General features: G+C 71.6%; 50 protein-coding genes, 1 pseudogene and 1 riboswitch (2 of these 52 only partly in view). Of the genes and pseudogenes, 33 read left to right on the forward strand and 18 right to left on the reverse strand.

The window, feature by feature from the left end; translation table 11 throughout:
* The 3 genes from ACZ7DL_RS07535 to ACZ7DL_RS07545 all read left to right on the forward strand — a co-directional run.
* A protein-coding gene (locus tag ACZ7DL_RS07535; protein WP_470772205.1) for a response regulator transcription factor crosses the window boundary here: on the forward strand, window positions 1-30 show its 3' portion. The gene continues 669 nt to the left of window position 1, outside the view; only the last 30 of its 699 coding nucleotides appear in the window; its start codon lies beyond the left edge, outside the window; the stop codon is at window positions 28-30.
* 153 nt (window positions 31-183) lie between these two features.
* Window positions 184-639, forward strand: a complete 456-nt coding sequence (locus ACZ7DL_RS07540) for a DUF485 domain-containing protein (protein ID WP_470772207.1) — start codon at window positions 184-186, stop codon at window positions 637-639.
* On the forward strand, window positions 636-2,231 hold the full coding sequence (locus ACZ7DL_RS07545; RefSeq protein ID WP_470772208.1) for a solute symporter family protein: 1,596 nt from the start codon (window positions 636-638) through the stop codon (window positions 2,229-2,231). Before ACZ7DL_RS07540 ends, ACZ7DL_RS07545 begins: the two co-directional genes overlap by 4 nt.
* Before the next feature lie 17 nt (window positions 2,232-2,248).
* Here ACZ7DL_RS07545 and ACZ7DL_RS07550 read toward each other — a convergent pair whose 3' ends face one another.
* Window positions 2,249-2,941, reverse strand: a complete 693-nt coding sequence (locus tag ACZ7DL_RS07550; protein ID WP_470772209.1) for a response regulator — start codon at window positions 2,939-2,941, stop codon at window positions 2,249-2,251.
* Between the two features lie 157 nt (window positions 2,942-3,098).
* Between ACZ7DL_RS07550 and ACZ7DL_RS07555 the strand changes: the two genes are divergently transcribed.
* The 3 genes from ACZ7DL_RS07555 to ACZ7DL_RS07565 are packed head-to-tail and all read left to right on the forward strand — an operon-like array spanning window position 3,099 to window position 5,880.
* Window positions 3,099-3,914, forward strand: coding sequence for an ABC transporter ATP-binding protein (locus ACZ7DL_RS07555; RefSeq protein ID WP_470772210.1), 816 nt, complete (start codon window positions 3,099-3,101; stop codon window positions 3,912-3,914).
* Window positions 3,904-4,767 carry an ABC transporter permease gene (locus ACZ7DL_RS07560; protein WP_470772212.1) on the forward strand — a complete coding sequence of 288 codons (864 nt, stop codon included), beginning with the start codon at window positions 3,904-3,906 and terminating at the stop codon, window positions 4,765-4,767. The genes ACZ7DL_RS07555 and ACZ7DL_RS07560 overlap by 11 nt, the downstream gene beginning before the upstream one ends.
* Window positions 4,768-4,824: 57 nt before the next feature.
* Entirely contained in the window at window positions 4,825-5,880 is a 1,056-nt protein-coding gene (locus ACZ7DL_RS07565; RefSeq protein ID WP_470772215.1) for an ABC transporter substrate-binding protein, read from the forward strand.
* An 18-nt stretch (window positions 5,881-5,898) separates the two neighbouring features.
* Here ACZ7DL_RS07565 and ACZ7DL_RS07570 read toward each other — a convergent pair whose 3' ends face one another.
* The 4 genes from ACZ7DL_RS07570 to ACZ7DL_RS07585 all read right to left on the reverse strand — a co-directional run bounded on the left by ACZ7DL_RS07570 (window position 5,899) and on the right by ACZ7DL_RS07585 (window position 10,749).
* Window positions 5,899-6,579 carry a response regulator gene (locus tag ACZ7DL_RS07570; RefSeq protein WP_470772217.1) on the reverse strand — a complete coding sequence of 227 codons (681 nt, stop codon included), beginning with the start codon at window positions 6,577-6,579 and terminating at the stop codon, window positions 5,899-5,901.
* Window positions 6,579-8,273, reverse strand: a complete 1,695-nt coding sequence (locus tag ACZ7DL_RS07575) for an ATP-binding protein (protein ID WP_470772220.1) — start codon at window positions 8,271-8,273, stop codon at window positions 6,579-6,581. The genes ACZ7DL_RS07570 and ACZ7DL_RS07575 overlap by 1 nt, the downstream gene beginning before the upstream one ends.
* 223 nt (window positions 8,274-8,496) lie before the next feature.
* Window positions 8,497-9,438 (reverse strand): sucrase ferredoxin, encoded by a 942-nt coding sequence (locus ACZ7DL_RS07580; RefSeq protein WP_470772222.1) that lies wholly within the window; start codon window positions 9,436-9,438, stop codon window positions 8,497-8,499.
* Window positions 9,439-9,492: 54 nt separating this feature from the next.
* The gene (locus ACZ7DL_RS07585; RefSeq protein WP_470772224.1) at window positions 9,493-10,749 is read right to left on the reverse strand and encodes a citrate/2-methylcitrate synthase; all 1,257 of its coding nucleotides are present in this window, start codon (window positions 10,747-10,749) and stop codon (window positions 9,493-9,495) included.
* Window positions 10,750-10,861: 112 nt separating this feature from the next.
* On the opposite strand from ACZ7DL_RS07585, the gene ACZ7DL_RS07590 reads away from it, so the two are divergent.
* Complete coding sequence (locus ACZ7DL_RS07590; RefSeq protein WP_470772226.1) at window positions 10,862-12,028, forward strand: citrate synthase; 1,167 nt, start codon at window positions 10,862-10,864, stop codon at window positions 12,026-12,028.
* Between the two features lie 502 nt (window positions 12,029-12,530).
* Window positions 12,531-13,622, forward strand: coding sequence for a CobW family GTP-binding protein (locus ACZ7DL_RS07595; RefSeq protein WP_470772227.1), 1,092 nt, complete (start codon window positions 12,531-12,533; stop codon window positions 13,620-13,622).
* On the opposite strand, the gene ACZ7DL_RS07600 is transcribed toward ACZ7DL_RS07595, so the two are convergent.
* Window positions 13,619-16,078 (reverse strand): DNA gyrase/topoisomerase IV subunit A, encoded by a 2,460-nt coding sequence (locus ACZ7DL_RS07600; protein WP_470772228.1) that lies wholly within the window; start codon window positions 16,076-16,078, stop codon window positions 13,619-13,621. The genes ACZ7DL_RS07595 and ACZ7DL_RS07600 overlap by 4 nt on opposite strands.
* A gap of 318 nt (window positions 16,079-16,396) precedes the next feature.
* Here ACZ7DL_RS07600 and ACZ7DL_RS07605 point away from each other — a divergent pair, with 318 nt between their 5' ends.
* From ACZ7DL_RS07605 to ACZ7DL_RS07620, 4 genes are all read left to right on the forward strand, one after another.
* On the forward strand, window positions 16,397-17,791 hold the full coding sequence (locus tag ACZ7DL_RS07605) for a M16 family metallopeptidase (RefSeq protein WP_470772231.1): 1,395 nt from the start codon (window positions 16,397-16,399) through the stop codon (window positions 17,789-17,791).
* Complete coding sequence (locus tag ACZ7DL_RS07610; RefSeq protein ID WP_470772233.1) at window positions 17,788-19,176, forward strand: M16 family metallopeptidase; 1,389 nt, start codon at window positions 17,788-17,790, stop codon at window positions 19,174-19,176. The genes ACZ7DL_RS07605 and ACZ7DL_RS07610 overlap by 4 nt, the downstream gene beginning before the upstream one ends.
* A gap of 214 nt (window positions 19,177-19,390) precedes the next feature.
* A riboswitch (cyclic di-AMP (ydaO/yuaA leader) is annotated at window positions 19,391-19,545 on the forward strand.
* A 12-nt stretch (window positions 19,546-19,557) separates the two neighbouring features.
* Entirely contained in the window at window positions 19,558-20,313 is a 756-nt protein-coding gene (locus ACZ7DL_RS07615) for a M23 family metallopeptidase (RefSeq protein WP_470772234.1), read from the forward strand.
* A gap of 198 nt (window positions 20,314-20,511) precedes the next feature.
* Window positions 20,512-21,198: a GntR family transcriptional regulator gene (locus ACZ7DL_RS07620; protein ID WP_470772235.1), complete on the forward strand. Its 687-nt coding sequence runs from the start codon at window positions 20,512-20,514 to the stop codon at window positions 21,196-21,198.
* A 248-nt stretch (window positions 21,199-21,446) separates the two neighbouring features.
* On the opposite strand, the gene ACZ7DL_RS07625 is transcribed toward ACZ7DL_RS07620, so the two are convergent.
* A complete protein-coding gene (locus ACZ7DL_RS07625; protein ID WP_014675499.1) occupies window positions 21,447-21,728 on the reverse strand; it encodes an HPr family phosphocarrier protein in 282 nt (93 codons plus the stop codon).
* A gap of 177 nt (window positions 21,729-21,905) precedes the next feature.
* On the opposite strand from ACZ7DL_RS07625, the gene ACZ7DL_RS07630 reads away from it, so the two are divergent.
* From ACZ7DL_RS07630 to ACZ7DL_RS07645, 4 genes are all read left to right on the forward strand, one after another.
* Window positions 21,906-24,767 carry a bifunctional acetate--CoA ligase family protein/GNAT family N-acetyltransferase gene (locus tag ACZ7DL_RS07630; protein ID WP_470772236.1) on the forward strand — a complete coding sequence of 954 codons (2,862 nt, stop codon included), beginning with the start codon at window positions 21,906-21,908 and terminating at the stop codon, window positions 24,765-24,767.
* A gap of 289 nt (window positions 24,768-25,056) precedes the next feature.
* A complete protein-coding gene (locus tag ACZ7DL_RS07635; RefSeq protein WP_470772237.1) occupies window positions 25,057-25,644 on the forward strand; it encodes a DUF5998 family protein in 588 nt (195 codons plus the stop codon).
* On the forward strand, window positions 25,644-26,834 hold the full coding sequence (locus tag ACZ7DL_RS07640) for an alkaline phosphatase family protein (protein ID WP_470772239.1): 1,191 nt from the start codon (window positions 25,644-25,646) through the stop codon (window positions 26,832-26,834). The genes ACZ7DL_RS07635 and ACZ7DL_RS07640 overlap by 1 nt, the downstream gene beginning before the upstream one ends.
* Window positions 26,835-26,964: 130 nt before the next feature.
* Window positions 26,965-27,615 carry a thymidine kinase gene (locus tag ACZ7DL_RS07645; RefSeq protein WP_470772240.1) on the forward strand — a complete coding sequence of 217 codons (651 nt, stop codon included), beginning with the start codon at window positions 26,965-26,967 and terminating at the stop codon, window positions 27,613-27,615.
* A 4-nt stretch (window positions 27,616-27,619) separates the two neighbouring features.
* On the opposite strand, the gene ACZ7DL_RS07650 is transcribed toward ACZ7DL_RS07645, so the two are convergent.
* The gene (locus ACZ7DL_RS07650) at window positions 27,620-28,411 is read right to left on the reverse strand and encodes a VOC family protein (protein WP_470772242.1); all 792 of its coding nucleotides are present in this window, start codon (window positions 28,409-28,411) and stop codon (window positions 27,620-27,622) included.
* 321 nt (window positions 28,412-28,732) lie between these two features.
* On the opposite strand from ACZ7DL_RS07650, the gene ACZ7DL_RS07655 reads away from it, so the two are divergent.
* Window positions 28,733-29,584 (forward strand): sulfurtransferase, encoded by an 852-nt coding sequence (locus ACZ7DL_RS07655; RefSeq protein WP_470772244.1) that lies wholly within the window; start codon window positions 28,733-28,735, stop codon window positions 29,582-29,584.
* A 66-nt stretch (window positions 29,585-29,650) separates the two neighbouring features.
* Here ACZ7DL_RS07655 and sepH read toward each other — a convergent pair whose 3' ends face one another.
* The 3 genes from sepH to ACZ7DL_RS07670 all read right to left on the reverse strand — a co-directional run bounded on the left by sepH (window position 29,651) and on the right by ACZ7DL_RS07670 (window position 33,904).
* Window positions 29,651-30,691: a septation protein SepH gene (sepH, locus tag ACZ7DL_RS07660; RefSeq protein WP_470772245.1), complete on the reverse strand. Its 1,041-nt coding sequence runs from the start codon at window positions 30,689-30,691 to the stop codon at window positions 29,651-29,653.
* Window positions 30,692-31,386: 695 nt separating this feature from the next.
* Window positions 31,387-32,706 carry a D-arabinono-1,4-lactone oxidase gene (locus tag ACZ7DL_RS07665; RefSeq protein WP_470772246.1) on the reverse strand — a complete coding sequence of 440 codons (1,320 nt, stop codon included), beginning with the start codon at window positions 32,704-32,706 and terminating at the stop codon, window positions 31,387-31,389.
* Entirely contained in the window at window positions 32,666-33,904 is a 1,239-nt protein-coding gene (locus ACZ7DL_RS07670; protein WP_470772247.1) for an MFS transporter, read from the reverse strand. The genes ACZ7DL_RS07665 and ACZ7DL_RS07670 overlap by 41 nt, the downstream gene beginning before the upstream one ends.
* 195 nt (window positions 33,905-34,099) lie before the next feature.
* On the opposite strand from ACZ7DL_RS07670, the gene ACZ7DL_RS07675 reads away from it, so the two are divergent.
* Both ACZ7DL_RS07675 and ACZ7DL_RS07680 read left to right on the forward strand, forming a co-directional pair.
* A complete protein-coding gene (locus ACZ7DL_RS07675; RefSeq protein ID WP_470772249.1) occupies window positions 34,100-35,227 on the forward strand; it encodes a ferrochelatase in 1,128 nt (375 codons plus the stop codon).
* A gap of 8 nt (window positions 35,228-35,235) precedes the next feature.
* Window positions 35,236-36,051, forward strand: coding sequence for an inositol monophosphatase family protein (locus tag ACZ7DL_RS07680; protein WP_470772251.1), 816 nt, complete (start codon window positions 35,236-35,238; stop codon window positions 36,049-36,051).
* Window positions 36,052-36,308: 257 nt separating this feature from the next.
* Here ACZ7DL_RS07680 and ACZ7DL_RS07685 read toward each other — a convergent pair whose 3' ends face one another.
* Window positions 36,309-36,482, reverse strand: coding sequence for a hypothetical protein (locus ACZ7DL_RS07685; protein WP_023546087.1), 174 nt, complete (start codon window positions 36,480-36,482; stop codon window positions 36,309-36,311).
* Between the two features lie 412 nt (window positions 36,483-36,894).
* Here ACZ7DL_RS07685 and ACZ7DL_RS07690 point away from each other — a divergent pair, with 412 nt between their 5' ends.
* The 4 genes from ACZ7DL_RS07690 to ACZ7DL_RS07705 all read left to right on the forward strand — a co-directional run bounded on the left by ACZ7DL_RS07690 (window position 36,895) and on the right by ACZ7DL_RS07705 (window position 40,427).
* Window positions 36,895-37,548, forward strand: coding sequence for a response regulator transcription factor (locus ACZ7DL_RS07690; protein ID WP_003993508.1), 654 nt, complete (start codon window positions 36,895-36,897; stop codon window positions 37,546-37,548).
* A gap of 6 nt (window positions 37,549-37,554) precedes the next feature.
* Window positions 37,555-38,811, forward strand: coding sequence for a sensor histidine kinase (locus tag ACZ7DL_RS07695; RefSeq protein ID WP_470772253.1), 1,257 nt, complete (start codon window positions 37,555-37,557; stop codon window positions 38,809-38,811).
* A 391-nt stretch (window positions 38,812-39,202) separates the two neighbouring features.
* On the forward strand, window positions 39,203-39,499 hold the full coding sequence (locus tag ACZ7DL_RS07700) for a DUF4193 domain-containing protein (protein ID WP_003997302.1): 297 nt from the start codon (window positions 39,203-39,205) through the stop codon (window positions 39,497-39,499).
* 13 nt (window positions 39,500-39,512) lie between these two features.
* Entirely contained in the window at window positions 39,513-40,427 is a 915-nt protein-coding gene (locus ACZ7DL_RS07705; protein WP_470772254.1) for a hypothetical protein, read from the forward strand.
* Between the two features lie 13 nt (window positions 40,428-40,440).
* Here the strand turns inward: ACZ7DL_RS07705 and ACZ7DL_RS07710 are convergent, their stop codons facing one another.
* A complete protein-coding gene (locus ACZ7DL_RS07710) occupies window positions 40,441-40,905 on the reverse strand; it encodes a DUF3093 domain-containing protein (protein ID WP_470772256.1) in 465 nt (154 codons plus the stop codon).
* A gap of 158 nt (window positions 40,906-41,063) precedes the next feature.
* Between ACZ7DL_RS07710 and ACZ7DL_RS07715 the strand changes: the two genes are divergently transcribed.
* The 8 genes from ACZ7DL_RS07715 (at window position 41,064) to ACZ7DL_RS07750 (ending at window position 48,719) form a co-directional block, all read left to right on the forward strand.
* Window positions 41,064-41,648: a PaaI family thioesterase gene (locus ACZ7DL_RS07715; protein ID WP_470772257.1), complete on the forward strand. Its 585-nt coding sequence runs from the start codon at window positions 41,064-41,066 to the stop codon at window positions 41,646-41,648.
* Window positions 41,645-42,214 (forward strand): dUTP diphosphatase, encoded by a 570-nt coding sequence (gene dut, locus ACZ7DL_RS07720; RefSeq protein ID WP_470772259.1) that lies wholly within the window; start codon window positions 41,645-41,647, stop codon window positions 42,212-42,214. Before ACZ7DL_RS07715 ends, dut begins: the two co-directional genes overlap by 4 nt.
* A 1-nt stretch (window position 42,215) precedes the next feature.
* Window positions 42,216-42,980, forward strand: coding sequence for a DUF3710 domain-containing protein (locus tag ACZ7DL_RS07725; protein ID WP_470772261.1), 765 nt, complete (start codon window positions 42,216-42,218; stop codon window positions 42,978-42,980).
* A gap of 266 nt (window positions 42,981-43,246) precedes the next feature.
* On the forward strand, window positions 43,247-43,942 hold the full coding sequence (locus ACZ7DL_RS07730) for an ABC transporter ATP-binding protein (RefSeq protein WP_470772262.1): 696 nt from the start codon (window positions 43,247-43,249) through the stop codon (window positions 43,940-43,942).
* A gap of 132 nt (window positions 43,943-44,074) precedes the next feature.
* The gene (locus ACZ7DL_RS07735) at window positions 44,075-46,630 is read left to right on the forward strand and encodes a DUF4118 domain-containing protein (protein WP_470772263.1); all 2,556 of its coding nucleotides are present in this window, start codon (window positions 44,075-44,077) and stop codon (window positions 46,628-46,630) included.
* Window positions 46,627-47,316, forward strand: coding sequence for a response regulator (locus ACZ7DL_RS07740; RefSeq protein ID WP_470772264.1), 690 nt, complete (start codon window positions 46,627-46,629; stop codon window positions 47,314-47,316). The genes ACZ7DL_RS07735 and ACZ7DL_RS07740 overlap by 4 nt, the downstream gene beginning before the upstream one ends.
* 245 nt (window positions 47,317-47,561) lie before the next feature.
* Window positions 47,562-47,960: an OB-fold nucleic acid binding domain-containing protein gene (locus ACZ7DL_RS07745; protein WP_078894191.1), complete on the forward strand. Its 399-nt coding sequence runs from the start codon at window positions 47,562-47,564 to the stop codon at window positions 47,958-47,960.
* Between the two features lie 3 nt (window positions 47,961-47,963).
* Window positions 47,964-48,719: a DUF3159 domain-containing protein gene (locus ACZ7DL_RS07750; protein ID WP_470772266.1), complete on the forward strand. Its 756-nt coding sequence runs from the start codon at window positions 47,964-47,966 to the stop codon at window positions 48,717-48,719.
* A gap of 114 nt (window positions 48,720-48,833) precedes the next feature.
* Here ACZ7DL_RS07750 and ACZ7DL_RS07755 read toward each other — a convergent pair whose 3' ends face one another.
* Together ACZ7DL_RS07755 and ACZ7DL_RS07760 are read right to left on the reverse strand one after the other, a co-directional pair.
* Window positions 48,834-49,505, reverse strand: coding sequence for a potassium channel family protein (locus ACZ7DL_RS07755; protein WP_470772267.1), 672 nt, complete (start codon window positions 49,503-49,505; stop codon window positions 48,834-48,836).
* Window positions 49,505-50,176, reverse strand: a complete 672-nt coding sequence (locus ACZ7DL_RS07760; protein WP_189305041.1) for a potassium channel family protein — start codon at window positions 50,174-50,176, stop codon at window positions 49,505-49,507. Before ACZ7DL_RS07760 ends, ACZ7DL_RS07755 begins: the two co-directional genes overlap by 1 nt.
* A 371-nt stretch (window positions 50,177-50,547) precedes the next feature.
* Between ACZ7DL_RS07760 and ACZ7DL_RS07765 the strand changes: the two genes are divergently transcribed.
* Both ACZ7DL_RS07765 and ACZ7DL_RS07770 read left to right on the forward strand, forming a co-directional pair.
* Complete coding sequence (locus ACZ7DL_RS07765) at window positions 50,548-52,596, forward strand: APC family permease (RefSeq protein WP_470772268.1); 2,049 nt, start codon at window positions 50,548-50,550, stop codon at window positions 52,594-52,596.
* Window positions 52,597-52,685: 89 nt separating this feature from the next.
* Entirely contained in the window at window positions 52,686-54,014 is a 1,329-nt protein-coding gene (locus tag ACZ7DL_RS07770) for a class I SAM-dependent RNA methyltransferase (RefSeq protein WP_470772270.1), read from the forward strand.
* Window positions 54,015-54,459: 445 nt separating this feature from the next.
* On the opposite strand, the pseudogene ACZ7DL_RS07775 reads toward ACZ7DL_RS07770, so the two are convergent.
* The 3 genes and pseudogenes from ACZ7DL_RS07775 to ACZ7DL_RS07785 all read right to left on the reverse strand — a co-directional run.
* Window positions 54,460-54,621, reverse strand: a pseudogene (locus tag ACZ7DL_RS07775) (IS1380 family transposase); the annotation flags it as partial.
* 83 nt (window positions 54,622-54,704) lie between these two features.
* Window positions 54,705-55,568: an alpha/beta fold hydrolase gene (locus ACZ7DL_RS07780; RefSeq protein WP_470772272.1), complete on the reverse strand. Its 864-nt coding sequence runs from the start codon at window positions 55,566-55,568 to the stop codon at window positions 54,705-54,707.
* Between the two features lie 92 nt (window positions 55,569-55,660).
* Window positions 55,661-56,313: the 3' portion of an NADP-dependent oxidoreductase gene (locus ACZ7DL_RS07785; protein WP_470772274.1), read on the reverse strand. It continues 352 nt past the right edge of the window; 653 of the gene's 1,005 nt are visible here — the last part of the coding sequence; the start codon falls outside the window, past its right edge; its stop codon occupies window positions 55,661-55,663.

The following is a 56,313-nucleotide window of genomic DNA, read 5'->3' on the forward strand; positions in this document are numbered from 1 at the left end:
GTGCGGCCACCCACCGGGGGGATCACCTGATGGGGTGAAGAGCCGGGGGAAGAAGAGTCAGGGATCTTCCCGTTCTGTCCATCCTTGGGCATGCAGTCAAGCAACGGTCGCTCCGGCGGAGCCAGGGACGGTTCCGAGAGTTCCGCCGGGAATCAGGCAGACCACGGCGCGCCCTCCGGCGACATGACCTACGAGGACCCCTGGTACGACGCGCTGGCCTCCGGCTGGGGAGAGCTGGACAGGACCGGCATGCCCGCGCCGGCCGTACCGCACGCGCGCGGTCAGCACAGTACGACGGCGGCGCGCACCCGCGAGGTGTACGTCGAGGTGCAGCGCAGCGAGGCGTTCCAAGAGGTGCGCAGCAGGTACCGGCGGTTCGTGGTGCCGGGGGTCGCCGCCTTCCTCGCCTGGTACGTCGGGTACGTGGTCGCCGCGACGACCGCTCCCGGACTCATGGCCCGGCCCGTGGTGGGGGCGGTGAACGTGGCGATGCTCGCGGGGCTCGGGCAGTTCCTCACCACGTTTCTGCTCACGTGGGCGTACGCCCGGCATGCGCGGCTGCGCCGGGACCGGCCCGCGCTGGAGCTGCGCTGGGACACGCAGGAACTGGCCCGGGGAGCACAGGGAGGTGCATTGTGACCGGTGACCATCAGACTCTGGCGATGCTGCTGTTCAGCGGGTTCGTGGCGGTCACCCTGGGGATCACGACCTGGGTGAGCCGCAGGCGGCACGGTTCGGCGGAGGAGTTCTACGCCGGCGGGCGGTTGTTCTCCCCCATGGAGAATGGTTTTGCCATTGCCGGTGACTACATGTCGGCGGCCTCCTTCCTCGGGATCAGCGGGCTCATCGCGCTGTACGGGTACGACGGGCTGCTGTATGGCGTGGGCTTCCTCGTGGCGTGGCTGGTCGTGCTGTTCCTGGTCGCCGAACTGGTACGCAACTGCGGGCGGTTCACCCTGGCCGACGTGGTGGCCGCGCGGATGAGTGAACGGCCGGTGCGGATCGCCGCGGGAACTTCCTCGGTCACGGTGTCCGTTCTCTATCTGGTGGCGCAGATGGTCGGCGCGGGCAGCCTGGTGGCGCTGCTGCTGGGGCGGACGAGCGGCGCGGCCCAGGCATGGGCGGTCATCGGCGTCGGAGCGCTTATGGTGATCTATGTGTCGTTGGGAGGGATGCGGGCCACCACCTGGATCCAGATCGTGAAGGCGGTCCTGCTGCTCAGCGGCACGGTCGTGCTCACCGTGCTCGTACTGCTGCGCTTCCACGGGGACGTCGACCGGCTGCTGCTCACGGCCGCGGAGCGCAGCGGTCACGGGAGGGCGTTCCTGGCGCCGGGACTGAAGTACGGCGGGGACTGGACGGCCCGGCTCGACTTCATCAGCCTCGGCCTCGCGCTGGTGCTGGGTACGGCGGGCCTGCCGCACATCCTGTCCCGCTTCTACACCGTGCCGACCGCGCGGGCCGCCCGCCGTTCCGTGGTGTGGTCCATCGGCCTGATCGGCAGTTTCTACCTGATGACGATCGTCCTCGGGTTCGGTGCGGCGGCGGTGGTGGGGCCGGCAGCCGTACTCGGGTCCAACGCGTCCGGGAACACGGCGGTGCCCCTCCTCGCTCTGGACCTGGGCGGCGGGGCGGGCTCCACCGGTGGCACCGTGCTGTTCGCGGTGGTCGCCGCCGTAGCCTTCGCGACGATCCTCGCGGTGGTCGCGGGCATCACGCTCGCCTCCTCGGCTTCGGTGGCCCATGACCTGTACGCGTCGCTGCGACGGTCGCACGGCACGGCCCCGCGCAGCGAGGTGGCGGTGGCGCGGTGGGCTGCGGTCGGTGTCGGCGTCGTGGCGATCGCACTCGGTCTGCTGGCCCGCGATCTCAACGTCGCCTTCCTCGTGGGCCTCGCCTTCGCGGTCGCCGCGTCGGCGAATCTGCCGGTCCTGCTCTACTCGCTGTTCTGGCGCGGCTTCACCACGCGTGGCGCGGTGTGGGCGGTGTACGGCGGGCTGCTCCCTGCGATCGGGCTCGTGCTGCTGTCCCCTGTGGTGTCCGGCAGCCCGGGCTCGTTGTTCCCGGCCGTCGACTTCCAGTACTTCCCGCTGGAGAACCCGGGCATCGTCTCCATCCCGCTCGGCTTCCTCGCCGGCTGGCTGGGCACGGTCACCTCGGACGACGTCGGGGACGAGGCCGGGTACGCGGAGACGGAGGTGCGCTCGCTGACCGGCGCCGGGGCCGTATAGCAGGGCCGCGGGTGCCGTCAGGGCGCCACCCAGGCGTACCGGTGTTCGGGGCGGCCGGTGTCGCCGTACTTCAGGGAGAGGTGGAGGCGGCCCGCCTGTTCCAGGTGGCGGAGGTAGCGCTGCGCGGTGGAACGACTCAGGCCGGTCCGGGCTGCCACCTCGTGGGCCGACAGTGGATGGTCGGCCCGGTGCAGGACGCCGCAGATGAGGTCGGTCGTGGGCTCGGAATGGCCGGTCGGCAGACCGGGTGCGGAGGGGGCGGGGGTGGTGCGCAGGGCGCCGAAGATCCGGTCGACCTGCTCCTGGCCCGTCAGGCCCCGGCCGCCCACCCGGTCGACCGTGCGGCGCAGGGCGGCGTAGGAGTCCAGGCGGGCGCGCAGCGCGGCGAAGGTGAACGGCTTCACCAGGTAGTGCAGGGCGCCCAGGCGCATCGCCTGCTGGACGGTCGTCACATCACTGGCCGCGGTGATCATGATGACGTCGGTGCCATGGCCGTGCTCGCGCATGCGGTGGACGAGTTCCAGGCCGGTCTGGTCCGGCAGGTAGTGGTCGAGGAGGACCAGGTCGATGGTGCCGCGTTCGACGGCGGCCAGAGCCTGGGCGGCGCTGTGTGCGCGGGCGGTCACCCGGAAGCCGGGAACCTTTCCCACGTACTTGGCGTTGATCTCGGCGACGCGGAAATCGTCGTCCACCACCAGGACGTCAATCATCAGGCCTCTCCTTCAAGGCCGGCGGGCGTTGAGCCCGTGTTTCGGCTCCGCAGTTGTAGCGCGAGCAAAATGAGCACAACAGGCTCTTGCGAGCAAAAGAACGGCTTGCGCTCACAAGACTCCTGCGGTGGCCGGGGCACACCTACCGTCCCGGCCCATGAGCGCACACACCAGCCCCGCCATCGAGCTGCGGGGCGCGAGCAAGACCTTCAGAACCCCGTCCGGGGGACTGCACACGGCCGTGCGCGGTCTGGACCTCACCGTGCAGCGCGGCGAGTTCGTGGCCGTCGTAGGACCGACCGGTTGTGGCAAGTCCACCACGCTGACCCTGGTCAGCGGCCTGGAGGAGCCCACCGAGGGAGATGTGCTGGTGGCCGGGAAGCCGGTCGACGGTGTCGGTGACAAGGTCGGCTTCGTCTTCCAGCAGGACGCCACCTTCCCCTGGCGGACGGTCCTGTCGAACGTCATGGCGGGCCCGCGCTTTCGTGGCGCACCCAAGGCGGAGGCCAAGGAGAAGGCCCGTGAATGGCTGGCCCGGGTGGGACTCGCCGCGTTCGAGGACCGCTACCCGCACCAGCTCTCCGGCGGTCAGCGCAAGCGTGTCGCGCTGGCGGCAACGTTCGTCAACGACCCGGAGATCCTGCTGATGGACGAGCCCTTCTCGGCGCTCGACGTGCAGACCCGGGCCCTGATGTCGGACGAACTGCTGGAGCTGTGGGAGGGCACCGGCGCCTCCGTCGTCTTCGTCACCCACGACCTGGAGGAGTCCATCGCGCTGGCCGACAAGGTCGTCGTGATGACCGCCGGCCCCGCGACCGTGAAGCAGGTCTTCGACATCGACCTGCCCCGCCCGCGCAAGGTCGAGTCGGTACGCCTGGAGGCGCGGTTCATCGAGATCTACCGGGAGATCTGGGAGTCCCTCGGCGAAGAGGTCCGCATCACCCGCGAGAGGGGCGCCGCCCATGTCGCCTGAGGTCCTCAGCACCCCGGTCGTCGACACCGTCAAGACGCCGGACCGCGCGCAGACCCGCGCCCAGGCCGCCCGCCGGCGCAAGCTCGTCGTCAACGTCACGCGCGTGGTGCTCCTCGTGGCCGTCCTCGGCCTGTGGGAGGCGCTGTCCCGCGCCGAGATCATCGATCCGTTCAACTTCTCGATGCCCACGAAGATCTGGGATCAGATCTACACCTGGGTGACCCACGGAACCGCGCTCGGATCGCTGGGCGAGCAGATCTGGTACACGCTGTACGAGGCGCTGCTCGGCTGGGTCCTCGGTGTGGTCGCCGGTGTCCTGTTCGGTATTGCGCTTGGGCGGATCAGATTGCTCGCCGAGGTGCTTGGTCCATACATCAAGGTGCTCAACTCGATTCCCCGGATCGTTCTGGCACCCATCTTCCTGATCTGGTTCGGCCTCGGACCGTCCTCCAAGGTGGCCTCCGCCGTGGTGCTCGTCTTCTTCCCGGTGTTCTTCAACGCCTTCCAGGGCGCCCGCGAAGTGGACCGCAACCTCGTGGCCAACGCCCGCATCCTGGGCGCGAGCGACCGCAGGGTGACTCTCCAGGTGGTCATCCCGTCGGCCACCTCCTGGATCTTCACCAGCCTCCACGTCAGCTTCGGCTTCGCCCTCATCGGCGCGATCGTCGGCGAGTACATCGGCGCGACCAAGGGCATCGGGCTGCTCGTCTCCCAGTCGCAGAACACCTTCAACGCGGCCGGTGTCTACGCCGCGATGGTCATCCTCGCCGTCGTCGCCCTCGTCGCCGAGGGCCTGCTGACCTTCGCCGAGCGCCGCATCTTCCGCTGGAAGCCCGCCGGCTCCGACAGCTGACCGATCCCCCACCCCCCGCCCCTTCCCGCACCGCCCTCTCACAAGGACGTGAACCGCATGCGCAAGACCGCCAGATACGCCTCCCTGGCCGCCGCCGGGCTGCTCGCCCTCTCTTCGCTCACCGCCTGCGCCAATGACGCGGCAAGCTCCACGGTCGACACCGGCAGCGGCGGGGGCGGCAAGGGCGAGACCGTCAAGATCATGGTCGGCGGCCTGGACAAGGTCATCTACCTGCCCGCGATGCTCACCCAGCGCCTCGGCTACTTCCAGGCCGAAGGACTGAACGTCCAGCTCCTCAGCGAGCCCGCCGGGGTGCAGGCCGAGACCGCGCTCGTCTCCGGCCAGGTGCAGGGAGCGGTCGGGTTCTACGACCACACCCTCGACCTCCAGGTGAAGGGCAAGTCGGTGGAGTCGGTGGTGCAGTTCTCGCACGCGCCCGGCGAGGTCGAGGTCGTCTCGAACAAGGCGGCCGGCGACCTCACCTCGCCCCAGGACTTCAAGGGCCGCAAGCTGGGCGTGACCGGCCTCGGCTCCTCGACCGACTTTCTCACCAAGTACCTGGCGGTCAAGAACGGCGTGAGGATCAGCGACTTCACACCGGTCGCGGTGGGTGCCGGGCCGACGTTCATCGCGGCGCTCCAGAAGGGTGCGATCGACGGTGGCATGACCACCGACCCGACCGTCGCGACGATCCTGGACAAGAAGGCCGGGAAGATCCTCATCGACATGCGCACCCCCGAGGGGTCGCAGGAGGCGCTGGGCGGGCCGTACCCGTCGTCAAGTCTGTACATGCAGACGGACTGGGTGAACGGACACAAGGACACCGTCCAGAAGTTGGTCAACGCATTCGTCAAGACGCTCAAGTGGATGTCCACGCACAGTGCCGACGAGATCGCCGCCAAGATGCCCGCCGACTACTCCCAGGGCCACAAGAGCCTGTACGCGCAGGCCATCAAGAGCACCCTGCCGATGTTCACCGACGACGGCGTGATGCCCCAGGGCGGTCCCGAGACCGTTGAAAAGGTCCTCAAGGCCTTCAATCCCAACATCCAGAACGCGAACGTCGACTTGAGCAAGACCTACACGACGGAGTTCGTCAAGGCGGTCAAGTGACCGCTGCATGAAACGCGCTCAGGCGCGGGCCGCCCACTCGTAACGGTGTTCCGGGCGGCCCGCGTCGCCGTACTTGAGGGTCAGCCGGGCCCGGCCGGTGCGTTCCAGGAGCTTCAGATACCGCTGGGCGGTCTGCCGGCTCACTCCCGTCCGCTCGGCGATCTCCTGGGCCGACAGCGGCCCTTCAGCACTCAGCAGCGCTTGGCGCACCAACTCGGCCGTCGTGGGGGAGTGCCCCTTGGGCAAGCCGGGCTCCGACGGGGCGGACAGGGCGCCGAAGATGCGGTCCACCTCCGCCTGCTCGGCCTCACCCCCGCCGTCCAGGGTGCGCCGCAGCTCGGCATACGCCTCCAGCTTGGCCCGCAGACCGGCGAAGGCGAACGGCTTCACCAGGTACTGCAAAGCCCCGTGCCGCATGGCCGCCTGGACGGTCGACACGTCCCGCGCCGCCGTCACCATGATCACGTCGGTCTCGTGACCGCGCCGGCGCATCTCCTGGACGACCGCCAGACCCGTGTCGTCAGGCAGGTAGTGGTCCATCAGAACCAGATCGAGCCGCGGCAGGCTCTCCACCTGGCGCAGCGCCTCGGCCGCGTTGTGCGCCTCGCCGGCCACATGGAAACCGGGGACTTTCTCCACGTAGGCGGCGTTGACCCGGGCCACCCGGGTGTCGTCGTCCACCACCAGCACCTCGATCATCACGCCTCCTCCTCGGCGGTGGCCGGGACGTCCGTCGTCGCTGCGGCGGGATTCGGGGACCCGGTGAGGGCCGGCTCCAGCTCCGGCTCGGTCAGCGCCTCCGGCAGCACTACCGCGAATTCCGCGCCACCGCCGGTCGCCGTGCCCACGGTCGCGCTGCCGCCCTGCCGCTCGGCGAGCCGGCGCACCAGGGAGAGTCCTATGCCCCGCTTGCCGTGCGCGGGCGGCTTCTTGGTGGACCACCCCTCCGTGAAGATCAGCTCCCGCTGGTCCTCGGGGATTCCGGGGCCTGTGTCGCGCACTCTGAGGACGACCGTACGGCCCTCGGTGCGCAACTCGACCTCCACGCGCGCGTGCGGTGTGCCCGCGACCGCGTCGAGCGCGTTGTCCACCAGGTTGCCGACGACCGTCACCAGCCCCCTGGGATCGATCAACCGGTCCGGGAGCCGCGTGTGCTCCGACACCCACAGCGCGACCCCGCGCTCGGCCGCCACAGTCGCCTTGCCGACCAGCAGCGCGGCCAGCAGCGGGTCCTGGATCCTCTCGGTGACCTGCTCGGCGGTGGCCCGGTGGTCCCCGACCACCTCGCCGACGAACTCGACGGCGTCGTCGTACATCTCCAGCTCCAGCAGCCCCAGCAGGGTGTGCATGCGGTTGGCGTGTTCGTGGTCCTGGGCGCGCAGGGCGTCGATCAGCCCGCGCGTGGAGTCCAGTTCGCGCCCCAGCTGCTCCAGTTCGGTGCGGTCGCGCAGCGTGGCCACGGCACCACCGTCGCCGGTGGGCATGCGGTTGGCGATCAGGACGCGCTGGCCGCGCACGGTGAGCAGATCGGTGCCGGTCACGCGGCCGGCCAGCACGTCGGTCGTACGGCCCGCGCCGAGCGCCTCGTCCGGGGTCCGCCCGACGGCCTCGTCGCCGATGCCCAGCAGCCGTCGTGCCTCGTCGTTGAGCAGGCGGATCCGGCCGCCGCGGTCCAGTGCGACCACGCCCTCCCGGATGCCGTGCAGCATGGCCTCGCGTTCCGCGAGCAGCGCCGAGATGTCGGAGAAGGCCAGGTCCCGGGTCTGCCGCTGGACCCGGCGCGAGATCAGCCAGGCGGCCAGCGCGCCCACCGCCAGCGCGCCTCCGGCGTACGCGAACAGCCCTGGGATCGCGCTGATCAGCCGCGCCCGCACGCTGTCGTAGGCGATGCCGACCGAGACGGCCCCGACGATGCGGTGGTCGGCGTCGTACAGCGGTACCTTGCCGCGCGCCGAGCGTCCCAGGGTGCCCTTGTCGATCTCCATGACCTCCTTGCCGGCCAGGGCGTCACTGGGGTCGGTGGAGACGGGCCGGCCGATCTCCGAGGGCGTGGGGTGCGACCAGCGCACCCAGTTGCGGTCCAGCACCACGATGTACTCGGCGTGCGTAGCCTTCCGGATCCGCTCGGCCTCCTGCTGCACCGGGCCGTTCCTGGTCGGCGGGGTGGTGCGGACGCCCTCGGCGATCTGCGGGTCCTGAGCCGTGGTCTCGGCGATGGCCAGCGCGCGGCGCATCGCCTCCTGGTCCAGCTGTTTGCTCAGCGGCGCCAGGAAGAGCCCGGTCGCGAGCACCGCGACTCCCGCGGCGATCGCCACCTGCATCAGCAGCACCTGGGAGAACATCCGCCGTGGCAGCCCGAGGCGCAGGCGGCGTGCGGGGGGAGTGGGGCTCATACCCCCGACGGTACGTGGGGTGGCCGGAAGCGCCCCAGCGGGCGTGGCGTGGATCTCTTGATCCGTTCTTGACCCGCTGATCAATCATTGACAGAACGGGCGCCGACGCCTGTCTACCGGCCAGGGTGCGGCAACCACCGTTGACCGGCCGGGGCCTGGGCAAGTGTTGACTGCATCCGCTGATCGGCAGCCGCGCCGCACCCGCCGGCCGTACTCGCGCCGGCTAGCTCGCCAGCGCCGTCGGCCTCAGCTCGCGAACCTCGACCACGTCCATCCGCGCGGGCGCACCCAGCACCTCCGCGCCGCAGCTCTCCGGCCGGGGCGGCAGCGACGCCCCCTGGGCCACGGTGACCCGCCAACGGCGGCCGTCGGTGTGAGCGACGGTGACCTCCCAGCGCGGGGCCGCGCCGTCGGTCCGTACGACCCCGAGCACTCCCGCCCGGTACTCGCCCGCGGCTGACCGGACGGCCAGCTCGGCCGCCTGGCCGGGCCGCTCCCACGCGGAGCACCCCCGGCAGCCCTCGACGACCACGCGCCCCTCCCGCACCCCGTGCAGGGCCTCCTTGACGGTGTGCGCCTCGGCGCGGCCGTAGGCGTAGCCGTACGGCAGGACGAGCACCGTGGGCGAGAAACGATGTCCACCCAGATGGGTGACCTCCCAGACCCCGCGCACTCCCGAGGCGGCCAGCTCCGTGGCGAGAGGGCGGCCCAGGAGGGCGCAGCAGCGGTCGCGTTTGCCGTTGGTGCACACGAGCGCGAGCGGGTCACCCCGGTGCGGCCGCCCGCCGAGCACCGCGCCGAAGGAACGGTGGTCGCCCGCCCCGAGGGCGGTGAAGTCGAGGTCGAGGAGGCGCTGCGGATCGCGGGTGGTGGCACCGTGCAGCCACACGCGCCCCGGAACGGTGTGGGCCGCGTACACCTGCCGGATCGGGGGCGTGCCGGGGTCGGCATGGCGGCCCGGGTGCCGGATGAGCGCGATGCGTACGCCGGTTCCGCCGGCGGCGGCCTCCAGCGCCCGGCCCAGCGCGGGGTCCAGGTGACTCGACGTGAGCGCCTTGGCACCCCACGGGCCGGGCTGTTCCAGCAGCAGCCACGTCGTCGCCGTGGCAGCCGTGCCGGAAACCGGCTCATCAAGGCTTCGGGAGACGGTCGCACACCTACTCACACAGGTGAGCCTAACCTGACTTTCCCCGGGGCGACTTCCGGCCCCGGCCGTGTCCTACTCCGGGAGGGGCTGCGGCGGGCGCGGACCGACGTAGTGGCCGCTGGGTCGCATGCGCAGCGGGCGCTCGCCGTACTCCTCCAGGGCGTGGGCGATCCAGCCTGCCGTCCGCGCGACCGCGAAAATCGTCTCGCCCGCGGCGGCCGGCATGCCGGACGACGCGGTGAACACCGCCAGGGCCAGGTCCACGTTGGCGTGCAGCGGGGTGTGCCGGGCGGTCGTGGCGACGATGTCGCGGGCCGCGAGCAGCGCGGACTCCGCGCGCGGGACCTGTTCCAGGAGGCTGAAGAGCACGCGCGCGCGGGGGTCCTCGCCCGGGTACAGCCGGTGCCCGAGGCCGGGGACGCGGCGGCCCGCGCGCAGTTCGTCGGCGATCACCGGAACCGCCGTGCCCTGGTCGAGCACGTCCAGAAGCATCCGGTGGGCCAGACCGCTGGCGGCGCCGTGCAGCGGGCCCTCCAGGACACCGAGGCCGGCCGACACGGCCGCGTAGGCGTGCGCCCGCGCGGAGGCGGCGACCCGGACCGCGAGCGTGGACGCGGCCAGGTCGTGGTCGGCGAGCAGGGCGAGCGCGGTGTCCAGGACGCGCAGGGACGCCTCGTCGGCCGGCCGGCCGGTCAGCCGGCCCCACAGGCGGTGGGCCAGCGGGCCGTCGTCCTTGTGGCCGTGCAGAACCGGCGGCAGCGCGGCGACGAGTGTGGGGATGAGGAGGCGCGCCGTGCTCAGCACGGCCTCCTCGGACAGGTCGAAGCGCAGGGGGTCCTCGGCCGCCGCGGCGATCGCCGCGACGCGCAGCCGGTCTACGGCGGAGGCGTGCTCGGACAGGGCGTCCACCGCGCGGCGGGCGACCTTGACGGTGGCCTTGGGCGCGGTGAAGGTCACCCCCGGAGTCAGCCGGCCCGTCCACAGCCACTCGGCGACCTCCTCGTAGGAGTGGCGGGTGGCCAGCTCGACGGCGTCCACGCCCCGGAAGAAGTACCGGTCCTTCTCGATCAGGGTGATGCGGGTACGCACGGACAGATCCCCGCCGGAGCCCGGACTCCCGGCCGCCTCCCGCCGGTTGCGGCGGGCGAGAGCCTCCACCTCCCCGGCCTCGAAAGTGCTGGACCGGGCACCGGGTTCGCGTCTGCTGCTGAGCAGGCCGCGGCTCACGTACGCGTAGACCGTCTCGGGCTTCACGCCGAGCAGTTCGGCGGTCTCCTTGGTGGTCAGCCGGCGCCCGGGATGGCGGGGAGCGGTGTCGTGATCGCGCATGGGGTCACCGTAGTCGCCTCTGCACACCTTGATGTGCATACGTTGATTGGATCAATATTGACAGAGCAAGAGTCAAGCATGGACAGTCGAATCAAGTTCAGGGAGGAAAACCATGGCCGTCAACAGGTCCGCAACCCCGCTCATCAACGCCCCGCGCGGTCTGGCGGGTGTCGTCGTCACCGAGACCGAGATCGGTGACGTCCGGGGGCGGGAGGGCTTCTACCACTACCGCCAGTACTCGGCCGTCGACCTCGCCCGCACCCGCAGCTTCGAGGACGTCTGGCATCTCCTGGTCCACGGCACGCTCCCGGACGCCCGGCGCGCCGCCGCCTTCGCCGCCGAGACCGCCGCGCAGCGGCGGCTGCCCGAGGCCGTACGCGCGGCCCTCCCCGCGATCGCCGCCGCCGGCCACCTCTCCGGACCGCTGGCCGGGCTGCGCACGGCACTGTCACTGCTGGGCGCCGCGCAGGGCTTCCGGCCGGTGTACGACATCGACGCGGACCGCCGGCGCGCCGACACCGTGGCCGCCTGCGCGGCCGTACCCACCCTGCTCACCGCGCTGCACCGGCTCGGTCAGGGCCTCGACCCGGTCGAGCCGCGCGAGGATCTGTCGTACGCGGCCAACTACCTGTACATGATGACGGGTTCAGAACCGGATCCCCGCCGGGCCCGTGCGGTCGAGCAATACCTCATCTCAACCATTGATCACGGATTCAACGCGTCAACCTTCACCGCGCGCGTCATCGCGTCCACCGGCGCCGACGTGACGGCCTGTCTGACCGGTGCCGTCGGCGCCCTGTCCGGGCCGCTGCACGGAGGCGCGCCCAGCCGCGCCCTGGACACGCTGGACGCGATCGACACCCCCGACCGGATCGACGCCTGGATCCGCGAGCGGGTGCTCGCCGGCGAACGGATCATGGGCTTCGGGCACGCCGTGTACCGCACGGAGGATCCCCGGTCCCGGATGCTGCGCGAGATCGCCCTCGGTTTCGGCGGCCCGCGGGTGCACTTCGCGGCGGAGGTCGAACGCCGGGTCGAGGCGATCCTCGCCGAGCTGAAGCCGGGCCGCGAACTCCACACGAACGTCGAGTTCTACGCCGGTGTGGTCATGGAACTGTGCGGCCTGCCCCGGGAGATGTTCACCCCCACCTTCGCCGCGGCACGGGTGGTGGGCTGGAGTGCCAACATCCTGGAACAGGCGGCCGACCCGAAGATCATCCGACCGGTGGCGCGGTATGTGGGGCCCGAGCCGGAGAGGGCCGCAGCGGCCACCGGGTGACCTGTGCGGCCGTTCACCGGGTCAGGCCCCGGTGAGCAGTCACCGACGGGCGGAATTGTTCCGCCGCGGGGACCGCGGGGCCGGCGGCGGCCGCACGGTGCGCGTCCGCGTGGTGCGGCAGCGCGGGGCCGGGGCTGCCGTCGCACGGCTGAGGAACACTGCCGGGGACGGGGTGGGCCCGGCAGGGAGGGACAACATACGTGCGGTGCTACGGAACCGCCGGTCGGAGTTCCCCCGTGCAGGGCCGCACCCGCCACCCGCCGGCCGACGAGTGCCCGCTGTCCTCGACGCGGGGCGAGCGGCTCACCACCGCTCGTCGCACTCGGCAGCAGGTGGCGGTGAGCGCACTGGTACCTGATCCGGTTCGCGCCTCCGCCGTCCTCGCGGGGATCGGCGTCACGTCGGGCCGCGTCTCGTTCCGCTCGTATCCTGGACGCCCGGTCCATGTCCGTCCGCGCGCCGGGCCGCGAGCCGGTGTGCGCTGTGTCAGAGAGGTCGCCCGTTGAGGAACAGCTGGGGAGACAACGGCAGTCCGCAGCAGATCCCGGTGGTCGTGCTCGCCGGTTTCCTGGGCTCCGGGAAGACCACGCTCCTCAACCATCTGCTGCACCGCAGCGGAGGCAGCCGCATCGGGGCGATCGTCAACGACTTCGGGGCCATCGAGATCGACGCGATGGCCGTCGCCGGCGCCCTCGGCGACTCGACCGTCTCGCTCGGCAACGGCTGCCTGTGCTGTGCCGTCGACGCGAGCGAACTCGACCTCTACCTGGACCGGCTCGCCGCGCCCGCCGCCGGCATCGACGTCATCGTCATCGAGGCCAGCGGGCTGGCCGAACCGCAGGAACTCGTCCGCATGGTGCTGGCCAGCGAACACCCCAGGGTCGTCTACGGCGGCCTGGTCGAGGTCGTCGACGCCGCCGAATTCGACGACACGCGCGCGCGGCATCCCGAGATCGACCGGCATCTCGCCCTCGCCGACCTGGTCGTGGTCAACAAGCTCGACCGGGCCGCGGACGGCGACCGGGTGCTCGGCCTCGTGCGGTCCCTGGCCGACGGCGCCGCCGTCGCCCCCGCCACCTACGGCCGGATCGACCCCGAGTTCCTCTTCGACTGCCGGCCGAGCGAGGAGCGCATCGGGCAGCTGTCCTTCGACGATCTGCACGAGCATCCCGAGGACGCCGAGGAGCACGCCGGCCACCTGCACACCGGCTACGACAGCCTCTCCTTCACCTCCGAGCAGCCCCTGGAACCCCGCCGGCTGATGCGGTTCCTGGACAGCCGGCCCGAGGGGCTGTACCGGATCAAGGGGTACGTCGACTTCGGGCCGTACGACACCCTCAACCGGTACGCCGTGCATGCCGTCGGCCGGTTCCTGCGCTTCTACCCCGAGCCCTGGCCGGCCGGCGACGACCGTCGTACCCAGCTCGTACTGATCGGCTCCGGCATCGACCCGGAGGCCCTCGGCAAGGAGCTCAAGGGGTGCGAGCACGACGCCCCACACGCCGATGAACACGGCATGTGGGGCGTGCTGCGCTATGTCCAGCGCCCGGACGAAGCGGACCTGGAGGATCCGCCGGTCCAGGGCACCGTCTAGAACACCGACCCCGACACCACCGCCACCGTCTTGGGCAGCGACGTGCCCGAGCCGTCCCGGCGCGGGTCGGGCTCCGGCAGCTCCGCCGGGGCGCCGTTCTTCTGCGCCGCGTGCGCGGGAGCCGGACCCGCCCAGGCCAGCGCCAGACAGTCCTCGCCCTTCAGGAACCGCTGGCAGCGCACGCCGCCCGTGGCACGGCCCTTGCGCGGGTACTGGTCGAACGGCGTCAGCTTGGCCGTCGTCTGCACCGAGTCGTCCAGGGTGCCGCGCGAGCCCGCGACCGTGAAGACCACCGCGTCGGCGGCCGGGTCGACCGCCGTGAAGGAGATCACCTTCGCGCCCTCGGCGAGCTTGATGCCCGTCATGCCGCCCGCCGGCCGGCCCTGCGGGCGCACGACGGAGGCCTGGAAGCGCAGCAGCTGCGCGTCGTCCGTGATGAAGACCAGGTCCTCATCGCCGGTGCGCAGTTCCACCGCGCCGACGATCCGGTCGCCGTCCTTGAGCGTGATGACCTCCAACTCGTCCTTGTTGGACGGATAGTCGGGCACCACACGCTTGACGACACCCTGCTCGGTGCCGAGCGCGAGACCCGGGGACGACTCGTCCAGCGTGGTCAGGCAGACCACCGTCTCGTCGTCCTCCAAGGAGAGAAACTCCGCCAGGGGAGCCCCTCCGGAGAGGTTCGGCGGGGTCGCCGACTCGGGCAGCTGGGGCAGGTCGACCACGTTGATCCGCAGCAGCCGGCCCGCCGAGGTCACCGCGCCGATCACCCCGCGCGCGGTCGCCGGCACCACCGAGACGATCACGTCGTGCTTGACGCGCTTGGCGTCCGCCGTCTCCGCGAACGGCTCGGCGGTCGCCGTACGGGCCAGCAGTCCCGTCGAGGACAGCAGCACCCGGCACGGGTCGTCGGCCACCTGGAGCGGCACGGCGGCCGCCGTGGTGCCCGCGGACTCCAGCAGGGTCGTGCGCCGGTCGGTGCCGAACTTCTTCGCCACGGCGGCCAGCTCGGCCGAGACCAGCTTGCGCAGCTCCGCGTCCGACTCCAGGATCCGGGTCAGCTCCTCGATCTCCGCGGTGAGCTTCTCCTTCTCCGCCTCCAGCTCGATCCGGTCGTACTTGGTGAGCCGGCGCAGCGGCGTGTCGAGGATGTACTGCGTCTGCACCTCGCTCAGCGAGAAGCGCTCCATCAGGCGTTCCTTGGCCTGCGCGGAGTTCTCGCTGGACCGGATGATCCGGATGACCTCGTCGATGTCGACCAGCGCGGTCAGCAGGCCCTCGACCAGGTGCAGCCGGTCGCGCCTCTTGCCACGGCGGAACTCGCTGCGGCGCCGGACCACCTCGAAACGGTGGTCCAGGTAGACCTCCAGCAGCTCCTTCAGGCCCAGGGTGAGCGGCTGGCCGTCGACCAGGGCGACGTTGTTGATGCCGAAGGACTCCTCCATCGGGGTCAGCTTGTACAGCTGCTCCAGGATCGCCTCCGGTACGAAGCCGTTCTTGATCTCGATGACCAGGCGCAGGCCGTGCTCGCGGTCGGTGAGGTCCTTGACGTCGGCGATGCCCTGGACCTTCTTCGCGTTGACCAGGTCCTTGATCTTCGCGATGACCTTCTCGGGGCCGACCGTGAACGGCAGTTCGGTGACCACCAGGCCCTTGCGGCGGGCGGTGACGGCCTCGATCGAGACCGTGGCGCGCATCTTGAAGGTGCCGCGGCCGGTCGCGTACGCGTCCCGGATGCCGTCCAGGCCGACGATCCGGCCGCCGGTGGGCAGGTCGGGGCCCGGGACGTGCTTCATCAGCGCGTCCAGGTCGGCGTTCGGTTGCCGGATCAGGTGGCGGGCGGCGGCGATGACCTCGCGCAGGTTGTGCGGCGGCATGTTCGTCGCCATGCCGACCGCGATGCCCGAGGAGCCGTTGACCAGCAGGTTCGGGAAGGCGGCGGGCAGCGCCACCGGCTCTTGTTCCTGGCCGTCGTAGTTGGGTGTGAAGTCGACCGTGTCCTCGTCGATCGACTCGGTCATCAGGCTCGTGGCCTCGGCCATCCGGCATTCGGTGTACCGCATGGCGGCCGGCGGGTCGTCGTTGCCCAGCGAGCCGAAGTTGCCGTGGCCGTCGACCAGCGGCACGCGCATGGAGAACGGCTGCGCCATGCGCACCAGGGCGTCGTAGATCGACGCGTCACCGTGCGGGTGCAGCTTGCCCATGACCTCGCCGACGACACGCGCGCACTTCACGTAGGCGCGTTCGGGGCGCAGGCCCATCTCGTTCATCTGGTAGACGATCCGCCGGTGCACCGGCTTGAGGCCGTCACGGGCGTCCGGCAGGGCGCGCGAGTAGATGACCGAGTACGCGTACTCCAGGTAGGAGCCACGCATCTCGTCCACGACGTCGATGTCGAGGATTCTCTCCTCGAACGAATCGTCGGGCGGCGGGGTCTTCGTGCTGCGGCGGGCCATCGCTGCCGGCTCCTTGCTACTGAAGCGATTGACGGGTCTGACGCGGACCATTGTGGACCGCGGCACTGACAGCCCGGGCCACGACCCGGTCACGCCGGTGCCCGGCCGCTGCCGGAGCGCCGGAGTGCCGGCCCCGTGCGGGGTGCGCCCGGTGCCGGAGAGCCGTCCCACGGCACGCCTGACGCAGGCTACGCGATCCGCTCTGGGCGTACGTCCCGCGGGAACTTCACCGGGCCCTCGCACGCTTTGCATACAGTGGCAGGAACGGCAGGAAAAGCGCGGTTTCCATCAACCGCCTCCGCTCGCGAAGGGACGTACATGCCCATGGGTCACACGACCACAGCCGAGGCAGGCTCCGGGGGCCTGACAGCGACCGAGCACCGCCTGGCCAACGGTCTGCGCGTGGTGCTCTCCGAGGACCACCTGACCCCGGTGGCGGCGGTCTGCCTCTGGTACGACGTCGGTTCCCGGCACGAGGTCAAGGGACGTACCGGCCTGGCTCACCTTTTCGAGCACCTGATGTTCCAGGGCTCGGCGCAGGTGAAGGGCAACGGGCACTTCGAGCTGGTGCAGGGCGCCGGCGGCTCGCTGAACGGCACCACCAGCTTCGAGCGCACCAACTACTTCGAGACCATGCCCACCCACCAGCTGGAGCTCGCCCTCTGGCTGGAGGCCGACCGCATGGGCTCGCTGCTGGCCGCCCTGGACGACGAGTCGATGGAGAACCAGCGGGACGTCGTCAAGAACGAGCGCCGCCAGCGCTACGACAACGTGCCGTACGGCACCGCCTTCGAGAAGCTGACCGCCCTCTCCTACCCCGAGGGCCACCCGTACCACCACACGCCGATCGGCTCGATGGCGGACCTGGACGCGGCCACCCTGGAGGACGCCCGCCAGTTCTTCCGCACCTACTACGCGCCGAACAACGCGGTGCTCTCCGTGGTCGGCGACATCGACCCGAAGCAGACCCTGGCCTGGATCGAGAGGTACTTCGGGTCGATTCCGTCCCACGACGGCAAGCCCGAACCCCGCGACGGCTCCCTGCCGGAGATCATCGGCGAGCAACTGCGCGAGGTCCTCGTGGAGGAGGTCCCGGCGCGCGCCCTGATGGCCGCCTACCGGCTCCCGCACGACGGCACGCGCGCGTGCGACGCGGCCGACCTCGCCCTGACCATCCTCGGCGGCGGCGAGTCATCCCGGCTGTACAACCGGCTGGTGCGCCGCGACCGTACGGCCGTCGCGGCCGGCTTCGGCCTGCTGCGGCTGGCCGGCGCGCCCTCGATGGGCTGGCTGGACGTGAAGACCTCCGGTGACGTCGAGGTGCCGGTCATCGAGGCCGCCATCGACGAGGAGCTGGCCCGGTTCGCCGCGGAGGGCCCCACGCCCGAGGAGATGGAGCGCGCCCAGGCCCAGCTGGAGCGCGAGTGGCTGGACCGGCTCGGCACGGTCGCCGGCCGCGCGGACGAACTGTGCCGGTTCGCCGTCCTGTTCGGTGACCCGCAGCTCGCCCTGACCGCCGTCAAGCGGGTCCTGGAGGTGACCCCGGAGGAGGTCCAGGAGGTCGCCAAGGCCCGTCTGCGGCCCGACAACCGCGCGGTCCTCGTCTACGAGCCGAAGTCCCCGGAGACCGTCGAGGACGCCGGGGTCCCGGAGGACCCGGAGCAGGAAGCGACCGTAGAGGCCGGCGACGAGAACGAGGAGACGGCCAAGTGACCCAGCTCGCCACGATGGACTTCCACCCCCAGCCGCAGCCGGGCGAGGCCAGGCCCTGGGCGTTTCCGGCCCCCGAGCGCGGCACGCTGGACAACGGCCTGACCGTGCTGCGCTGCCACCGCCCCGGCCAGCAGGTCGTCGCCGTTGAGGTGCTGCTGGACGCGCCCCTGGACGCCGAGCCGGCCGGCCTGGACGGCGTCGCCACGATCATGGCGCGGGCCTTCTCGGAGGGCACCGACCGGCACTCCGCCGAGGAGTTCGCCGCCGAACTGGAGCGCGCGGGCGCCACCCTCGACGCACACGCCGACCACCCCGGCGTCCGGCTCAGCCTGGAGGTCCCCGCCTCCCGCCTGGCCAAGGGACTCGGCCTGCTCGCCGACGCCCTGCGCGCGCCGGCCTTCGCCGAGAGCGAGGTCGAGCGGCTGGTCCGCAACCGCCTGGACGAGATCCCGCACGAGCTGGCCAACCCCTCCCGCCGGGCCGCCAAGGAGCTGTCCAAGGAGCTGTTCCCGGCGACCTCGCGCATGTCCCGCCCGCGCCAGGGCACCGAGGAGACGGTCGAGAAGATCGACGCTGCGGCCGTACGCGCGTTCTACGACCGTCATGTGCGGCCCGCCACGGCCACCGTGGTCGTCGTCGGCGACCTGACCGGCGCCGACCTGGACGCGCTGCTCGGCGACACCCTGGGTGCCTGGACCGGCACCCCGGGCGAGCCCCGGCCCGTGCCGCCGGTGACCGCCGACGACACCGGGCGCGTGGTCATCGTGGACCGGCCCGGCGCCGTGCAGACGCAGCTGCTCATCGGCCGGATCGGCCCCGACCGGCACGACCGCGTGTGGCCCGCCCAGGTGCTCGGCACGTACTGCCTCGGCGGCACCCTCACCTCCCGCCTGGACCGCGTCCTGCGCGAGGAGAAGGGCTACACGTACGGCGTGCGCTCCTTCGGGCAGGTCCTGCGCTCCGCGCCGGACGGCACGGGCGCCGCGATGCTCGCCATCAGCGGCTCCGTGGACACGCCGAACACGGGCCCGGCGCTGGACGATCTGTGGAAGGTGCTGCGCACCGTCGCGACGGAGGGCCTGACCGACGCCGAGCGGGACGTCGCCGTGCAGAACCTCGTCGGCGTGGCACCGCTCAAGTACGAGACCGCGGCGGCCGTCGCGAGCACTCTGGCCGACCAGGTCGAGCAGCACCTGCCCGACGACTTCCAGGCGACGCTGTACCAGCAGTTGGCCGGCACGGGCACGGTGGAGGCCACCGCGGCCGTCGTGAACGCCTTCCCGGTGGACCGCCTGGTGACCGTCCTGGTCGGCGACGCCTCCCAGATCAAGGCGCCGGTCGAGGCGCTCGGCATCGGTGAAGTGACCGTGGTGGCGGCCGAGTAACGGCACGCGCGCGTGGGGCCCTGACGACCGGTCTACGGATCGTCAGGGCCCCTGCTGTTCCACTCGGTCCCACAGGTGCCCGATTTGGGGCGGAGGTTGCCTGTCTGACCTGTGGCATGCGCAACAAACAGCCGGTTTCGTTTGAGGATTGAAAGCGGGCCGCCGTAGCGTCGTCCGGGCTGTTCGTCAGGCAGTGCGCCGCAACCGCGGCACCGGACAGCGATCGCCGAGTCCCCGTACGGCGCGAGCCAGGGGAGCCGGGGACCCACGTAGTCCCTGGGGTGAATCGGGCGCCCGCCAGGGGGCCCGTAGGAGACCTTCCTGCTCCGAACCCGTCAGCTAACCCGGTAGGCGAGAGGGAAGGAAAGGACCAGCCACTTCATGGCGTTCATGTGCGCCACCGGGAAGCACCGCAAGCCCGGCCGGGTCAAGCGGACCACCGCCCAGGCGGCCGGCGTCGCGGCCCTGACCACCACCGGTGTCATCGGCACCCTCGCCGCCTCCCCGGCGCTCGCCGCCGAGAGCCCCGCGGAGCAGACCGGCCTCACCCCGGTCGTCACCGTGGGCGACGACGTCGCCGAGCAGATCGACGCGCAGGCCGCCGCCCAGCAGCAGGCCGCCGACCAGAAGGCGGCCGAGGAAGCCGCGGCGAAGCTGGCCGCGAAGAGGGTCGCGGCGGAGCGCGAGGCCAGGGCCCGCGCCGCCCGCGAGGCCGAGCGCAAGCGGCTGAACACCTTCGTCACCCCCATCGCGCACTCCTACGTCTCCACGGCCTACCGGGCGAGCAGCTCCCTGTGGTCCTCCGGCTCGCACACCGGTATCGACTTCCACGCGGCCAGCGGCACGTCCGTCCACGCTGTGGGCTCCGGCACGGTCGTCTCCACGGGCTGGGGCGGCGCGTACGGCAACGAGATCGTGATCCGGATGGCCGACGGCATGTACACCCAGTACGGGCACCTGTCGTCCATCGGCGTCACCGTGGGCCAGAAGGTCGTCCCGGGCCAGCAGATCGGCCTCTCCGGCGCCACCGGCAACGTCACGGGCCCGCACCTGCACTTCGAGGCGCGCACGACCCCCGAGTACGGCTCCGACATCGACCCCGTCGCCTACCTCCGCAAGCACGGCGTGAACGTCTGACGCACACCGCACGGCCATCCGAAGCCCCGGCTCACCGAGCCGGGGCTTTCGCCGTTTTTCATGGTGTCCGCCGGATGTGCTGTCCAAAAAAATATCCATGGATTACGGCCCGCCGTCGGAAATTCCGGCTCTCTGGAATAGAGTCACGGAACACACGTCGTCGACGACGTTTCACGGGGATTAAGGCGGAGGTCGGGCATGCGTATTCCGGCGCACTCGGTGTGTACGGCGATCCGGGACGACATCGTCGCGGGTGTCTACGAGCGCGGCAGCCGCCTGACCGAGGAAGTCCTGGCCCGCCGTTACGGCGTCTCGCGCGTCCCCGTGCGCGAGGCGCTGCGCACGCTGGAGGCGGAGGGCTTCGTGGTGACGCGCCGGCACGCGGGCGCGTGCGTGGCCGAGCCGACCGAGCAGGAGGCCGCCGACCTGCTGGAGATGCGGATGCTGCTGGAGCCGCTGGGTGCTGCGCGGGCCGCCCAGCGGCGCACCGAGGCCCATCTCAAGGTCCTGCGCGGTCTGGTGCGGCTGGGTCAGGAGCGGGCCCGGAGGGGCCACAGCGAGGACCTGCGCTCGCTGGGCGGCTGGTTCCACGAGACGCTCGCACAGGCCTCCGGCAGCCCGTCGCTGACCTCGATGCTCACCCAGCTGCGGCACAAGATCGCCTGGATGTACGCGGTCGAGGCGCCGAAGAGCCCCGTGGACTCCTGGACGGAGCACGGGGCGATCGTGGACGCGGTGGCGCGCGGGGACGGCGAGCGCGCGCGGGCACTCACGGCGCTGCACGCTGAGCGCGTGACGAGCGTGCACCGGCTTCGCTTTTCCGGTGCCGCGGAGCGTGTGAGGACTTCGCAACATCCCGTAAACACATCGGGCCCGCGGCATTAACACAGGCGCCGTATACAAAGAAGAGTAATTCGGGGGACGGGTGTTTTCGGCTGCCCGAATTCAGGGGCGCCGGAATTATGTCGGCGCGGCAGGCCTACGCCCGATGCAAAACGGCGGGGAATCCGCCGGTCCGCGACGCGCGTACGCCGCGGACCGACGGACATAGAGGGGGCGCGCACCGCGCCGCATACGGCGAAGCCGCGCCGCCCGGTCGGGCGGCGCGGCTCCGGCGCTCTGTGCGAGGTCGCTCAGACGGTCTCGGGCAGCTCCTCGAGGCCCTCGGAGACCAGCTTGGCCAGACGGTCGAGGGCGGCGTCCGCGCCCTCGGCGTCGGAGGCGAGGACGATCTCCTCGCCACCCTGGGCGCCCAGGCCCAGGACGGCCAGCATGGAGGCCGCGTTGACGGGGTTGCCCCCGGCCTTGGCGATCGTCACCGGGACGCCTGCGGCCGTGGCGGCTCGGACGAAGATGGAGGCGGGGCGGGCGTGGAGGCCCTCGGCCCAGCCGACGTTGACGCGGCGCTCAGCCATGTGTTGCTGCCCTTCGGTGTTCAGGGTTGTCTAGACCAGTTTCCCACATCGTGAAGCGTGCCCGGAGCGGACCTTCGTCCCCTCCGTCGTGGCGTCGGACCGCGGCCTCGGTCCGGCTTTCCGTCCTCCACAGACTGCCTCGCGCCGTTGTCGTACGCGAGCCGTACTCTGGGGCCCATGCAGACCTCGGCGGACCGGCAGGACCGGCACCAGTACCCCGCCCACTGGGAGGCGGACGTGGTGCTGCGCGACGGCGGCACCGCACGCATCCGGCCCATCACCGTTGATGACGCCGATCGCCTGGTCAGCTTCTACGAGCAGGTCTCGGACGAGTCGAAGTACTACCGCTTCTTCGCGCCGTACCCACGGCTCTCCGCCAAGGACGTCCACCGCTTCACGCACCACGACTTTGTGGACCGGGTGGGACTCGCGGCCACCGTCGGCGGCGAGTTCATCGCCACCGTACGCTATGACCGCATCGGCGCCGACGGTCTGCCCGCGTCCTCCCCCGCCGACGAGGCCGAGGTCGCCTTCCTGGTGCAGGACGCCCACCAGGGCAGGGGAGTCGCCTCCGCCCTGCTGGAGCACATCGCGGCCGTCGCGCGCGAGCGGGGCATCCGCCGCTTCGCCGCCGAGGTGCTGCCCGCCAACTCCAAGATGATCAAGGTGTTCACGGACGCCGGCTACACGCAGAAGCGCAGCTTCGAGGACGGCGTCGTCCGCCTGGAGTTCGACCTCGAACCCACCGACCGTTCCCTCGCTGTGCAGCGCGCGCGGGAGCAGCGCGCCGAGGCCCGCTCGGTACGGCGGCTGCTCGCGCCCGGTTCCGTCGCGGTCGTCGGCGTCGGCCGCACCCCCGGCGGAGTCGGCCGCAGCGTCCTCGGCAACATCCGCGACGCCGGCTACGGCGGCCGCCTGCACGCCGTGAACAAGGCGTTCCCGGAGGACCTCAAGGAGGTCGACGGGGTGCCCGCGCACCGCTCGGTGCGGGACATCGACGGACCGGTGGACCTCGTCGTCGTCGCCGTACCCGCCGAGCACGTGCCCACCGTGGTCGCCGAGTGCGGGGAGCACGGCGTCCAGGGGCTGGTCGTGCTCTCCGCCGGATACGCCGAGAGCGGCCCCGAGGGGCGCGAGCGGCAGCGGGCTCTCGTCCGGGCCGCGCGCGCGTACGGCATGCGGATCATCGGGCCGAACGCCTTCGGGATCATCAACACCGCCCCGGACGTCCGGCTGAACGCCTCGCTCGCCCCCGAGCCGCCCCGGCCCGGCCGGATCGGACTGTTCGCCCAGTCCGGCGCCATCGGCATCGCCCTGCTGTCCCGGCTGCACCGGCGCGGGGGAGGAGTCACCGGGGTCACCGGCGTGTCCACCTTCGTGTCCGCCGGCAACCGCGCGGACGTCTCCGGCAACGACGTCCTCCAGTACTGGTACGACGACCCGGAGACCGACGTCGTCCTCATGTATCTGGAGTCCATCGGCAACCCACGCAAGTTCACCCGCCTCGCCCGGCGCACGGCGGCGGCGAAGCCGCTGGTGGTGGTGCAGGGCACCGGCACGGCACCGCCGGGACACGCGGTACGGGCCACCCGGCTGCCGTACGCGACGGTCTCCGCGCTGCTCCGGCAGGCCGGCGTGATCCGCGTCGACACCATCACCGAGCTGGTCGACGCCGGGCTGCTGCTCGCCCGCCAGCCGCTGCCCGCCGGCCCGCGCGTGGCCATCCTCGGGAACTCCGAGTCGCTGGGCGTGCTGACGTACGACCAGTGCCTCGCCGAGGGGCTGCGGCCGACGCGGCCGGTGGACCTGACGACCGGGGCGACGGCGGCGGACTTCCACCGGGCACTGGGTGCTGCACTGGCGGACGACACGAACGACGCCGTCGTCGTTACGGCGATCCCTGCCATCGGGGAGGCGTCGCCGGGTGACGCGGAGCTGGCGGAGGCGCTGCGGTCGGCCGCCGCTGTGGTTCCGGGCAAGCCGGTGCTTGTCGTGCATGTGGAGCTCGGGGGGCTTGCGGAAGCGTTGTCGGCTGCGGCCAGTACTGCACCAGCCGCCGCTGGGAGGGCACCCGGTACAGAGAGCGGTGCCCACCCGTTCCGCCCCGCGGAAGGACTGCCCGCCGCGGGAGCGGAGGGACTGCCCCCCGCGGGAGCATCCGCTCCACCGGAAGGCACTCACCTCATCCCCGCCTACCCCGCCGCCGAGCGGGCCGTGCGGGCGCTCGCCGAGGCCGTCAGGTACGGACAGTGGCGGCGGGAGGCGGCCGACCCCGGGAAGGTGCCCGAGTACGACGACATCGACGAGAAGGGCGCCGCCCGGCTGATCGGTGAGCTGCTCGCGCGCGGGCAGGGGCTCACCATCTCCGACGCGCAGACCTGCGAGCTGCTCGGCAGGTACGGCATCCCGGTGCGCCACGCCCTGCCCGCGCCCACCCCGCACGCCGCCGCCGAGGCCGCCCGCGCGCTCGGCTACCCGGTGGCCCTGAAGGCCACCGCCCCGCACCTCAGGCACCGCGCCGACCTGGGCGGCGTACGCCTGGACCTCGCGGACGAGGAGCAACTGCTCCGCGCCTACGCCGAGTTGACGGAACTGTTCGGGCCACCGGAGGAGCTGCGGCCGGTGGTGCAGGCGATGGCGCCCAGGGGCGTCGACACCGTCGTCCGCGCGGTGATCGACCCGGCGGCCGGGGCCGTGCTGTCCTTCGGCCTCGCCGGGGCCGCCTCGCAGCTGCTCGAGGACATGGCCCACCGGCTGATCCCCGTCACCGACCGGGAGGCGACCTCGCTGGTGCGGTCGATCCGCACGGCGCCGCTGCTCTTCGGCTGGCGCGGCTCCACGCCCGTCGACACCCCCGCGCTGGAGGAGCTGCTGCTGCGGGTGTCCCGGCTGGTCGACGACCATCCCGAGGTGGTCGCGGTCACCCTGGAGCCGGTCGTCGTCGCCCCGCACGGCGTGAGCGTCCTCGGCGCCACCGTACGGCTCGCACCCCCGCCCGCCCGCGACGACCTGGGCCCGCGCACACTGCCGGCCTACTGAGCGGGGGAGGGGGACCGCATGCAAAAGCTCGCCCGCGTGCGACCGGACCGTTCCCGCGCCCGGTACGCGGGCACCCGCACGCGGGCCCACAGACCCTCTCCACACCGGGTCCACAGGCACCCGCACGCGTGCACCAGCCGTTCCCGCGCCCGGTAAGCGGCCACCCGCACGCGAGCCCGCAGTCCCTCCCCGCACCGGGTCCGCGGGCACCCGCGCGCGTGCGCGCCGGCCGCCCCCGCTCTCCGCGACTGGCCCGGACCCCCCTTGCCCACGGATTAGGATGGACGCCATGGCCAAGACCAGTACGACGACCCAGGGGCTGCGCGCGGCGATCGAGCGCAGCGGCTACTACCCGGCCCTCGTGGCCGACGCGGTGGAGGCCGCTGTGGGCGGCGAGCCGATCCGGTCGTACCTGGTCCATCAGGAGACGACGTTCGACCAGAACGAGGTCCGCCGGCACGTCACCGTGCTGGTCCTCACCGGCAACCGCTTCATCGTCAGCCACACCGACGAGCAGGCCGCCGACAGCACCTCTCCGACGCCGTACGCCACCACCTCCACCGAGTCCGTGAAGCTCGGCCGGATCTCCTCCGTCGTGGTCAGCCGCGTGGTCGCCAACCCGGAGCAGTACACCCCCGGCACGCTGCCGCGCGAGGTCGTGCTGACCATCGGCTGGGGCGCGGTCAGCCGCATCGACCTGGAGCCCGCCGCCTGCGGCGACCCCAACTGCGACGCCGACCACGGCTACACGGGCAACTCCACGGCGGACGACCTCAGCCTGCGCGTCAGCGAGGCCGGGGACGGCCCGGAGACGGTGCGCCAGGCGCTCGCCTTCGCGCAGGCCATTTCCGAGGCGACCGCGGACCTCACGCGCTGATGTCCCAGCTCTCCGCCTGGGACCACCCGGAACCGCTCGCCCTGGACACCGCGCCGCTGCCCGAGTACGGCACCGGCTCCCTCGCCGACCTGCTGCCCACGGTGGCCGCGGGCATGGGCGTCCCCGGACTGACCGCCACGATCGAGGAACTGACCGCGGCCGACCGGGTCTGTGTCTTCCTGATCGACGGGCTCGGCTGGGAGCAGCTCCGGGACCATCCCGACGAGGCCCCCTTCCTGACCTCCCTGCTCGGCAGCTCGCGCGGCGGCACCGGCCGCCCGCTCACCGCCGGCTACCCGGCGACCACCGCGACCTCCCTCGCCTCCGTCGGCACCGGCCTGCCGCCGGGCGCCCACGGCCTGCCCGGGTACACCGTGCGCAACCCGGGCACCGGCGCGCTGATGAACCAGCTCCGCTGGCAGCCGTACACGGAACCGCGCCCCTGGCAGCCGTACCCCACCGTCTTCAAGCTGGCCCACGAGGCCGGGGTGCACGCCGCCCAGGTGTCCTCGCCCGCCTTCGAGCACACCCCGCTCACCAAGGTCGCGCTCAGCGGCGGCACCTTCCACGGCCGGCTCAGCGGAGAGGAGCGGATGGACCTCGCGGCCGAGCAACTGGCCGCCGGCGACCGCTCCCTGGTCTACACGTACTACGCCGAGCTGGACGGCTCCGGACACCGCTACGGCGTCGCCTCCGACACCTGGCGCGGCCAGCTCATGTACGTCGACCGGCTCGCCCAGCGGCTCGCGGAGCAGCTGCCGCCGCGCAGCGCCCTCTACGTCACCGCCGACCACGGCATGGTCGACGTGCCGTTCGACGAGCAGCACCGCATCGACTTCGACGAGGACTGGGAGCTGCGCGCCGGCGTCGCCCTCCTCGGCGGCGAGGGCCGGGCCCGGCACGTGTACGCGGTGCCGGGCGCCCACAACGACGTCCTGACCGTCTGGCGCGAGGTGCTCGGCGAGCAGTTCTGGGTGGCCTCGCGGGACGAGGCGATCGCGGCAGGCTGGTTCGGGCCGCGGGTGGACGAGCGGGTGTACGAGCGGATCGGGGACGTGGTCGCCGCCGCGCACGACGACGTCCTGCTCATCGCCTCCGAGCGGGAACCGAAGGAGTCCGCGCTGGTCGGCAACCACGGCTCGATGACCCCGGCCGAACAGCTGGTTCCGCTCCTCGAAGTACGCTCCTGACGGCCTCACGCACCCTCTGAAGGACCTCCCGTACGCTCCTGAAGCCCGTAAGCCCCGAAAGCGCCCCCACCGACCTCCGCGCGCCCCCGCGCGTGACCCTCACGACCTGCCGAAAGGTGCTCAACCTCTCATGCCCGAGCTGGTGTTCTTCTCCGGAACGATGGACTGCGGGAAGTCGACGCTGGCTCTCCAGATCGAGCACAACCGCTCCGCGCGCGGCCTCGTCGGCATGATCTTCACCCGGAACGACCGGGCGGGCGAGGGCAAGCTGTCCTCCCGGCTCGGCCTGGTCACCGACGCGGTGGAGGTCGCCGACGACCAGGACCTGTACGCCTACCTCGTGGACCACCTCTCCCAGGGCCGCCGGGCCGACTATGTGATCGCGGACGAGGCACAGTTCCTCGCGCCCGGGCAGATCGACCAGCTCGCGCGCGTGGTGGACGACCTCGGGCTCGACGTGTTCGCCTTCGGGATCACCACCGACTTCCGCTCCAAGCTCTTCCCCGGCTCGCAGCGGCTGGTGGAGCTGGCCGACCGCATCGAGGTGCTCCAGGTGGAGGCGCTGTGCTGGTGCGGCGCCCGCGCCACGCACAACGCCCGCACGATAGACGGCGAGATGGTGGTCGAGGGCGCCCAGGTGGTCGTCGGCGACGTCAACCAGTCCGCGGGCGAGGTCGGCTACGAGGTGCTGTGCCGGCGCCACCACCGGCGCCGGATGACCGCCGCGTCCGCCCGCGCGGCGGCCCTGTCCCCGGACGTACTGCCCGTCCCGCCCGCCTGAGGGCTCAGCGCGGGTTCTCGACCACCGAGAACTCGGCGCCCTCCGGGTCGGCCACCGCCGCCACCCGCCCGTGCGGGCTGTCGTGGGCCGGTCTGAGGACCCGGCCGCCCAGGCCGGTGACCTGCCGCACCGTTTCGCCGATGTCGGCGACCTCGAAGTACGTCTGCCAGTGCGGCCCGCGGTCCCGGGGCAGACCGTGGCCCATGCCGTGCAGCCCGGCCACCGGTCGGCCGCCGAGGCTCAGGGTCACGTAGTCGAAGTCGGCGGAGACCACCGGCTCCTCCTCGTAGCCGAACACGCTTTTGTAGAACTTGGCGACGCTCTCCGTCTCGAAGGTGACCAGTTCGTTCCAGACCGGCGTGCCGGGCACACCGGTGATCGCCACGCCGAGGTGCGCGGAGCCCTGCCAGATCCCGAACACCGCCCCGGAGGGGTCGGAGGCGATCACCATCCGCCCGGCCTCGGCGGCGTCCAGCGGCCCGACGGCCACCGTGCCGCCGCACAGCCGTACCGTGTCGGCGGTCTGGTCCACGTCGTGCGAGGCGAAGTACGGCGTCCAGGCGACCGGCAGCCTGCGGTCCGGGGGCAGCTGGCCCATCCCCGCCACCTCTCGCCCGTCCAGCAGCGCCCGCACGTACGGGCCGAGCTGCTGCGGGCCCGGCCGGAACTCCCAGCCGAACAGCTCGCCGTAGAACTCCTCGGTGGCATCCAGCCCGTGCACCATCAGGCTCACCCAGCAGGGTGTGCCGGGCACGCGCCGTGCGTGCGGACCGGCCGACTCCCGTGCCTCGGTCATCGATCACTCTCTCCCCGGCCCCTCGCGGTGGCCGTGTCGCTTCCGCTCCCCGGAAGGGGTGTCCACGCCGCTGGCGCGTACGCCCGTGCCGGTTGCCCGCATCCTCCGCGATGCCGCGGGGCCTACCGCGCCGCCGCTCGGCGATTCCCAGGAAGGATGCCCGATCTGCCGTCTTTCGCCGCTTCCTGACGATGGCCGGCGGGTGTCCGCCGGCTGTACAGCCCGTGCTCGATCCCATACGCCTCGTGATCGAGCCTGTCCGGCCGAGCAGAGTAGCCGGACCTGGACGCCGCGGCCACCCCTGGCGTATGGATGGACGCCATGAGAGCCATCATCACCGCAACCGAACTCGCACACGAGCTGACCGGGGACCACCCGCCCGTACTGCTGGACGTGCGCTGGCAGCTGAGTGTGGCGAAGGCGGCGGGCGCGCCGGCCTTCGACGGCCGGGCCGCGTACGCGGCCGGACACCTGCCCGGCGCGGTCTTCGTCGACCTGGACCGGGAGCTGGCCGCCGCGCCCGGCGCGCACGGCCGGCATCCGCTGCCCGACCTCGCGGAGTTCGGTGCCGCGATGCGCCGCGCGGGCGTGTCGGCCACCCGGCCGGTCGTCGTGTACGACGGCGGGCAGGGCTGGGCGGCCGCGCGCGCGTGGTGGATGCTGCACTGGACGGGTCACCCGGACGTGCGGGTTCTCGACGGCGGGTTGCCGTCCTGGCAGGGCGAGTTGTCCACCGGGGCAGCGGCTCCGGCCGAGGGCGACTTCCACCCGGAGCCGCGGGCCGTGGGGCTGCTGGACGCGGACGCGGCGGCGTCCCTGGCCCGTACGGGCCTACTGCTGGACGCGCGCGCGGGGGAGCGGTACCGCGGCGAGGTGGAGCCCATCGACCGGGTCGGCGGGCACATCCCGGGCGCGGTGTCGGCGCCGACCGCGGAGAACGTGGGCCCCGACGGCCGCTTCCTGCCCGCGGCGGAGCTGAGGGACCGCTTCAAGGCTCTGGGAGTGTCGGAGGACACCGAGGTGGGCGTGTACTGCGGTTCGGGCGTCTCCGGGGCCCACGAGGTCCTCGCGCTGGCGGTGGCGGGCATTCCGGCGGCCCTGTACGTCGGTTCCTGGTCCGAGTGGTCCTCGGACCCGAACCGGCCGGTGGCCGTGGGCGCGGATCCGCAGTAGCGGGCGGTAGCGGACAGCAGGACGAGGGGCACGCGCGCGTGCCCCCTCCCGTTCCGGTACGGCGGCCTACTCCTGCTTCTTGCGGCGGGTGCCGAACACGATCTCGTCCCAGCTCGGGACGGCGGCGCGGCGGCCGGGGCGGACGCCGTCGGCCTCCGCCTGGCGGTCGGTCGCGCCGACGAGCCGGTCGCGGTGGCTGCCGACGGAGCGCGGCATGAGGACGTCCGCGTAGGCGGAGCCGGCCGATGCGGCGGGCGCCGGCGGCTCCTCGGCGGCGGGCTCGTCGGTGTCCTCCTCCGCGGGCTCCGCCGGACGCTCCGGGACCACCAGGTCGCCCCGGAAGCTCGGCACGGCCTCCAGCAGGCTGGTCAGCGAGTCGCGCTCACCCGTGCTCTCCTCGGCCGGCTCCGAGGACTGCGCGGGCAGGCTGGGCCGCTCCCGGTCGCTCCGGTCGAGGGCACGGTCCATCGAACGCTCGCGCGGCAGGCGGGCGATCCGCGGGACGAACGGAAAGCTCGGCTCCGGTACGGCGAGGTCGTCGGACTCGCCGATCAGCGAGCGCGCCTCGTCGTCCACGGCCTGGACGAGCCGCCGGGGCGGGTCGTACGTCCAGCTCGCCGAGTGCGGTTCGCCCGCGACCCGGTAGACGAGGAGCACCTCCCAGGTGCCGTCGTCGCGGCGCCAGGAGTCCCACTGCACGGTGTCCTTCTCGGCGCCGCGCAGCAACAGCCGCTCCTGCACGGCCTCGCCGAGCAGCGGGCCGGAGTTCTCGCCGGGGCGGCGGACCGGGGTCTTGCGGGCGCGCTCGGCCATGAAGGCCCGCTCGGCCAGCACCGGCCCCTCGAAGCGCCGTACCCGGTCGACGGGGATGCCGGCGAGCTGTGCGACCTCTTCCGCGGTGGCACCGGCACGTATCCGCGCCTGGATGTCACGGGGGCGCAGATGGCTCTCGACCTCGATCTCGATCTGGCCGAGACGCGGCCGATCGCCGCGCACGGCGGCGCGGAGTCGTTCGTCGATCGGAAGCGTGTACTCCGTAGAGTCGGCAGCCTTCAGCACCAGCCGTGTGCCGTCATTCGAGACGGCCACGACACGCAGTTCGGGCATGGGGACCTCCCGGGTGGTGCCTGCCGACGTCACGTGCGTCGCTGCTTCCGCTAGTCGAGTGTGGCCTGCCCGGGTGCAGCCTGCCACAACCTTGCCGAGTTGCCCGGCGTGTCGGGCACGGGCCCGGGACCGCCGTTATGGCACGGTTACCTGTTCGCAACGCTAAGTGACCAAATCCGTCACCCTGTGCAACTAGCCCCCTCCCGGCGGTCTTGCAAGGCCGCGGGCACCCTGGTGGGAGACCGGACCCAGGGCTCGCAACAGTACTCCATTCGGACCACGTGCGTGGATTGGCGCGCCGCCCAACTTCTCGCAAGAGGCGCGACTTGGCCGTTCGCAACCGATTTTGTCGATCATGAACGTGGCGAACCTCACGCAATCCCCAGAAACGGAACTAATGGTTTCGTCTGTACGTACCTTTCTCGTGCAGTCGGTCGAGCCATGTCGGTCGAGTACGGGAGAGGAAGGCAAGTTCCGGGTATGCGGGAAACGCCCGATGCGGGTCGGAAGCGGATCGACCTGAGCGTTCCTCAAGTCGCCGGCAGCGCCCCGGCCGCCGTGGTGGCGGCCGGACCGGCCTCGTGCTTCGGGGTGTACGGCACGATCCTCGGCGCGGGAGTGAGAGCGGCTCCCCGGCCACTCCGGCTCCCACACCCAGCGCGCGCCCGGCGAGCCCAGCACGTCCGCCACGACGCCTACGCCCCCAGAACCCTCCGCAAGTAGTCGTTCTGGAACAGCCGTTCCGGGTCGAGACGGTCCCGCAGCGCCGTGAACTCGCCGAAGCGCGGATAGACCCGCGCGAAGTACTCGGCGTCGCGCGTGTGCACCTTGCCCCAGTGCGGACGCCCCTCGTACGCGGTGAAGATGCGCTCGGCGGCGGTGAAGTACGCCTGATAGGGCGTGCCCCGGAACATGTGCACGGCGATGTAGGCGCTGTCCCGGCCGGAGGCGGTGGACAGGGTGATGTCGTCGGCCGGGGCGGTGCGCACCTCGACCGGGAAGCTGACCCGCAGGCCCGAGCGGTCCACCATGGTCCGCAGCTCGCGCAGGGCGTCCACCACGGCCGCGCGCGGCACGGCGTACTCCATCTCCACGAACCGCACCCGGCGCGGCGAGGTGAAGACCTTGTAGGGGATGTCCGTGTACGTCCGCGCGGACAGGGCCCTGCTGGAGATGCGCGCGATCGCGGGGATCGTGGCGGGGACGGCGCGGCCCGCCCACTGGGCCACCTGGAAGACCCCGTTGGAGAGGAACTCGTCCTCGAACCAGCCGGCCAGCTGCCCCACGGGCTGCTCGGGCCCGGCGCTGCGGTTGTTCCGCTTGGTGTTGGTGCTGCCGGTGTGCGGGAACCAGTAGAACTCGAAGTGCTCGTTCTCGGCCCACAGTTGGTCGAACTCGGCGAGGACCCGCTCCAGGGGCATCGGTTCCTCGCGCGCGGTGATCAGGAAGAGCGGCTCCACGGCGAACGTGATCGCGGTGACGATGCCCAGGGCGCCGAGGCCGACACGGGCCGCCGCGAAGATCTCCGGATTCTGCTTCTCGGAGCAGGTGAGCACCGAACCGTCGGCCGTGACGAGTTCCAGTCCCGTGATCTGGGCGGCGATCGAGCCGGACTCGCGGCCGGTGCCGTGCGTGCCGGTGCTGGTGGCTCCCGAGACGGTCTGCTCCATGATGTCGCCCATGTTGGTGAGCGAGAGTCCCTCGCGCGCGAGCGCGGCGTTGAGTCTCTTGAGCGGAGTGCCCGCCTCCACCGTGACGGTCATGGATTCCCGGTCGATGGTGCGTATACCGGTCAACAGTTGAGGGCGTATCAACATGCCGTCGGTGGCAGCGATCGAGGTGAAGGAGTGCCCGGTCCCGACCGCCTTCACCTTGAGGCCGTCCTCCCGGGCCCGGCGCACGGCCGCGGCCAGCTCCTCCACCGAGGCCGGCGCGACCTGCCGGGCGGGCCGGGCGGAGACATTGCCGCCCCAGTTACGCCAGGTGCCGTTCTTCCCGCTCGCTGTGCTGCTCAACGGTGCCTCCCCGACCCGCGGCCGGCCTGCGCAGCCGGCGGTACCCGAGGAAACCGACCGCGACCGCGACGGCCCCGGACACGGCCGGGACCCCGTACCCGGCCTGCGCCCCGGCTGCGTCGATCACCCAGCCGGCCGCGGAGGAACCGAGCGCGACGCCGACCGCGAGGCCGGTGCTCACCCAGGTCATGCCCTCGGTCAGCTGCGCGCGAGGTACGTGCTCTTCGATGAGGGACATCGTCGTGATCATCGTCGGCGCGATGGCCAGCCCCGCAACGAACAGCGCCACGGCCAGAAGCGGCAGGTTTCCGACCAGTAGGAGGGGGATCATACTCACGGCCATCGCCGCCACGCCCAGCAACCAGCGGCGTTCCGGTGTCCCGCCGAAGCGCAGCAGCCCGAAGACCACGCCCGCGACAGCGGAACCGGCCGCGTACAGCGCGAGGACCACGCTCGCGGCGCCCTTGTGGCCGCGCTCGTCGGCGAAGGCGACGGTGACCACGTCCACCGATCCGAAGATCGCGCCGGTCGCCACGAAGGTGGCCGCCAGCACCTGGAGCCCCGCCGAGCGCAGGGCGCTGCCGCCGCCGTGCCGCTCGCGCGGATGCGGCGCCGGCTCGGTGGCGCGCTGGGCGGTGAGCCAGAGGACGCCGGCGGCCAGGAAGCAGGCGGCCAGCAGCGGGCCCGCCTCCGGGAACCACGCCGTGGACAGGCCGATGGAGATGATCGGCCCGAAGACGAAGCAGACCTCGTCGACGACCGACTCGAACGAGTAGGCGGTGTGCAGCTTGGGTGTGCCCCGGTACAGCGCCGCCCAGCGGGCCCGGATCATCGCGCCGAGGCTCGGTACCGAGCCGATCCCGGCCGCGCACACGAACAGCACCCAGTCCGGCCACCGGAAGTGCGCGGCGAGCAGCAGTCCGGCCGCCGCGGCCAGGGCCACCAGGGTCGCGGGGCGCAGCACCCGGCGCTGTCCGTGCCGGTCCACCAGCCGGGAGATCTGCGGCCCGATCGCCGCGGCGGACAGGGCGATGGTGGCCGACAGGGCGCCCGCGAGGCCGTACCGCCCGGTGAGCTGGGAGACCATCGCGACCACGCCGATGCCCATCATCGACAGCGGCATCCGGCCGAGGAATCCCGCGGCGCAGAACGCCTTGGTGCCGGGCTCGGCGAACAGGGCTCTGTAAGGGCTGGGCACGTGGTCTCCGAAACGGATCAGTAAGGCGCGAATGCGGGTGATACAGCTTACGAGTTAGGGCACCCTAATTACACCCTGCGTGCCGCGCGTGCCGCACCCCGCCTGCCGACCGGAAAAACCGCAGCGAAACAGCTGTAACCCGACTCTTCACCCGGCTGTTTCCCCGCTGTCAGTGCCGGGTGGCAGGATCGAGTCATGCCAGACGCGCTCGATGCCACCCCGTACGACGCCCTGCTCCTGCTCTCCTTCGGCGGCCCCGAAGGCCCGGACGACGTGGTCCCCTTCCTGGAGAACGTCACGCGCGGGCGCGGCATCCCGAAGGAACGCCTCAAGGAAGTCGGGCAGCACTACTTCCTCTTCGGCGGGGTCAGCCCCATCAACGCCCAGAACCGCGCCCTGCTGGACGCCCTGCGTAAGGACTTCGCCGAGCACGGCCTGGACCTGCCGGTCTACTGGGGCAACCGCAACTGGGCGCCGTATCTGACGGACACCCTGCGCGAGATGGTCGCCGACGGCCGCCGCCGCATCCTGGTCCTCACGACCAGCGCCTACGCCTCCTACTCGGGCTGCCGTCAGTACCGGGAGAACCTCGCCGACGCGCTGGCCGCCCTGGAGGCCGAGGGCCTCGAACTGCCGAGGATCGACAAGCTGCGGCACTACTTCAACCACCCGGGCTTCGTCGAGCCCATGATCGACGGGGTGCTGCGCTCCCTCGCCGACCTGCCCGAGGACGTCCGCGAGGGCGCCCACATCGCCTTCACCACGCACTCCATCCCCACCTCCGCAGCCGACACCTCCGGCCCCGCCGAGGCCCGCGGCGAGGGCGGTGCCTACGTCGAGCAGCATCTGGACGTGGCCCAGCTGATCGCCGACGCCGTCCGCGAGCGGACCGGTGTCGACCACCCCTGGCGGCTCGTCTACCAGTCCCGCTCCGGCGCCCCGCACATCCCCTGGCTGGAGCCCGACATCTGCGACCACCTGGAGGAGCGGCACGCCGCCGGTGCCCCGGCCGTGGTCATGGCCCCGATCGGCTTCGTCTCCGACCACATGGAGGTCCTCTACGACCTCGACACCGAGGCGAAGGCCAAGGCCGAGGAGCTGGGCCTGCCGGTGCGCCGCTCGGCCACCGTGGGCGCCGACCCGCGGTTCGCCGCGGCCGTCCGGGAGCTGACTTTGGAGCGGGCCGCCGTGGAGCGCGGCCGGGAGGTCATCCCCTGCGCGCTCGGCGCGCTCGGCCCCAGCCACCACCTCTGCCCGGTCGGCTGCTGCCCGGCCCGGGCTCCCCGCCCCGCCGCCGCGGGCGCCGACAGCCCCTACGCGTGAGGAGACCCGTGACCGACGCCCTGCACCGGGACCTGCTGGAACTGGCCCAGGAGGCCGCCCGCCGCGCCGGCGAGCTGCTGCGGGACGGCCGCCCGGCCGACCTCGCCGTGGCGAAGACCAAGTCCAGCCCCATCGATGTCGTCACCGAGATGGACATCGCGGCGGAGAAGCTGATCACCGATCTGATCTCCGGGCAGCGCTCCGGCGACGGCTTCCTCGGCGAGGAGGGCGCCTCCGTCGAGGGTACGAGCGGCATCCGCTGGGTGATCGACCCGCTGGACGGCACCGTCAACTACCTGTACGGGCTGCCGACCTGGGCCGTGTCCATCGCGGCCGAGCAGGACGGCGAGACCGTCGTCGGGGTCGTCGCGGCCCCGATGCGCGGCGAGGTCTACCACGCCGTCCGCGGCGGCGGCGCGTGGGCCACGGGCGCGTGGGAGGGTGAGCGGGCGCTCGCCTGCCGTCCCGCACCCCCGCTGGACCAGGCGCTGGTGTCCACCGGTTTCAACTACGTCGCCGAGGTCCGCGCCCACCAGGCCGAGATCGCCGGCCGGCTCATCCCGCTGCTGCGGGACATCCGGCGCAGCGGCTCGGCGGCGGTCGACCTGTGCGATGTGGCCTGCGGCCGGCTCGACGGGTACTACGAGCGGGGTCTGAACGCGTGGGACTTCGCGGCGGGGGACCTGATCGCCCGGGAGGCGGGCGCCCTGACCGGTGGGCGCCCGGGGGAGCGCCCGTCACGTGATCTGACGGTCGCGGGGACGCCGGGCGTGTTCGAGCCCCTCCAGCGGCTGCTGGAGGACTTCGGAGCGTGGCACGACTGAGGCGGGGCCGAGGACGGTTCGCCACCGCCGGACACCGCCGTCGTGGCCGAACGCCGTCGTGGCCGAACGCCGTCGTGGCCGAACGCCGTCGCGGAACGCCGTCGCGGCAGGACACCGGTGCCGGCAGGCTGAGACCGCGGAAAGGCGCCGGCGGCCGGGGACGGACGAGCCGTTCCGCGCGCCCGCGTCGGCACCGCGGACACGAAGGGACCCCGGCGCTGGATTCGCCGGGGTCCCTCGTCGCGCTTTCGGGCCGATCAGACGCGTGACGCGCCGACCTCCACACCGTGTTCGGCGGCGAGGCGTCGCAGGTCGTCGAGCTCTGCCTGCTCCACCTCGACGAGGAAGTCGTCGCCCTCGTCACGAGCCCGCGACAGGTCGGACTCGGTCGCCCTTATGCGCTGCAGAAGTCCTGCGGTGAAAGCGTCCATGCTGCGCCCCCTCGTCCTGGGTCGTGGGTCGGTGGCACGGGGGTGTGCCGTATGGAAGGGGCGATCACGTCTCCTCGCAGGTGCCCAGCGCTGCCCTGCTGGGCGGCGACGGTGCCGGACACCCGCGCCCGCGCTGCGAAGCGATGGCGGGGTACCGCATGGTGCTGCGGCACATGCAGAGCGTGATCGCGGGGTGTAAAGCCGTCCTCCCCCAGCTCCCTTCCGCGGAAACCTCAACGGGCGGTGAAATTCTTGTATTCCCGGCCCGGAACTCCCGTCCCTGCGGCCCCGACCCCGCCTTACAGCCGACTTATGGCCGAAAAGGGCAGGATGGGGGGCACACCCACGGACAGCCCTGCCCGCACGCGCCCCCGGGCGCGCTACGCGGGTGGACACAGGAAGGACTAGCGACGTGCGCGTACTCGTCGTCGAGGACGAGCAGCTGCTCGCCGATGCGGTGGCCACCGGACTGCGCCGGGAGGCCATGGCCGTCGACGTCGTGTACGACGGTGCGGCTGCTCTGGAGCGCATCGGCGTCAACGACTACGACGTGGTCGTCCTCGACCGCGACCTCCCGCTGGTGCACGGCGACGACGTCTGCCGCAAGATCGTCGAGCTGGGCATGCCCACGCGCGTGCTGATGCTCACCGCCTCCGGCGACGTCAGCGACCGCGTCGAGGGCCTGGAGATCGGCGCCGACGACTATCTGCCGAAGCCCTTCGCGTTCAGCGAGCTGATCGCGCGCGTGCGTGCCCTCGGCCGCCGTACCAGCGTGCCGCTGCCGCCGGTCCTGGAGCGCGCCGGCATCAAGCTCGACCCGAACCGCCGCGAGGTCTTCCGCGACGGCAAGGAGGTGCAGCTGGCGCCGAAGGAGTTCGCGGTGCTGGAGGTGCTCATGCGCAGCGAGGGCGCGGTCGTCTCGGCGGAGCAGCTGCTGGAGAAGGCCTGGGACGAGAACACCGACCCGTTCACCAACGTGGTGCGGGTGACGGTGATGACCCTGCGCCGCAAGCTGGGCGAGCCGCCCGTCATCGTCACCGTCCCCGGCTCCGGCTACCGGATCTGATCCCCCGTGGCCACGACACCCGCGCCACCCCAGGCGCCGCCGAAGCCCACCTGGGACCCGAGGAGGCCGCAGCCCCCCTTCCCATGGCTGCGCCCGACCATCCGCATACGACTGACGCTGCTGTACGGCGGCATGTTCCTGATCGCCGGCATCCTGCTGCTGTCGATCATCTACCTGCTCGCCGCACAGGCGATCAGCACCGGCAACCAGCCGCTGTTCAAGATCGTGAGCGGTACGGACATCCGGGTCTCCAGCGACAACTGCCCGGCGATCACCGCGATCAACTCCAACACGCTGCCGCTGCCGGACTTCAACGAGGCGATCGCCCACTGCGTGGACCAGCAGCGCCAGGCGGCCCTCGATAACCTGCTCAGCCGCTCCCTGCTGGCTCTGCTGGGCCTCGCCGTGATCGCCTTCGCGTTCGGCTACGCGATGGCGGGCCGCGTGCTGTCCCCGCTCGGCCGGATCACCCGCACCGCCCGCCAGGTGGCCGGCTCGGACCTGTCCCGCCGGATCGAGCTGGACGGCCCGGACGACGAGCTGAAGGAGCTGGCGGACACCTTCGACGACATGCTGGAGCGCCTCCAGCGGGCCTTCACCGCCCAGCAGCGCTTCGTCGGCAACGCCTCGCACGAGCTGCGCACCCCGCTCGCGATCAACCGCACGCTCCTCGAAGTGCACCTGTCCGACCCGAACGCGCCGGTGGAGCTCCAGCAGCTCGGCAAGACGCTGCTGGCCACCAACGAGCGCAGCGAACAACTGGTCGAGGGGTTGCTGCTGCTCGCCCGGAGTGACAACCAGATCGTCGAGCGCAAGCCGGTCGACCTGGCCGAGGTCGCCACGCAGGCCGTCGACCAGGTGCACGGCGAGGCGGAGGCCAAGGGCGTGGCCATCCGCGGCGAGCGCAAACCGGCCGTGGTGCAGGGCAACGGCGTGCTGCTGGAGCGGATCGCGCTCAACCTCGTCCAGAACGCCGTGCGGTACAACTTGTCCGACGGCGGCTGGGTGGAGGTGAACACCGAGGTCGAGCACGGGCAGGCGGTGCTGACCGTGGCGAACACCGGGCCGGTGGTGCCGGCGTACGAGATCGACAACCTTTTCGAGCCCTTCCGGCGGCTGCGCACGGAGCGGACGGGCAGCGACAAGGGCGTGGGCCTCGGGCTGTCCATCGTCCGGTCGGTGACGCGCGCGCACGGCGGGCACATCCTGGCGCAGCCGCGCGAGGGCGGCGGCTTGGTGATGCGTGTCACCATGCCGATGTGATTCTTATCGACACACGCGGGGTTGTTCGCTTCGCGCGGAATTTTTTGACCGCCGGACGGGCTTCTTCTTGTGTGATCGATCACATGGGCGGATTTCCGGCCATGTACGCACGGTGATCATGACAGAAGGTGGAAAGCCGGGAAAGTCCTGGTTTTCAGGGCTCTTGATCACGGGAAGTACACGGGGAGGCGCCTTTGAGGTGCGGCATTCGAACCGTGTACGGTCCTCACCGCCATCCAAGCCGATCACTCTTGAGGGGTCGGATTGGGTGTCGATTGAGTAACAGACCTTGATGTGAGGCAAAATCTCCGCCTCAGGTCGGGCACAAGTCCGGCCTCTCACGCGTTACGTGCGCTGGAGACACCGCAGACACCCAGAGGGGGAGAGCGATATGGCAACCGATTACGACACTCCACGCAAGACTGATGACGACGTCGACTCGGACAGCCTTGAAGAGCTGAAGGCGAGGCGGAACGACAAGTCCACCTCCTCGGTGGACGTCGACGAGTTCGAGGCCGCCGAGGGCCTGGAACTGCCCGGCGCCGACCTCTCGAACGAGGAGCTGGCCGTCCGGGTCCTGCCGAAGCAGCAGGACGAGTTCACCTGCATGAGCTGCTTCCTGGTCCACCACCGCAGCCAGCTGGCCCGGGAGAAGAACGGCCAGCCGATCTGCCGCGACTGCGACTGAGGACGGGTCGGCCGTGACTGGCTCGACCCCTCCGCGGAAGCGCCGCTTCTCCCTCCGGAAAGCGGACCAAGGGCCGATCGACGGCCCGCACGGCGCGCGTGACGACGAGCGGGGCTCACCGGGAGCGGGAGCCTCGCTCGGACCGGCGGCCGACCGGCAGGACCTGTCGGCGCCGGCGCAGCAGCCCGCACCCGTCGCCCGGCGCCGGGCGACGGTGATCGGCGGGAAAGCCCGGGAGATGGCCCGGGAGGGTGCCCGCAGGGGCGGCAGCCGGGCTCGCGCGGGTCTGGCGTACCTCACGGACCGCATCATCGAGATCGCCCCGCGCATCCCCGTACGCGACCTCGCGACCCTGCGCAGGCAGTTCCCCCGTCTCGGCCCGGAGGAGCTCGCCGACAAGCTGGTGGCGGGCGCCGCGGCCGGCACCTCGGCCGTCGGAGCCGGGATCGGAGCGGCGGCGATGCTGCCGGTGCCGCCTGCCCTGCCGACCGAGCTGGCCGCGGAGATCACCGGGGTCGCCGCGATCGAGCTGAAGCTGATCGCCGAACTGCACGAGGTCTACGGCGTGCGCCCGCCGGGAAACCTCAAGACCCGTACCGCCGCGTATCTGTCCTCCTGGTCGGGGGAGCGCGGGATCGACGTGATGAAGCCGTCGACGTACGACACGGCCCTCGGGGGCCGGATGAAGCGCGAACTGCGCCAGCAGATCATGAAGCGGATGGTCCGCGACCTGCCCAACCTGATGCCGTTCATGGTCGGCGCCGCGGTCGGGGCCGTCATGAACCGCCGGGACACCAGAAGACTCGCGGACCGGATCCGGGTCGACCTGCGCAGGATGCAGGTGCCCTGGGACGAGCTGCCGGAGCTGCCGCCGCTGGAGAAGCCGGAACATCCGCTCAAGCTGAGCGAGCTCCCCGACGAGCTCTAGACGCCCGGGTACCTCAGGCGTGCGCCGTCCGTGCCGCCTCGATCGCCGCCGCCAGCTTCTCCGGCTCCCGCGTCGACAGGTACAGGTACGGCGTCGGGTCCTCGGGGTCCGTGACCTCCACGCGCAGCGCCGTCGGGATGTAGGCGCGCAGCAGCAGGAAGGCACGGGTGTCGGCCTTGTACGTCCGCCAGGCGCGCGCCTCCTCCGCGTCCAGCACCTCCGTCGCGCCCAGCGCCGACACCGGGATCCGCGCCTCGCCGGCGATCAGGGAGTCGCCCACGATCCGGATGCGCAGCGAGCCGTAGGCACTGGCCACCACCGCGGCGGCGGCCGTACCGCCGACCAGCCCGCCGAGCAGCGGCAGGGTGCCGAACGGCAGCAGGATCAGGGCGAGCGAGACGCCCACGAGAAAGCTGATCAGCCACCACGAGCGGGGGGCGGTGAGGCGTTCTTCGTAGGGGGTGGCGGAGAGCTGCATGAAGCCAAGCTTGGCACGGTATCCGGATACCGACGGAGTCGGGGCGAAGCGCTGTCGGGTAGGGCGGTGGTGGGTGACGGGTGGACTGGGCGGCCGGCGCGAAGCGCTGTCGGGTGGGGCGGCGGTGGGTGACGGGTGGGCGGGTAAGGTCTGCGGCTGTGAGTGGTAGTTCCGCAGCTCTTCAGCCTCCCGCCGACGCGGTGAAACCCGTACGGCACCCCGACGCGCCCGCGCCCGGGGAACTCCTCGGTGCCCATTACGAACACTGCTTCGGGTGCGGCCCGGGTCAGCCGCACGGACTGCACCTGGAGGCCCGTGCCGGCGACGGCGTCTCGCTGACCGCCGAGTTCACCGTGCAGCCCGCCCACCAGGGCGCCCCGGGTCTCGCGCACGGCGGAGTGCTCGCCGCGGCCCTGGACGAGACCCTCGGCTCGCTGAACTGGCTGCTGCGGACCATCGCCGTCACCGGACGGCTGGAGACGGACTTCGTGCGGCCCGTGCCCGTCGGCACCACGCTGTACCTGGAGGCCGAGGTCACCGCCGTCGCCGGGCGGAAGATCTACTCCACCGCCACCGGCCGCATCGGCGGCCCCGACGGGCCGGTGGCCGTCCGCGCCGACGCCCTGTTCATCGAGGTCAAGGTGGACCACTTCATCGACCACGGCCGCAAGGAAGAGATCCGGACGGCCATGAGCGACCCGGACCAGATCCGGCGCGCCCGCGCCTTCGAGGTGAACCCGTGATTCCAGCAGGCCCCGCCGGCCGCGGCCACCTGAACGTACTCATCCGGCGCATCGACCCCGGCGTACCGCTTCCGGCGTACGAGCACCCCGGGGACGCCGGCGCCGATCTGCGCACCACCGAGGCGTGCGAACTGGCGCCCGGCGAACGGGCCGTCCTGCCCACGGGGGTGTCGATCGCCCTGCCCGAGGGGTACGCGGCCTTCGTGCATCCGCGTTCCGGCCTCGCCGCCCGCTGCGGTGTCGCCCTCGTGAATGCCCCGGGGACGGTTGATGCCGGGTACCGTGGGGAGATCAAGGTGATCGTGGTGAACCTCGACCCGCGCGAGAGCGTGCGGTTCGAGCGCTTCGACCGGATTGCCCAACTGGTCGTCCAGCAAGTCGAGAGGGTCCGCTTCCAGGAGGTCGCGGAGCTTCCCGGCTCGGCGCGGGCCGAAGGGGGCTTCGGGTCCACCGGTGGCCATGCCGCGGTGGGCGGCGAGAGCGGCACAAGCGGTCAGGCCGCCGAGGGCGGTCCGACGGGTGGGAATCGATACGCTTCGGTCGTATCCGACCGGGAAGGACAGTGACGTGTTCGGACGTCGCAAGAAGAAGGGTGCCGCCGAGGACGCGGCCGGCGAGGCCGAGCAGGTCGTCGACAGCGTCGACACCGAGGCGGACGAGGAAGAGGGCGAGCGCGAGCGCGTCCGGCTGGAGCCGGGGCCCCGGCCCGACGGGCCGTGGGACAGCAGCGAGGTGCGGGACGCGGCCGAGGGCCGGGTGGACCTGGGCGGTCTGTTCGTGCCCGGCGTCGACGGCATGGAGCTGCGCGTCGAGGTCGCCGGTGACGCCATCGTGGCCGCGACCGTCGTGCTGCGCGACAGCGCCATCCAGCTCCAGGCGTTCGCCGCACCCAAGCGCGAGGGCATCTGGGGCGAGGTCCGCGAGGAGATCGCGTCCGGCATCACCCAGCAGGGTGGCATCGTCGACGAGGTCGAGGGCCCGCTCGGCTGGGAGCTGCGCGCCCAGGTGCCGGTGCAGCTGCCGGACGGCACCGGCGGCTTCCAGGTCGTACGGTTCGTCGGCGTGGACGGCCCGCGCTGGTTCCTGCGCGGTGTGATCTCCGGCCAGGGCGCGGTGCAGCCGCAGGCCGCCGGACTGCTGGAGCAGATCTTCCGGGACACCGTCGTGGTCCGCGGCGAGGGCCCGATGGCGCCCCGCGACCCGATCGTCCTCAAGCTGCCCAACGACGCCCAGATGGTTCCCGAGGGCGTCCAGCAGCAGGAGGAGGGCTCGCGCTTCTCCGGCGGCATGGGACAGCTCCAGCGTGGCCCGGAGATCACCGAGGTCCGCTAGACGCTCCGCCGGGTCCAGCCGTTGATACGGGCGGGCCGTGCCTTGTGGGGTGCGGCCCGTTTCTGTGGGGGCGCGCCGTCGGTGAGCCTGCCGTTGCCGGTTGCCGGTTCGTCGTGGGTGCTCGCCGTGGTTGCTCGCGCCCACGCGGCGGCAGCCGCATGTCGGACGCAGCCCCGTGCCCCTTTCGGGGTGCTGTCCCGAGCTTTCCTCTTTCGGGGCGCCGCTGTCGACGGTGATACTGGCGGCGGTCGACCGGGGGAGGCGGCATGGGCGGGAACGTGGTCACCGAGACCATGGTCAAGGTTGAGGACGTCCACAAGTCGTACGGGGCGGGGGCGGCCGCCGTGCACGCGCTGCGCGGGGTGTCCTTCGAGGTGCCGCGTGGTGAACTCGTCGCCCTCAAAGGACGGTCGGGGTCCGGCAAGACCACGCTGCTGAACATCGTCGGCGGGCTGGACACCCCCGACCAGGGCCGTGTCGAGGTCGAGGGCCAGGATCTCGCCCGGCTCGGGGAGAACGAGCTGCTGGGGCTGCGCCGGGACCGGATCGGCTTCGTCTTCCAGTCCTTCGGGCTCATCCCCATCCTCAGCGCCGCCGAGAACGTCGGCGTACCGCTGCGGCTGCGCCGCGCCGACCCGCGCGAGCGCGAGGAGCGGGTCGAGCTGCTGCTCTCCCTCGTGGGGCTCGCCGGGCACGCGGCCCAGCGGCCCGGTGAGCTGTCCGGCGGCCAGCAGCAGCGGGTCGCCATCGCCCGGGCCCTCGCCAACCGCCCGGCCCTGCTCATCGCCGACGAGCCCACCGGCCAGCTCGACGCCGAGACCGGGCACGCCGTCATGGAGCTGTTGCGCGCCGTCGTCCACAGCGAGCACGTCACCGCCCTGGTCGCCACGCACGACGCGACCCTGCTCGACCTGGCCGACCGGGTGCTGGAGCTGCGCGACGGGGAGATCGTCGAGCACTGAGCCCCTGCGCCTCGCTGCTCATCAGGGTTGCGTCAAGGTTGCCCGCTGCTCGTACTCCCGCCCGGTTTGCCGCGATTGTTGGCCGTAAGGTCGACGCTGCGTAGGCAACAGGCACGGGAAGACAATGAGGCCATGGCACGCGGCAAGCTTCGGATCTACCTCGGTGCGGCACCGGGCGTGGGCAAGACCTACGCCATGCTCGCCGAGGCGCACCGCCGGATCGAGCGGGGCACCGACTGCGTGGTCGCGTTCGTCGAGCACCACGGCCGGCCGCGTACCGAGGTGATGCTGCACGGGCTCGAGCAGGTGCCGCGCAGAGAGCTGGAGTACCGGGGCGCCACCTGCGGCGAGATGGACGTGGACGCCGTACTGCGCCGGGCGCCCGCCGTCGCCCTCGTGGACGAGCTGGCCCACAGCAACGTCCCCGGTTCCCGCAACGCCAAGCGCTGGCAGGACGTGGAGGAGCTGCTCGCCGCCGGCATCGAGGTGGTCTCCACCGTCAACATCCAGCACCTGGAGTCACTCGGCGACGTCGTGGAGTCGATCACCGGGATACGCCAGCGCGAGACGGTCCCGGACGAGGTCGTCCGCCGGGCCGACCAGATCGAGCTGGTCGACATGTCCCCGCAGGCCCTGCGCCGCCGCATGGCGCACGGCAACATCTACCAGCCGGCCAAGGTCGACGCGGCCCTGTCCAACTACTTCCGCCCCGGCAACCTCACCGCCCTGCGCGAGCTCGCCCTGCTGTGGGTGGCCGACCGCGTCGACGAGTACCTGAACGAGTACCGCAGCGAGCACCGGGTCTCGCGGATATGGGGCTCGCGCGAGCGCATCGTGGTGGGCCTGACCGGGGGCCCCGAGGGGCGCACGCTCATCCGCCGGGCCGTCCGGCTCGCCGAGAAGGGCGCCGGCGGCGAGGTCATGGCCGTCTACATCTCCCGCAGCGACGGTCTGACCGCGGCGTCCCCGAAGGAGCTGGCCGTCCAGCGCACCCTGGTCGAGGACCTCGGCGGCACCTTCCACCACGTGGTCGGCGACGACATCCCGGCCGCCCTGCTCGACTTCGCGCGCGGCGTCAACGCCACCCAGATCGTGCTGGGCTCCTCGCGCCGCAAGGCTTGGCAGTACGTCTTCGGGCCCGGCGTCGGCGCCACGGTCGCCCGGGACTCCGGCCCGGACCTGGACGTGCACATCGTCACCCACGAGGAGGTCGCCAAGGGCCGCGGACTGCCGGTGGCCCGCGGCGGCCGGCTCGGGCGGGCCCGGATCGTCTGGGGCTGGGGCGTGGGACTGGCCGGCCCCGCCGTCCTCGCGGTGCTGCTGAACACCGTCGACCTCGGCCTCGCCAACGACATGCTGCTGTTCCTGGCGGTCACCGTCGCGGCGGCCCTGCTCGGCGGCCTGCTGCCCGCGCTGGCCTCGGCGGCCTTCGGCTCCCTGCTGCTGAACTACTTCTACACCCCGCCGCTGCACCGCCTGACGATCGCCGACCCCAAGAACATGGTCGCCATCGCGATCTTCTTCGGCGTCGGCATGTCGGTGGCGTCGGTGGTGGACCTCGCGGCCCGGCGCACCCACCAGGCCGCCCGGCTGCGCGCCGAGTCCGAGATCCTCTCCTTCCTCGCCGGGAACGTGCTGCGCGGCGAGACCAGCCTGGAGGAGCTGCTGGAGCGGGTCCGCGAGACCTTCGCCATGGAGTCGGCCGCCCTGCTGGAGCGCGAGAGCGATGTCGCGCCCTGGGCCTGCGCGGGCCGCGCCGGTCTCGGGCCGCCGCTGGAGCGCCCCGAGGACGCCGACGTCGACATGCCGGTCGGCGACCACATGGCGCTCGCGCTCACCGGCCGGGTGCTGCCCGCCGAGGACCGCCGGGTGCTCGCCGCGTTCGCCGCCCAGGCCGCCGTCGTACTCGACCGCACGCGCCTCCAGGCGGAGGCCGACCAGGCCCGGGCGCTGGCCGAGGGCAACCGCATCCGCACCGCCCTGCTGGCCGCCGTCAGCCACGACCTGCGCACCCCGCTGGCCGGCATCAAGGCCGCCGTGTCGTCCCTGCGCTCCGACGACGTGGCCTGGTCCGAGGAGGACCGGGCGGAGCTGCTGGAGGGCATCGAGGAGGGCGCCGACCGGCTCGACCACCTCGTCGGCAACCTCCTGGACATGTCCCGGCTCCAGACCGGTACGGTCACGCCGCTGATCCGGGAGATCGACGTCGACGAGGTCGTACCGATGGCCCTCGGCGGCGTACCCGAGGACAGCGTCGAGCTGGACGTGCCCGAGACGCTGCCGATCGTCGCCGTCGACCCCGGGCTGCTGGAGCGGTCGGTGGCCAACCTGGTGGAGAACGCCGTCAAGTACAGCCCGCTCGGGCAGCGCGTCCTGGTCTCCGCGAGCGCCATCGCCCAGCGGGTGGAGGTGCGTGTCGTGGACCGCGGCCCGGGCGTGCCGGACGAGGCCAAGGACCGGATCTTCGAGCCCTTCCAGCGGTACGGTGACGCTCCGCGCGGCGCCGGCGTCGGGCTCGGCCTCGCGGTCGCGCGGGGCTTCGCCGAAGCGATGGGCGGCACGCTTGACGCCGAGGACACGCCGGGCGGCGGGCTCACCATGGTGCTCAGCCTGCGCGCGGCCGCCTCGCGTCCCGAGGCCCCTGAGACGGGACCGGACTTGGCAGAACCGGAAAGGCAGGTGCTATGACGACCCGGGTGCTCGTGGTCGACGACGAGCCGCAGATCGTGCGCGCCCTCGTGATCAACCTCAAGGCGCGCAAGTACGAGGTCGACGCGGCCCCCGACGGCAGGACGGCCCTCGAACTCGCCGCCTCCCGCCACCCCGACGTCGTCGTCCTCGACTTGGGCCTGCCCGACATGGACGGCGTCGAGGTGATCAGGGGCCTGCGCGGCTGGACCCGGGTGCCGATCCTGGTCCTGTCCGCCCGCCACTCCTCGGACGAGAAGGTGGAGGCGCTGGACGCGGGGGCCGACGACTACGTGACCAAGCCGTTCGGCATGGACGAGCTGCTGGCCCGGCTGCGGGCCGCCGTCCGCCGGGCCGAGCCGGTCGGCCCCGGCGAGGACGACCTGACGACCGTCGAGACCGAGGGCTTCGCCGTCGACCTCGCCGCCAAGAAGGTCCACCGCGGAGGCAAGGACGTCCGGCTCACCCCGACCGAGTGGCACTTGCTGGAGGTGCTGGTCCGCAACACCGGCCGGCTGGTCAGCCAGAAGCAGCTGCTCCAGGAGGTGTGGGGGCCGTCGTACGGCACGGAGACCAACTACCTGCGGGTGTACATGGCCCAGCTGCGGCGGAAGCTGGAGACCGATCCGTCGCACCCGAAGCACTTCATCACGGAGCCGGGGATGGGTTACCGGTTCGAGAAGTGAGGCGTGGACCGGGCGGGGGTCCGGGGGTCGTCCCCCGGGGGATGCGGTATCACGGAGCCGGGGATGGGGTGCTGCTTCGAGAAGTGAGGCGTGGACCGGTTCGCGAAGTGCGGGGTGGACCGGCCGGGGGCCCGGGGGTTGTCCCCCGCGGGGGGATGCGGCATCACAGGAGCCGGGGACGGGGTGCCGGTTCGAGAAGTGAGCTGTGCTTCGGCGGTGCCAGCAGCCCCCGGTACGCTTCAGGTATGACTGCTGTTCCTCGTTCCGAAAAGCCGGCCGGCCGGTTCCGGCGCATGCTCGACCGGCTCTCCTCGTCGCAGGAGGACCTGGAGTCCGAGGAGCTGCGCGAAGACGCCGAGACGGCGGGCTGTACGAAGATCGGTGACTGCCGGGACCGCCAGATCGTGACGGTAACTGGTACCTTGCGCACGGTCACCCTGCGCCCGCGCGCCGGAGTCCCGGCCCTGGAGGCCGAGCTGTTCGACGGCTCGGCCGCGCTGGACGTGGTGTGGCTCGGCAGGCGCTCCATCGTGGGCATAGAACCGGGGCGCAAGCTGATCGCATCGGGCCGGATCTCGATGAGCCGGGGCCGCCGGGTGCTGTTCAACCCCAAGTACGAACTGCGACCCCTCGGACGGGAGTAGCCGGTGACGTCCCTCGACAAGCCGACCGAAGACACCGATCAGACCCAGCCTCACGACGCCCGCGCGGTGACCGAGGCCGCGCTGTTCGAGGCGTTCGGCGGTGTCCGCGGCATGGTCGAGACGGTCGTGCCGGGCCTGCTCTTCGTGACGATCTTCACGATCCACAAGGACCTGCACCTGTCGGCGATCGCCGCGCTGGCCGTCTCCCTGGTCCTGGTCGCGGTCCGGCTGGTGCGCAAGGACACCGTCAAGCACGCCTTCAGCGGTGTCTTCGGCGTGGCCTTCGGCGTCGTGTTCGCGATGTTCACCGGCAACGCCAAGGACTTCTACCTGCCCGGCATGCTCTACACGCTGGGCATGGCGTTGGCCTACATCATCACGACCCTGGCGGGCGTACCCCTGATCGGCCTCATCCTCGGCCCGATCTTCAAGGAGAACCTCTCCTGGCGCACCCGCAACCCCGGCCGCAAGAAGGCGTACGCCAAGGCCAGTTGGGCCTGGGGTCTGATCCTGCTCGCCAAGTGCGCGATCCTCTTCCCGCTGTACTGGTGGGCCGACACCGCCCAGCTCGGCTGGGTCCTGGTCGCCCTGAAGATCCCGCCGTTCCTGCTCGCGGTATGGCTGACCTGGGTCTTCCTCGCCAAGGCGCCCGCGCCGATCGACGTGTTCGCGGAGATGGAGGCGGCGGAGAAGGCGGCCGAGGAACAGAAGGCCGCGGCCGCTGCCGAGGCTGGCGGCAGGCACCGTCGGGAGGGCTGACCGCCCCTGCGGGCCCTGCCACGGACCCCCGGAACCGATCCCGCCCGCCTCGCGACTCACCGAGTCGCGAGGCGGGCGGGTCTTTCCGTGCGTCAGCCGTGCGTCAGCCGTGCGTCAAGCTTCCTCGCGGCGGACCGACAGCAGTTCCTCCAGCTGCTCCTCCCGGGCCTGTGCGGCCACGAAGAGCAGCTCGTCACCCGGCTCCAGGGAGTCCTCCTTGGAGGGGGTCAGCACCCGGGTGCCGCGGATGATCGTGACCAGGGAGGTGTCCTCCGGCCAGTGGACGTCGCCGACCTGGGTGCCGGCCAGCGCCGACTCCTCGGGCAGGGTCAGCTCGACGAGGTTGGCGTCGCCGTGGCTGAAGCGGAGCAGCCGGACCAGGTCGCCGACGCTCACCGCCTCCTCGACCAGGGCGGACATCAGACGCGGCGTGGAGACCGCGACGTCGACGCCCCAGGCCTCGTTGAAGAGCCACTCGTTCTTCGGGTTGTTGACGCGGGCGACGACGCGCGGGACGCCGTACTCGGTCTTCGCGAGCAGCGACACGACCAGGTTGACCTTGTCGTCGCCGGTCGCGGCGATGACGACGTTGCAGCGCTGGAGCGCCGCCTCGTCCAGGGAGGTGATCTCGCAGGCGTCGGCGAGCAGCCACTCCGCCTGCGGGACGCGCTCGACCGAGATGGCGGTCGGCGCCTTGTCGATCAGCAGGACCTCGTGGCCGTTCTCCAGCAGCTCGCCCGCGATCGAGCGGCCGACGGCGCCGGCTCCGGCAATGGCGACCCTCATCAGTGACCGCCCTCCTCTTCCGGGCCACCGGCGAAGGCCGCCTCGACCTTCTCCACGTCGTCCGTCCGCATCATCACGTGCACGAGGTCGCCCTCCTGGAGCACCGTCTGCGAGGTGGGCAGGATGGCCTCGCCCAGACGGGTCAGGAACGCCACCCGGACGCCCGTCTCCTCCTGGAGCTTGCTGATCTTGTGTCCGACCCACTTGGCGGAGGCGTGCACCTCGGCGAGCTGCACCCCGCCGGTGGGGTCGCGCCACAGCGGTTCCGCGCCGGACGGCAGCAGACGGCGCAGCATCTGGTCGGCGGTCCAGCGGACGGTGGCCACCGTGGGGATGCCCAGGCGCTGGTAGACCTCGGCGCGGCGCGGGTCGTAGATGCGGGCGGCCACGTTCTCCACGCCGAACATCTCGCGGGCCACGCGTGCGGAGATGATGTTGGAATTGTCACCGCTGGAGACGGCGGCGAAGGCGCCGGCCTCCTCGATGCCCGCCTCGCGCAGGGTGTCCTGGTCGAAGCCGACTCCGGTGACCCGGCGGCCCCCGAATCCCGGGCCCAGCCGGCGGAAGGCGGTGGGGTCCTGGTCGATCACGGCGACCGTGTGTCCCTGTTGCTCCAGGGTCTGGGCAAGAGCGGAACCCACTCTTCCGCAGCCCATGATGACGATGTGCACGACCGTCCTTCCGGTGTCCAAAAGTTACTGCTCAGCATCAGGGTCTCAGACCGACGCCCAAAGCTATACACGGGCGCCGCGCGGGGGGCACCCCCGTGCGGGAGCTGGGCGAAGCCGCCGGCGAGTGATGCTGCGCACGCTGCACAGAGTCAGGATTCCGAGGCCGAAAAGGGCGAGTGCCGCCCCGATCAGCTCCGCGGTTGCGGGCATGAAACCTCCGAAGCGCGACGACAGGCGGGGTTTGCCATCTAGGCACGGAGGGCGCGCGCGCCACGGATTCCGCAGTTCCGCGCGCCCCCGATTTCACTCGTGAGGCACAACCCGGGTGCCGGGTGGGCGGTTGCCTGTTCGAAGCCTTACGATCCTCTGTCGTGTCCAAACTGACCGACGTGCCCAAACGGATCCTGATCGGGCGCGCACTGCGCAGTGACCGGCTGGGCGAAACGCTCCTGCCGAAGCGCATCGCACTCCCCGTCTTCGCCTCCGACCCGCTGTCCTCCGTCGCCTACGCGCCGGGAGAGGTCCTGCTGGTCCTGTCCATCGCGGGCGTGTCGGCGTACCACTTCAGCCCCTGGATCGCCGTCGCGGTCGTCGTGCTGATGTTCACGGTGGTCGCCTCCTACCGGCAGAACGTCCACGCGTACCCGAGCGGCGGCGGCGACTACGAGGTCGCCACCACCAACCTGGGGCCCAAGGCCGGCCTGACCGTCGCCAGCGCCCTGCTCGTGGACTACGTCCTCACCGTCGCCGTCTCCATCGCCTCCGGCATCGAGAACCTCGGCTCCGCGGTCCCCTTCGTGGTGCAGCACAAGGTGCTCTGCGCGACCGCCGTCATCGTGCTGCTGACGCTGATGAACCTGCGCGGCGTGAAGGAGTCCGGCAAGCTCTTCGCGATCCCGACGTACGTGTTCGTCGGCGGCGTCTTCATCATGATCGCGTGGGGTGCGTTCCGGGGCCTGGTCCTCGGCGACACCATGTCCGCGCCGACGGCCGACTACCACATCAAGGCCGAGCACCAGGGCCTCGCGGGCTTCGCGCTCGTCTTCCTGCTGCTGCGCGCCTTCTCCTCCGGCTGTGCGGCCCTGACCGGCGTCGAGGCGATCTCCAACGGCGTCCCGGCCTTCCGCAAGCCCAAGTCCAAGAACGCGGCGACCACGCTCGCCATGATGGGCCTGCTCGCCGTCACCATGTTCTGCGGCATCATCGCCCTCGCCATGGTGACGAAGGTCCGCATGGCCGAGCACCCGGCCACCGACCTGCTGCGAGGCGGCGTCCCGGTCGGCCCCGGCTATGTCCAGAACCCGGTGATCTCCCAGGTCGCCGAGGCGGTCTTCGGCAAGGGCAGCTTCCTGTTCATCCTGCTGGCCGCCGCCACCGCCCTGGTGCTGTTCCTGGCCGCCAACACGGCGTACAACGGCTTCCCGTTGCTCGGCTCGATCCTCGCCCAGGACCGCTACCTCCCGCGCCAGCTGCACACCCGCGGCGACCGCCTCGCCTTCTCCAACGGCATCGTGCTGCTGGCGGGCGCGGCGACGCTGCTGGTGTTCATCTACGGCGCGGACTCCACCCGTCTGATCCAGCTCTACATCGTCGGCGTGTTCGTGTCCTTCACGCTCAGCCAGACCGGCATGGTCCGGCACTGGAACCGTCACCTGGCGGTCGAGAAGGACCAGGCCAAGCGCCGCCTGATGGTCCGCTCCCGCGCGATCAACGCGTTCGGCGCCTTCTTCACCGGCCTGGTGCTCGTCGTCGTCCTGGTCACCAAGTTCACGCACGGCGCCTGGGTGGCCCTGCTCGGCATGGTCATCTTCTACGCGACGATGACCGCGATCCGTAAGCACTACGACCGGGTCGCCGACGAGATCGCCGCGCCCGAGGGCCCGAGCGACGACATGGTCCGCCCCTCCCGCGTCCACTCGGTCGTCCTGATCTCCAAGATCCACCGTCCGACGCTGCGCGCCCTGGCCTACGCCAAGCTGATGCGCTCCGACACCCTGGAGGCGCTGACGGTCAACGTCGACCCGGCCGAGACCAAGGCGCTGCGCGAGGAGTGGGAACGGCGCGGGATCGACGTGCCCCTGAAGGTCCTGGACTCGCCGTACCGCGAGATCACGCGGCCGATCATCGAGTACGTCAAGAGCCTGCGCAAGGAGTCCCCGCGCGACGCGGTCTCCGTGATCATCCCCGAGTACGTGGTCGGCCACTGGTACGAGCACCTGCTGCACAACCAGAGCGCACTGCGCCTGAAGGGCCGCTTGCTGTTCACGCCCGGCGTGATGGTCACCTCCGTGCCGTACCAGCTGGCCTCCTCCGAGGCCGCCCGGGCCCGCGCCCGCAAGCGGCAGGAGTGGAACGCACCGGGTGCGGTCCGGCGCGGCCCGGCCGTGGAGCGGCCCAAGGAGCCGTCGGCCAAGGAATGAGGCGGGGCGGGGAGGCCGTAGACTGGTGGGCTGTTGTCGGGCCCCCACGTGGGGCCGCCCCCCGCTCTCGATCTGGAGTCACCCCCACCATGCCCGCAGAACCGAAGAAGTCGCTGGTGGGGGAGGAGTACGAGGTCGAGATCGGCCCCGTCGCCCACGGTGGCCACTGCATCGCCCGTACGTCCGAGGGACAGGTGCTGTTCGTCCGGCACACGCTGCCGGGCGAGCGGGTCGTGGCCCGGGTGACCGAGGGCGAGGAGGGTGCCCGCTTCCTGCGCGCGGACGCGGTGCGGATCCTGGATGCGTCCAAGGACCGCATCGAGGCGCCCTGCCCCTTCGCCGGCCCCGGCCGCTGCGGCGGCTGCGACTGGCAGCACGCCAAGCCGGGCGCCCAGCGCCGGCTGAAGGCCGAGGTCATCGCCGAACAGCTCCAGCGGCTCGCCGGCCTCACCCCCGAGGAGGCGGGCTGGGACGGCACCGTGCTCCCGGCCGAGGGCGACAAGCTGCCCGCCGGCCAGGTCCCGCAGTGGCGCACCCGCGTGCAGTACGCCGTCGACGCCGAGGGCCACGCCGGTCTGCGCCGGCACCGCTCGCACGAGGTCGAGCGCATCGACCACTGCATGATCGCGGCGGCGGGCGTCAGCGAGCTGGGCATCGAGAAGCGCGACTGGGCCGGCATGGAGTCGGTCGAGGCGATCGCGGCGACCGGTTCGCAGGACCGCCAGGTGATCCTCACCCCGCGCCCCGGCGGGCGCCTTCCCCTGGTCGAGCTGGACAAGCCGGTCTCGGTCCTCCGGGTCGACGAGAAGTCCGGCGGCGTGCACCGCGTCCACGGCCGCCCCTTCGTCCGCGAACGCGCCGACGGCCGTACGCACCGGGTGGGAGGCGGCGGCTTCTGGCAGGTCCACCCGAAGGCGGCCGACACGCTCGTCACGGCGGTCATGCAGGGCCTCCTGCCGCGCAAGGGCGAGACGGCCCTCGACCTCTACTGCGGCGTCGGCCTCTTCGCCGGTGCGCTCGCCGACCGCCTCGGGGAGAAGGGCGCGGTCCTCGGTATCGAGTCCGGCAAGCGGGCGGTGGAGGACGCGCGGCACAACCTGGCCGACTTCCCGCGGGTCCGCATCGAGCAGGGCAAGGTCGAGTCGGTCCTGCCGCGCACGGGCATCACGGAGGTCGACCTCATCGTCCTGGACCCGCCCCGCGCCGGCGCCGGCCGCAACACGGTCACCCACCTCACGTCCCTGGGCGCCCGCCGCATCGCCTACGTCGCCTGCGACCCCGCTGCGCTGGCCCGGGACCTGGGGTACTTCCGGGAGGGCGGGTACCGGGTGCGGACGTTGCGGGCGTTCGATCTGTTTCCTATGACGCATCACGTGGAGTGCGTGGCGATTTTGGAGCCTGCGGCGAAGGGGCTCTGACCTGCTGATCTATTGATTTCCCAGGTTGCGGGCGGGTTGTGCCGACATGTTTCCGTAGGCCCACCGGGTGGAGCATGTTGCAGGTTTCCGTCAGGTGTCTCACCTGTGGCTTCGCAGGGGGGCGTGGTCGAGAACGCTCTGTCTCAACGCCGTCAGGGACGGGTTCGGGAAATGTCTTGACGCTCGTTCGACGCTGTTTCTGACGGAGCGTGAGGTGGTCGTTCTGGATCAGATAGCGCGGGTCAATCGACTTGTCGGGCTTAACCCATCGAGCAGCGCGTCGGCCTCGAAGTTCCATGACGGTCCGCCGGCGGAGTCGGTGGACCGCTTTCGTGCCGTGGGTTGAGGATGCGCATGCGGAAGATCCGATTGTCGCCTCGGGGTGGCGCCGGGTTCCACTGGTCCGGGTGGTGAGGTGCTGTCCGGGGGACGGGGAATTGGCTGGTCAGCCTGGGTCGGGCACGTGGGTGAGCCGGTCGAGGGCTGTGGCGATGTGACCGGTCCAGGGCCAGTGCCCGGCCAGGCGGAGGATTCACCGACGACCGGTGGTGACGAGCTGTCCGGCCGTGGTCAGCAGGCGGAGCCGCAGTCGGCGGGGCTCTCGGAGTGGCGGCGATGTGCGAGGACGGATTTCCTGGTGCCGGTCTCGCTGAGTGCGGGGCAGGGGCCATGGACCTGTCCGGCGGCTGGCTACCGTTGCAGGAATTCGAGCGCCCGCGGGACAAATCTGTCGTGGTGCTGGAAGATCCCTCCGTGTCCGGCGTCGGGGTAGAGGGGTTCGAGTTCGCCCTGGGGCAGCCGGGCCGCCAGGTCGACTGTGTTGACGCTCGGGACCATGCGATCGCTCTCGCCGTTGGCCACCAGGACCGGTTGGTGGATGCGCGACAGATCGGCCGGCGCCTGGCGGCCCCAGCGGTGGATGGCCTTCAGCTGGGCGCGGAACGATGAGAGCGAGATGGCTTTGTCGCGGTCGTCCGTGCGTTCCTTCAGCCGGTCCAGGAAGGCGTGGGCCGCCTGGCGGCCACCCGCGGTGTCGGTGAAGAAGAGGTACTGCTTGGGGTCCTTGCGGGTCAGGACGGCCTTGACGATGTCCTTGATGGTGAGGCTTGTGACCTTGTCGATGCCGAAGCCTCCGGCGGGCCCCGTGCCCGCGAGGATGAGCTTGCGTACAAGATCGGGTTCTTCTGCCGCGATGACCTGGGCGATGAAGCCGCCCATCGACAGGCCCAGCAGGTCGACCCTGTCGTACCCGAGGGCCCGGATGAATAGCACGGTGTCGCGAGCCATCGCCTCGATCGTGTCGGGTGTGGAGCCGCCGGACGCGCCGACGCCGCGGTTGTCGAAGATGATCACGGGGCGCCGGGCGGCGAGTCCGTCGACGACGCGGGAATCCCAGTTGTCCAGGACTGCGGACAGGTGGTTGAGGAGGATCAGGGGTACGCCGTCGTCCGGGCCGAGCCGCCGGTAGGCGAAGGTCACGCCACGCACGGACACGGAGCGGTTCGGCGTGTTCTTGTACGACATCGGGGCGGGTGAACTGGACGGTGTGCTCATGGCCGGGTCCTGAGGTGGTGTGGCGGGGGAGTGGGGTGTGCAGGGTCTTGTTGCTGTCGGAGGTGACTGGCGCCTGGGACTCGTTTTCACCCTTACGTCATCGCGACGACGACTTTGCCGGCCTTTGCCCGTCCCCTCTCGACGTATTCCATGGCTTGGAGGGTTTCTTCGAACGGGAAGACGCGGTCGACGACGGGGCGGATCTTCCCGGCGTCGATGAGGGGGGTGAGTTCGCGCAGTTGGTCGCCGCTGGCCTTCATGAACAGGAACGAGTACGTCACACCATGGCGCCTGGCGTTGCGCCGGGTTCTGAAGCTGAGGGCGGTCATGGCCAGGCGGAGGATCGGGTTCGCACCCAGTTCGCGGGCGAAGGCCGGGTCGGGCGGGCCCGCGACGCTGATGACTGTGCCGCCGGGCTTGAGAACGCGCAGCGACTTGGCGAGGTTCTCGCCGCCGAGGCTGTCGAGGACGACGTCGTAGCCGTCGAGGACCTCTTCGAAGTCCTGGGTGCGGTAGTCGATGACGACGTCCGCGCCGAGGTTCCTGGCCAGGTCGACCTTGGCGGTGCTCACGGTGGTGGCCACGTGCGCGCCCAGCGCCTTGGCCAGCTGGACGGCGATGGAGCCGAGGCCGCCGGCGCCCGCGTGGACGAGGACCTTCTGGCCCGGCTGCACGCGGGCCCGCTCGACCAGTGCCTGCCATGCGGTGAGGACGACCAGGGGGAGGGAGGCGGCCTCGGCCATGG

This window comes from Streptomyces sp. NPDC036984, from assembly GCF_055607665.1.

Bases quoted from the DNA above. Each gene is read 5' to 3' on its own strand.
- ACZ7DL_RS07620 (WP_470772235.1), top strand. From the start codon at position 20,512: ATGCGTATTCCGGCGCACTCGGTGTGTACGGCGATCCGGGACGACATC.
- ACZ7DL_RS07635 (WP_470772237.1), top strand. From the start codon at position 25,057: ATGGCCAAGACCAGTACGACGACCCAGGGGCTGCGCGCGGCGATCGAG.
- ACZ7DL_RS07740 (WP_470772264.1), top strand. From the start codon at position 46,627: ATGACGACCCGGGTGCTCGTGGTCGACGACGAGCCGCAGATCGTGCGC.
- ACZ7DL_RS07625 (WP_014675499.1), bottom strand. From the start codon at position 21,728: ATGGCTGAGCGCCGCGTCAACGTCGGCTGGGCCGAGGGCCTCCACGCC.
- ACZ7DL_RS07735 (WP_470772263.1), top strand. From the start codon at position 44,075: ATGGCACGCGGCAAGCTTCGGATCTACCTCGGTGCGGCACCGGGCGTG.
- ACZ7DL_RS07600 (WP_470772228.1), bottom strand. From the start codon at position 16,078: ATGGCCCGCCGCAGCACGAAGACCCCGCCGCCCGACGATTCGTTCGAG.
- ACZ7DL_RS07730 (WP_470772262.1), top strand. From the start codon at position 43,247: ATGGGCGGGAACGTGGTCACCGAGACCATGGTCAAGGTTGAGGACGTC.
- ACZ7DL_RS07745 (WP_078894191.1), top strand. From the start codon at position 47,562: ATGACTGCTGTTCCTCGTTCCGAAAAGCCGGCCGGCCGGTTCCGGCGC.
- sepH (WP_470772245.1), bottom strand. From the start codon at position 30,691: ATGCCCGAACTGCGTGTCGTGGCCGTCTCGAATGACGGCACACGGCTG.
- ACZ7DL_RS07605 (WP_470772231.1), top strand. From the start codon at position 16,397: ATGCCCATGGGTCACACGACCACAGCCGAGGCAGGCTCCGGGGGCCTG.
- ACZ7DL_RS07575 (WP_470772220.1), bottom strand. From the start codon at position 8,273: ATGAGCCCCACTCCCCCCGCACGCCGCCTGCGCCTCGGGCTGCCACGG.
- ACZ7DL_RS07755 (WP_470772267.1), bottom strand. From the start codon at position 49,505: ATGAGGGTCGCCATTGCCGGAGCCGGCGCCGTCGGCCGCTCGATCGCG.
- ACZ7DL_RS07780 (WP_470772272.1), bottom strand. From the start codon at position 55,568: ATGAGCACACCGTCCAGTTCACCCGCCCCGATGTCGTACAAGAACACG.
- ACZ7DL_RS07700 (WP_003997302.1), top strand. From the start codon at position 39,203: ATGGCAACCGATTACGACACTCCACGCAAGACTGATGACGACGTCGAC.
- ACZ7DL_RS07640 (WP_470772239.1), top strand. From the start codon at position 25,644: ATGTCCCAGCTCTCCGCCTGGGACCACCCGGAACCGCTCGCCCTGGAC.
- ACZ7DL_RS07675 (WP_470772249.1), top strand. From the start codon at position 34,100: ATGCCAGACGCGCTCGATGCCACCCCGTACGACGCCCTGCTCCTGCTC.
- ACZ7DL_RS07570 (WP_470772217.1), bottom strand. From the start codon at position 6,579: ATGATCGAGGTGCTGGTGGTGGACGACGACACCCGGGTGGCCCGGGTC.
- ACZ7DL_RS07540 (WP_470772207.1), top strand. From the start codon at position 184: ATGACCTACGAGGACCCCTGGTACGACGCGCTGGCCTCCGGCTGGGGA.
- ACZ7DL_RS07550 (WP_470772209.1), bottom strand. From the start codon at position 2,941: ATGATTGACGTCCTGGTGGTGGACGACGATTTCCGCGTCGCCGAGATC.
- ACZ7DL_RS07655 (WP_470772244.1), top strand. From the start codon at position 28,733: ATGAGAGCCATCATCACCGCAACCGAACTCGCACACGAGCTGACCGGG.
- ACZ7DL_RS07555 (WP_470772210.1), top strand. From the start codon at position 3,099: ATGAGCGCACACACCAGCCCCGCCATCGAGCTGCGGGGCGCGAGCAAG.
- ACZ7DL_RS07590 (WP_470772226.1), top strand. From the start codon at position 10,862: ATGGCCGTCAACAGGTCCGCAACCCCGCTCATCAACGCCCCGCGCGGT.
- ACZ7DL_RS07650 (WP_470772242.1), bottom strand. From the start codon at position 28,411: ATGACCGAGGCACGGGAGTCGGCCGGTCCGCACGCACGGCGCGTGCCC.
- ACZ7DL_RS07685 (WP_023546087.1), bottom strand. From the start codon at position 36,482: ATGGACGCTTTCACCGCAGGACTTCTGCAGCGCATAAGGGCGACCGAG.
- ACZ7DL_RS07560 (WP_470772212.1), top strand. From the start codon at position 3,904: ATGTCGCCTGAGGTCCTCAGCACCCCGGTCGTCGACACCGTCAAGACG.
- ACZ7DL_RS07630 (WP_470772236.1), top strand. From the start codon at position 21,906: ATGCAGACCTCGGCGGACCGGCAGGACCGGCACCAGTACCCCGCCCAC.
- ACZ7DL_RS07645 (WP_470772240.1), top strand. From the start codon at position 26,965: ATGCCCGAGCTGGTGTTCTTCTCCGGAACGATGGACTGCGGGAAGTCG.
- ACZ7DL_RS07615 (WP_470772234.1), top strand. From the start codon at position 19,558: ATGGCGTTCATGTGCGCCACCGGGAAGCACCGCAAGCCCGGCCGGGTC.
- ACZ7DL_RS07565 (WP_470772215.1), top strand. From the start codon at position 4,825: ATGCGCAAGACCGCCAGATACGCCTCCCTGGCCGCCGCCGGGCTGCTC.
- ACZ7DL_RS07710 (WP_470772256.1), bottom strand. From the start codon at position 40,905: ATGCAGCTCTCCGCCACCCCCTACGAAGAACGCCTCACCGCCCCCCGC.
- ACZ7DL_RS07770 (WP_470772270.1), top strand. From the start codon at position 52,686: ATGCCCGCAGAACCGAAGAAGTCGCTGGTGGGGGAGGAGTACGAGGTC.
- ACZ7DL_RS07585 (WP_470772224.1), bottom strand. From the start codon at position 10,749: ATGCGCGATCACGACACCGCTCCCCGCCATCCCGGGCGCCGGCTGACC.